Source organism: Allobosea sp. NPDC055353 (assembly GCF_053644975.1).
This window is the reverse complement of sequence record NZ_JBSHMC010000001.1, coordinates 597,984-655,654: the sequence shown is the minus strand read 5'-3', so window position 1 is coordinate 655,654 and position 57,671 is coordinate 597,984. Positions and strand designations below refer to the sequence as shown.

Genomic DNA, 57,671 nt, shown 5'->3' with positions numbered 1-57,671 from the left:
ATCATCCGCAGCCGCGCCAAACTCGCCTATGATGCGGTCAAGGCTTCGGACCTGCCTGCCGATTTCGATGAGCTGGCCCGCCGCATCGAGGCTGCCGAGAGCCGGCGCGGCGCAGCGCGCGTCGACCCGCCCGAGCAGGAGGTCGACGCTCTCGGCGACGGCCGCTACCAACTGCTGTTCCGCCCGCGCCTGCGCTCCGAGGAGCAGAACGCGACCCTGTCGCTGGCCAGCAACATGGCGATCGCAGACGCGCTCCTGGCGGCCCGGACCGGCCTGTTCCGGGTCATGCCGGAGCCGGACGAGCAGGCCGTGCAGCGCCTGCGCCAGAGCGCGCGGGCACTGGGGCTGTCCTGGCCCGAGATGGAAACGCTCGTCCAGTTCGAGAAGACGCTCGATCCTGCCGACAGCAGCCACGCAGCCTTCATGCTGGCAGTGCGCCGGGCCAGCGGCGGGGCGAGCTATGTGCCCTATCGCGACGACATCGTGCCCTGGCATGCCCCGATGGCGGCGACCTATGCGCATGCGACAGCCCCGCTGCGACGCCTCGCGGACCGCTATGTCGTGCGTGCCGCGCTCGCGGTCGCCAACGGCCAGCCGGTGCCGCCGGAGGTATCGGCCGCGTTCGAGGAGCTGCCGGCGGTGATGGCGCGGGCCGATGCGCGCGACGGCCAGATCGACCGGAACGTGATCGACCTGGCCGAGGCCCTGATGCTTCAAGGCAGCGAGGGCACCGCCTTCGATGCGGTGGTGACCGATGCGGACGAGCACGGCCTGCGCATTCAGCTCTGCGCGTTGCCCATCGTCGCGCGGGTTCGTGGGCCAGGCGAGAAGCCCGGCGACAGGATAAGGGTCAAGCTGACCTCCGCCGATCCGCTGCAGCGCAGGATCATCTTCGAACGCGCGGGCTGACCCGGCATCGTCCGGCGGTGTTCTAACGCCTGGCCCAGGCGGAAACCGCCTCCGCCATGGTCGCGAGGTGGTCGGCGGCTGAAAACCCGGAGATCCGCTTGCGGGGTTTCAGATCATGGTCGCCATCCTCCAGCCACAGGATGTCGATCCCAGGCGAAAGCCCGTAGGTCGAGACCTCCTCGCGTGTGCCAAACTCGTCCCGCGTTCCCTGCACGATCAGCGTCGGGGTCTTCAGGTCCGCGAGGTGCGCGGTTCGCAATTGCCCGGGCTTGCCGGGCGGATGGAAGGGATAGCCGAGGCACAGAAGGCCGCGGATCCGGCCCTGCGCGAACAATTCGTCGGCGACCATGCTCGCGACGCGGCCACCCATCGACTTGCCGCCGATGAGCAGCGGCCCCGTCGCGCCAAGCGCATCGACGGCGGCGATGTATTGCGGATTGAGCTTCTCGGCGCGCGGTGGCGGGGTCCGCACCGCTGCGGTCCGCCGCGCCGCCATGTAGTCGAACTCGAAGCGGGCCACGCGAAAACCGGCGCCGGCCAGCGCTTTTGCAGCCGCCGTCATCGAGGCCGAATCCATCGGCGCTCCGGCTCCATGCGCCAGCAGGATGGTGACATCGGCCTTCTCGGGACCGTCGAAAAGAAACATGGCGCTATCCTGCCTCGGCGAGCCGTGCGCCCGGTTTCGGGCCCCTCATCGGCAGCCTAGCCCGGCAGCCCCTTCACGTCGAAGGCTTCCCGGCCGCTGGTGGCAGATTTGCAAGCGCCTCGCCAAGGCGCCGGCTGCGTATCAGCCCTGCAAAGCCCGCGTTGACCTGCTCATGCCCGAATTTTATATAGATGCTTATGATCAGCATGCCTAAGACCCCGCCGCCGACCGTGGGCTTCCTGCTGCACGACGTCGCGCGCCTGCTGCGCAAGCGCTTCGAGCAGCATGCGCGCGATTCCGGGCTGACCCGTTCGCAATGGCAGGTGCTGGCCTATCTCGACCAGAATGCCGGCATCCAGCAGGGCGCCCTGGCCGAGTTGATGGATGTCGAGCCGATCACCGTCGGGCGCATCCTCGACAAGCTCGAAAGCTGCGGCCTGGCGGAACGCCGCCCGCACGCCACCGACCGCCGCATCTGGCAGCTCTACCTGACCGAGAAGGCCAGGCCGAAGCTGACGGAACTCCGCGCGCTCGGCGACGTCACCCGGTCCGAGGCCTTCGGCGCGATTTCAGCCGCCGATCGCGAGCAGCTTCTCGCGACGCTGGGGCAGATGAAAGCGAATCTCACGGCCGCCTGCCAGATGCCGGTGGCCGAAAGGCAGGCCCACCATGGATGACGCAGCCAGAAACACCGAAGCGACCGCCCGCGAGGAGGCCGAGCAAGGCGCCTCGGGCGGCGGGGCGGAAATCCGGCAATTCGAGCCGAAAACCCTGCCCCGCGCCGAAACGGTTGCGAAGGAGGTGCCGGAGACGAAGCCGGAGATGCCTGCGCAAGTCGCGCCCGGCCCGACGCCGCGGCATCGACGCAACCGCACGCGCCGGCTGCTCTTCGCGCTGCTGCCGATCGCATTCGTCGTCGGAGGCTATTACTACGTCACCGGCGGGCAGGTGATGTCGACCGACAACGCCTATGTGCAGGCGGATATCCTGGGCATCTCGACCGATGTCGCCGGCATCGTCGGCGAGATCGACGTGCGCGACAACCAGACGGTGAAGGCCGGCGACGTGCTGTTCCGCCTCGACGACAGGCAGTTCCGCTTCGCGCTGGAGCGGGCCGACGCCCAGATCGGCGTGGTCGGCAACGATCTCGCGGCGCTGAAGGCCAGCTACAAGGGCATGCAGAGCCAGATCGAGCAGGCCCATAGCGACATCGCCTTCTACGAGACCGGGTTCAAGCGCCAGCAGGACCTCGCCACCAAATCGGTCGCCTCGCAGGCGACCTTCGACCAGGCCAGGCATGATCTCGACAGCGCCCGGCTGAAGCTGGCGCAGCTCGAAAGCCAGCTCGCCGGCATCGCCGCCAATCTCAACGGCAAGCCCGATGCGCCGGCCGAGGATCACCCGCGCTACAAGGATGCGGTCGCGGCCCGCGCCGAGGCCCAGCGCCAGCTCGACCACACGACGGTGCGCGCGCCGATGGACGGCATCGTCACCAATGTGCCCTCGCTGCAGAAGGGCCAGTATCTGGAGGCGGCCACCAATGCCTTCAGCCTGGTCTCGACCGACCATGTCTGGGTCCAGGCCAATCCGAAGGAGACCGAGCTCACCTGGGTGAAGCCCGGTCAGGAGGCCGAGGTCTATGTCGACACCTATCCGGGTGCCGTCTGGAAGGGCACGATCGACAGCATCAGCCCGGCCTCGGCCGCGAGCTTCTCGCTGCTCCCGGCGCAGAACACCAGCGGCAACTGGGTGAAGGTCGTGCAGCGCATCGCCATGCGCGTGAAGATCGAGACACCGCCCGACCAGCCCCGCCTTCGTGCCGGCATGAGCGTGACGCTCGACATCGACACCGGCCATGCCCGCGGCCTGCCAGGCTTCGTCGGCGAGGCCGTCGGCAAGGTCAGCCAGTAAAAGAGGCCGCCTGCCATGGCCAGTGCTGCCACTCCGGCCGGAGCTCCCGTCGCCAATCGCGGTGCCATCACCGCCTGCGTGATCCTCGCGGTCATCATGCAGGCGCTCGACACCACCATCGCCAATGTCGCGCTGCCCTATATCCAGGGCAGCGTCTCGGCGAGCGCGGACCAGATCAACTGGGTCCTGACCTCCTATATCGTCGCCGCGGCGATCATGACGCCACCCTCCGGCTTCCTCGCGGCCCGCTTCGGCCGCAAGCGCGTGCTCTCGGTGGCGATCATCGGCTTCGTCGTGGCCTCGATCCTGTGCGGTGCCGCGCAGTCGCTCACGCAGATCGTCGGCTTCCGGCTGATGCAGGGCTTCTTCGGCGCCTCGCTGGTGCCGCTCTCGCAAAGCATCCTGCTCGACATCTACACCCCTGAAGAGCGCGGCTCGGCCATGGCGCTGTTCGGCATCTCGGTCATGGTCGGGCCGGTGCTCGGGCCTGTCCTCGGCGGCTGGCTGACAGAGAACATCTCCTGGCGCTGGGTGTTCTACATCAACCTGCCGCTCGGCATCCTGGCGCTGGCGGGCGTCTCCGCCTTCGTCACGGAGACCCGGTCGAGCGCGCTGGCCAAGCTCGACTGGACCGGCTTCGGGGCGCTCAGCATCGCGATCGGCGCACTCCAGCTCTTCCTCGACCGCGGCGCCCAGCTCGACTGGTTCGACTCGCCGGAGATCATCGTCGAGGCGGCGATCTGCGTCGGGGCGCTCTACATCCTCGTCGTGCACACCTTCACGGCGGAGAATTCCTTCATCAAGCCGCGGCTCTTCCTCGACCGGAATTTCAATGTCGGCCTGATCTTCATCTTCATCGTCGGCATCTGCTATCTCGCCTCGCTCGCGCTGCTGACACCCTTCCTGCAGACGCTGCTGGGATACCCCGTGGTGACCGCCGGCATCGTCATGGGCCCGCGCGGCCTGGGCACGATGGCCTGCATGTTCCTGGTCGGCCGGCTGATCGGCAAGGTCGACACGCGCATCCTGCTCGGCGCCGGCTTCCTGGTCAGCGCCTGGGCGATGTACGACATGGCCGGCTGGACACCGGATGTCTCGCAGCAGCGGATCATGTTCACCGGCTTCGTCCAGGGCGGCGGGCTCGGCCTGCTCTTCGTGCCGCTGACGACGATCACCTTCGCGACGCTGCCGGCGGAATATCGCGGCGACGGCACCGGCCTCTACAACCTCTCGCGCAATATCGGCTCCAGCGTCGGCATTTCGCTGGTCAGCTATCTCCTGACCCGCAACGTGCAGGTCAACCATGCCGAGATCGCCAATTACGTGACGCCCTATAACCGCATCTTCGAGATGCCAGCGATCAAGCATGCCTGGGATCCGGCGACGCTGGCCGGACGCGCCGCGCTGGACGAGGTCATCACCCGCCAGGCGACGATCATCGCCTATGTCAACGACTTCAAGCTCCTGATGATCCTCTGTCTCGCCGCCCTGCCCTTCCTCGTTTTGCTGCGCACGCCGCGCCGGGAGGCTGCGCCAGCCGACGATCACGCCATGGTCATGGAATAGCGGAGGGCCGTGACGACACGCGCCGAACGCGTGCAACAGTGCAGGCAAGGCCAGGGGCGCCGTCAAAAATAGTCAGTCCAATGAACCGGCACATGGTTGCCGTGGCCGCCTGCCGGCAGCAAAGGAAAAGCCAGCCTCGGCTGGGAGGGAAGTCCTTTGCACATGTCGAAGATTGCCGGCGCCGCGATCCGTTCGGGAATCGGACGCGAGCCCGAGGCGCCGCTCATGTCGCGCCTGCGGGCCGGCACGGGCCTGATCCTTCTGGCGGCGAGCCTTGCCGTCCCGACATCGGCCTTCGCCCAATCCGTGACCGGGACCGGCGGCATCGACCCCGGCCTGCCGGGGCCGCCGCTGAGCCATTGGAACGTCGGTTCGGACCTCGACGTCGGGCGCGAGATCGATGCCACGCTGACCATCGCGGGCGGCGGCACCGTGACCAGCCAGACCGGCCGGATCGGCTACTCCCTGAACCGAAGCGGCACGGTCGCGGTCACCGGCCCCGGCTCGACCTGGACCAATAGCGGCGACCTCCATATCGGCTATTTCGGCGCCGGCAGCCTGACCATCGCCAATGGCGGCAAGGTCGGTTCGGTCGCGACGTTCCTGACCACCGACGCCGCGTCGAGCGCCACGCTGGGGCTTCTCGGAACTGCCGCGAGCGGGCGCGGCGTGCTGGAAACCGGCCAGCTCGTCAACGGCCCGGGCAATGCCACGCTCACCTTGAATGGCGGCATCCTGCGGGCGACGCGCAATGAGGCCGCCTATCTCAGCGGCTTCCCGGCGCTGGCAATCGAAGGCAACGGCGTCTCCTTCGACAGCAACGGCCATGCTATCGGCGTCGCAACCGATCTTTCCGGCTCCGGCGGCCTCACCAAGCTCGGCACCGGCACGCTCGCCCTGTCCGGCACCAACAGCTACACCGGCGATACGGTGATTCAGGCCGGCCGCCTGGTCAGCGACAGCGCCGCGAGCCTCTCGCCGGATTCTAATGTCGCGATCGCGACCGGGGCCACGCTGGACGTCGCCGGCTCGCCCTTCCTGCTTGCCACGGTCGGCTCGCTATCGGGCACTGGCGCCGTCGCGATCGGCTCCGGCGCGACCCTGATCACCGGTTGGACCGATGCGAGCCGGACCTTCTCGGGCCGTTTCTCCGGCGACGGCGCGCTCGGATTCACCGGCGCGGGAACGCAGGTCTATACGGGCACGGGCACGCTGGGCGGCGGCTTCACCACCTGCGCCTGCACGAGCGGCCAGTTCGTCATTCGCGGGGGATCGCTGAGCTTCGGCGACGACATCCAGCTTCTGGGCGGGTCGCTTCGCGTGGACCAGGGCGGCCGCCTCGACAGTAGCGGCCGGACGCTCTTCATCGCCTCCAGCGCCACGGTCGACGGCATCGGCTCCTCCGTCGCGACCGGCATCACGCTCGTCCAGGGCTTCACTGGCACGACCTCGCTCACGGTCTCGAACGGCGCGGCCCTGACCGGCAGCGGCGGCGCCAGCCTGATCGGCTTCGGCGGCACCGTCGAAGCCCTCGTCACCGGAACCGGCTCGCTCTGGAGCATCGGTGGCGGCGGTCTCTCGATCGCTCCCGGCGCGATCACCGCGACATCGGTGACGGTCGCTGAGGGCGGCGAGCTCCGCGTCACATCCGGCGACCTCCAGATCGCAGCACCCGGCCGGCTGAACATCGGCACCGGTGGCCGCGCCGGCAGCGTCAATGTCATGGCCGGGGCGATCGTCAACGATGGCGCCATCGTCGCCAATTTCGCCGACAGCTATACCCAGCCCGGCGAGATCGCCGGCAGCGGCTCCCTGACGAAAGCCGGTACGGGCACGCTCATCCTGAGCGGAACCAGCAGCTATACCGGCGCGACGACGGTCAATGGCGGCGCCTTGCTGGTGAACGGCTCGATTGCGGCGTCGTCCGGCGTTGCCGTGGCGGCCGGCGCCCTGATCGGCGGCGCAGGCGACCTGCCCTCGACGGTCATCAATGGCGGCACGCTCTCGCCCGGCAACTCACCGGGGACGCTGACGGTGAACGGCAACCTGACGCTCAACCCCGGCTCGACCTATCTGGCCGAGATACAGGGTGCGAATGCCGACCGCGTCAACGTGACCGGCACGGCTTCGCTGGCGGGAAGCTTGCGGATCGTGCCGCTGGGCGGCGCCTATACCTTCTCCACGCCCTATACCCTGCTCTCGGCAGCAGGCGGGCGGGCGGGCGCCTTCAGCCCGGTGGATACGACCGGGACTTTCGGCGACGGCGTGACTACGACGGTGAGCTATACCGCCAATGACGTGCGGCTGACGCTGGCGCCGAAGCCGCTGACGCCGGTCGACCCGCCGGTCAGCCCCCCGCCCGCGCCTCCCGGTCCGAACCTGATCGGGGTGACGGGACCGAAGAACGCCTACGCCGTCGGCAAGGCCATCGACCGGGCCGTGGCGGGTGGAGCCGACCCGTCCATGCTGTTCGGGATCTACAACCTGCCGGCGGCCTCGATCCCGGCGGCGGTGAACAGCCTCTCGGGCGAAGTCCATACGGCGGCGCCGGCGATGGCCCATGTCGCCTCTGACCAGTTCCTGCGGGTGATGCTCGACCCGACCGCGGCCGGGCGGCTCGGCAGCGGCGGCGCCGGTCCGGGCATGGCAGGCTATTCCGGCCTGGTGCACAAGGGCGCGGATCAGCCGGCCGGCGCGTCGCGGCTCGACATGCCGTTCTATTCTGTCTGGGGGGCGGCCTACGGCTCCCATGGCCACACCGACGGCGACGCCGCCATCGGCTCGGCCAGACGCATGATCGACGACGCGCATCTGGCGACGGGCATCGATGTCCGGGTGCTGCCGGGCATGGTGGCGGGCGTCGCGGTCTCCGGCGGCAAGGCGCAGGCTTCGCTGCCGGGCCTGATCGGCAAGATCGACGCCAATGTGTTCCAGTCGGGCCTCTATGGGCTGGCTCAGTTCGGGCCGGCAAAGATCGGCGCCGCCTTGAGCTATGCCCGGCTCGAGAACGACGTCAGCCGCTGGATTCCGGCGCTGGGCTCCAGCCTCTCCTCCTCCTATGCGACCACGGCCTGGAGCGGACGCTTGCAGGCGAGCACTGCACTGTTGAGCTGGAATGGGCTGTCGGTGTCACCGCTGGCCGCGTTTCAGGGCACGCAGGCCCGCAATCCGGCGGTGGTCGAGGCGAACTGGGCCGGCGCCAATGCCGGAGCGCTGGCACTGGCCAGGCGCAACGACATCACCGCGCGCAGCGAACTCGGCCTGCAGGTCGATGCCGACACGGTGCTCGGCCACATCGCCGTGACAGGTCATGTCCGGGCGGCGTGGGCGCATTATGTCCAGCGCGATGCCGACCTCACCGCCAGCCTGGCCGGGCTGCCCGGCGCCAGCTTCACCGCGACCGGCGCCAGGCTCGACCGCAACAGCGCGCTCGTCAGCGCCGGCATCACGGCCCGCCTCAGCGAGCGCATGACGCTCGGCTTCAACCTCGACGGGGAATTCTCTGCCAACAGCAACCGCATCGGAGGAGCCGCACAGCTCAGGGTCAGCTTCTAAGGGACGGCGGCTTGCAGCGCTCAAGCCGTGGCCGGCGCCCTCTGTAGCCCCTCAAGAGGCCGCCCGGCCACGACAGCAAGACCCGCCCCTCTGGCGGCGGACATATCCGGGCCCAGGGACGGGTTGTTGCGAGACGAAGCGCGGGGCGCCGTATCAGTTCCAGCCGGATTCCTGCTCGCAGGCCTTGCGGGCATTGGGATTGGCCTTTTCCCATTGCGTGATCGAGCGGGTTTCATTGTCGCTCATCTTGTTGTTCATGCAGCCGCAGTAGGACGCCACGACGGCGGCCGCGACCTTGGCCCCCTGGTTGTCCGCCAAGCACTGATTGATCCACTTCTTGTCATCCGCAGACTGCGCGAAAACGGTCGAGGCAAAGCAAATGCCGCCGACGAGCAGCGGCGCCAACAATTTGAGTTTCATGATGAGCCCTTGAAGTTTGGCCGCCAATCATGACGGCGGCTTCGACAATTCATTCGCTGCGCTGCTTCAGTCAATACGATCCGACTTCATAAGCGGCGCGATTCAAAAATAGTCAGATGCACTTCCCTCAAGTGCAAAATCTCCCGTACCTCGCCAAACTGTCTTTCGATCAGGAGATCCTGTTCAGCCGACCGGGCAAAAACAACGACTTGGCTCGCGCTAGACATCATCATCGGCACGCGCTTGAAATCCAGGCTTGGTTCGATGCCCCTGCCTCTCCGGCACCTGGCCAGACCCCACCGGCACAAGCAGCGCAGAGAGTGATTGCGCCGCGGGGGTCTCCCGGGCCAGAACGGGGCATTGGACACCTTATTCGTTTCACGGGGCCGCCGCGCGCTGCCTGGAAGGTCAGATGGTCACACGCGCCGAATTGGCATCCGGGGTAGAACGCGCATTCCTCGACTACGGCTACCAGTACCTGACGATGACGGCCCTGGCCGATGCCATCGATGTGACGCGGCGAACCGTCTACAACTACTTCCGCTCGAAGGAAGAGGCCTTCAGGTTCCTGATCGAGGACGCCAATGCCCGCGCGGTGGAAGCCGGGCTGGCCGCAGGCCGGGCCGGCCTCGACCAGGAGCAGGATCTCGTCGAGATCCTCGCGACGGTGCTCGACGTCCGATACGGCGATAACCGCCGCCGCCTGGCGAAATCGCCACATGCGGTGGAGATCAACGACCAGGCCTTCCGCCGCTGCCGCGATCTCATGATCGCCTCGGCTGTCGCCTTCCAGGCGGAACTGGCTGCATTCATTCGGGAGCTGCAGGCTCACCGGCCGCTTCAGCTGAAATCGGAGATCGATGCCGACGTCCTGGCCCAGCTGCTCGCCGACGGGGCGCGCGGCACCAATCAAAGCCTGCCGCCGACCGATCCCGAGACGCTGAAGCTGCGCTACCGCGCGATGGTCGCCGCGATCCTGTATGGAACGACGGTCCGGCCCTGAGCCATTGCCAGACCGACGACGCGGCAACACAAGCCACCCCTTCGCCATCGCAGGATTTTCAGGAAAGCACAGCTTTCTCAGGTTTTGAGCGGCTACACCCGCGCAAGCCGATCCCCGTGCGCGCGCCGGCCATGCCGTGCTCAAAAATTCTCAAATTGCACGATAATGTGCAATCTGCTTTTAATAGCCTCAAGCGGCGGGAAAGCCGCATGGGATTGGGGGAAAGCATGAGAACGATGGAAGACCGGACCGCGAACCTGCTCGCCTTCCCCGGGTTCGATCGCGTCGCCCATGGCCTTGCAAGCGGGTTTCTTGCCGTACATGAAGCCGCACCGCGGCTGGCCTCGCTGTTCTCCACGCAACAGCGCTGGCTGATGTCGCATGTGGCGCTCGCCCGTCATTTCGCCGGGGTTCGGGCCGGCAGGCCCGGCCTGTCCCGGCGCGAATTCCTCGAAGACCTCCAGCCCTTAGGCCTGGCGAGCCGCAATACCGCAGCAGCTTTCTTCACCGAAGCCCTGCACTACCGCATCGTCCAGCCCAGCCCGGCTGGCGGGCGCACGACCGATCTCTTCGTCCCGGCGCCGGCGACGCTATCGGCCCTGACCGAGTGGTTCGCGCTGCATCTCGGGGCACTTGATCTGCTCGACGGAGGGAACCGGCTCGCGCATTTGCGCCGGAGCGAGGAATCCTTGCTGGCGAACATGCAGCCTCTGGTCGCCGGTGCGCTGCTCGGCAACCGCACGGTCCGGATGCCGCCGCCGACCTACGCGATCTTCGCCTCCATCGATGATGGCGGAAGCCTGATGGACCGCCTCATCTCCGGTCTCGATGTCGATGCCGCGCCGCGCCAGGAACGCGCGCTCACCAATGTGACCTCGGTTTCGGCGCTCGCCCGGCCGCTCAATCTTTCGCGCACCCATGCCGGGCGGACGCTTGCCGCCGCGATCGCGATCGGCGCCCTCGGCTGGAGCGGCGCGCCCGGCCATTCCCGGCTCTGGCTTTCCCGGGCGTTCCGCAGCGACTACGCCCGGATACAGGCCGAAAAGCTCGCCATCATCGACGTCGCTTTCAACGCAACCGTCCAGAGCGAGGAACCGGAGATCGGCCCGGAGGTGCTTGGCAGGCACTTCGAAGACGCCGGGATCAACCCGGCGCATTGAACGAGCGCGTTCGCCGGCCGGGCTCAGGCGACCGGACGCCGCGTTCGCCCCTGTGGCCCGATCGTGACCACGAGCAACGCGCTGAGGCCGATGGCGGCGGCGATCAGACCGAACATCGCCCACGGGCCGAATCTGTGGAGCAGGGCGAAGAAGACCAGCGGCACGAAGATCGAGACGAAGCGCCCGATGCCCCAGGCCAGGGCGGTCCGCGACGAGCGCAGCGCGGTTGGAATGATCTCAGCCGCATAGACGCCGAGGACGCTGGCATAGATCGCGCTGCAGAACGCGAAGGCGACACCGATCGTGACCAGCGGCAGGAATTCGGTGGCGGCGGCGAAGCTCAACCCCAACAGGGCCATCGCGATGGCGGTGGCGACGAGGCTGGCCTTGCGGTCGATCCGGTCGATCACGAGGGCCATGAGCAGGTTGCCGATCACCGGGCCGAACATGATCAGGCCGGCCGCGACGACGGAATCACCGACGCTGAAATGCTTCTTCAGCATCACCGCCCCGCTCATCAGCAGGAAGCCGATCGTCGCCCAGGGCGAAAGCGCATAGAGCGTGCAGAGCAGGACGAACCGGCGGCGCACGCTGATTTGATCGCTGTCGCCGGGCGCAGCGGCCGGCAGCAGCGCCGCACTCGGCGCGATGGCCGCCTCGGCACCAGACACCCCGAAGCGACGCAAGGCCGCCTCGGCCTCCGCGATGCGGCCGGCGGCAGCCAGCCAACGCGGTGATTCCGGCAGCAGCAGCAACAGCCCCGCGGCGATGATGGCGAGCAGGGAGCCGCTACTGAGGGCCCAGCGCCAGCCCTCCAGCCCGAGAAAGCTCGGCGACGTCCCCCGCATCAGGAAGATGATTCCCGGCGCCCCGAGAAAGGCGAGGCCGGCGCAGATGCAGATGAGAGCTCCACGCCAGCGCGGCGGCATGACATCGGCCAGATAGGCGGCAATCAAAGGCGGGCAGGCACCGATGCCGAGCCCCGAGAGGAAGCGGAAACCGATCAGCGCAACCGGGCCATCGCTCGCCGCAGCGCCGAACGAGCCCGCCGCGATGACGAGAAGGGCCAGCTGCAGGGCCAGGCGCCGGCCTGTCCGGTCCCCCAGCAGGCCGAAGACCGGGGCTCCGGCCGCGCCGCCTGCGAAGATCGCAGCCAGGAACACCGAAACCTCGGCCCGCGTCATGCTTTGCGGCGGCGCCTGGAATACGGCGCCGAGCGCATTGCCCAGGGCGACCTCGGCGATATCGGCAAAAAGCGCGAGGGTCATGACGCAGAGGATCGCGAGCCGCAGCCGGCAGAACGGTGCGCCATCCAGACGCGCCGCTATGGTCGCCGCCGCCGGATGGGCGGGTGAAGATGTCTCCTCCGGCTTCCTCAGCATCCCCGACGGCCCCGGCGCCAACCGGGGGGCTTTGCGAAAACCGCACCGCGAGCAGGCTTCCACGTTCGCGACCGCTCTCGCCTGGAAGCTCGTTCAGAGCCCAGGCTCGCCCCTATCCTGTCCATCAGCCTTCATCCCCACCGCCGTGAATACAGCACAGATCCGCGGCGATCGACACCTCGCATGCGCGCCGGGGAATACCGGCCGGCCATCGCCGATCGCGCCCGCTGTGGAAGCCCGTTTGCGAGGATGCGTCTCGAGCCACGATTTACCACGATCGCATATCCTGTCTTTACGTATCCATTACAATTTGAACGTATAAGTTGCATAAAACAGAAAGCCCTCTTCTTTCGATGCCTCTCCTGCTCCTCCCGGACGCGCCAGCCATGACGAGGACCATGCCGATGCCCGGTCGCCACGCTCCTGCATCGAAACCGCGCCGCAATCCGACCTCGAAGGTCACGGCCTGATGCTGCAGCTCCAACAGCAGAGATTCGCCGATGCGAGCCCTGTGCATAAGGGCGTGGTCAGGTCGATCAGGCCTTCGGACGTGCCGGCGGTCGCCCGGCTGTTCCTGAAGATCTTCAGGCATGCCGACAAGCCGGCCGGCGCCGAGCTCCAGAGCTATCTGCGCACGCTGCTGCTGGCCTCACCGTCCTATAGCGAGACCGCAGGCACGCAGGTTTATGAACAGCATGACGGGCGGATTCGGAGCGCATTGCTGGCCGTGCCGATGCGCTTCGTCGCCTGCGGGAACATTCTGCCCGGAAGGCTCCTCGGCGCCTTCATGACCGATGCCGACCGGGAGGCTGCAGGCGCGGCACAACTCATCCTCGCGCTGCGGCCAAGGCGTGCCGATTTCGCCTTCTGCGACAGCGCCTCGCCGACGAGCTGCAACCATCTCCTCGCCATCGGGGGCAAGCCGATCGCGCTGCAAAATCTCGAATGGACCCGCAGCTTCCGCCCCTTCGGCGCTCTGGCCGGGCGCTTCGACAAGCGCTTCCTGCGCGGCAAGGTTCCCGGCCTGCCGGCTCTCGCGCAGCCGCTCGACAGCCTGCTGCGCCGCCTGCTGCCGCAGCGCGATACCCGGGACCACGGCGACACGCGCATCGCCGAGATGCCCGTCGCCACCTTCCTCGTGCATGCGCCGCGCCTCATCGCCCATTACGCCGTGCGGCCCCTCTGGACCGAAGAAGAGCTCTCCTGGCTGGTGTCTCAGGCCGCGCAGAACACAGGGCTCGGCAGCTTCACGATCCGCTCGGTCATCGACCGCGGCAGCGCGATCATCGGCTGCTTCGTCTACTACGCGGCGCCAGGGCGGACGGCACATGTCCTGAATGTCCTGTCGCTTCCCGGGCGCGAGCCCGCCGTACTCGACGCGATGTTCCGCCATCTCGACGAGACCGGCCATGTCGCGGCGCGGGGCCGCGCGCAGCCCGCCCTGATGATCGGGCTGTCGCTGCAGCGCTGGCTCGTTTTCCGGCATCGCGCCTTCACCCTCGCGCTGACGCGGCTGCCCGAGGTCAACGACGCGATCGCACGCGGCGATGTCTATCTCGGCGGCCTCGCCGGCGAGGACTGGAGCCGGCTCCTCAGCGATTTCCACTGAGGCGGGCGCGATGACGGTCTCGGTCATCGTCAAGACGCTGAACGAAGAGGCACGGATCGGCGCGGCCATCGAGAGTGTTGTCTCGGCACTCGACGGCATCGGCGGCGAGATCATCGTGGCCGATGGCGGCTCGCGCGACCGCACCCTCGCCATTGCCGCGGACTATCCGGTTCGTATCGTCCAGCTCGACCCGGCGACGGCCCCGAGCTGCGGCAGCGGGCCTCAGCTCGGCTTCCAGTACAGTCGCGCGCCCTTCATCTGCCTGATGGACGGCGACATGCTGCTCGATCCCGGTTTCCTGCCAGAGGCGCTTGCCTTCCTCGCCACTCATCCCCGCGCCGCCGGCGTGACCGGCCATGTCGAGGAGATGAACGACACGAGCCTCGAATATGTCCGGCGCGGGCGCCGCGTCTCGCCGGAGAACCGGACGGGGACGATCGACCGCATGAATGGCGGCGGCCTCTACCGGCGAACGGCGATCGAGCAGGCCGGCTATCTCTCGGACCGCAATCTGCACGGTTACGAGGAATTCGACCTCGGCGTGAGATTGCGGCTGCATGGCTGGAGCCTGCACCGCCTCGACCGCCGCTTCGTCCGGCATTTCGGGCACCAGCTCAACGCCTATGCGCTGCTGCTGCGACGCTGGAAATCCGGCTATCTGCGCGGGATCGGGGAATTGCTGCGCGCGGCGCTCGGCAAGCCGCACTGGCGGCAACTGGTCCGGGACCTGCCGGAGCTGAAGCTCTGGGCCGGCGTCTATCTCTGGCTGGCGGCGATGATCGTGCTGCCTCTTGCGATGCCGAGCGCCCTCCTCGGCCTGGCAATCGATCTCGCCCTCACCGCCGGCATCGTCGGCGTGATGAGCCTGCGGCAGCGCAGCCTGTCGCTCGGGCTCTATGCCGTCGTGGCCTGGCTGTTCCACGCCGCCGCCTTGCCGCTCGGCTTCTTCCAGAGACGGAAGGCTCCAGAGGCGTGGATCGAGAGCCGGATCGTCAGCGACATCTCATAGGGCTGGTGTTGCCGCGCTCGCCTGCAGGCGGCTGCGCCGTGCCAGGCGCAACAGCACCAGCCATGCCGCCACGACGATCGCGCCGTCGATCAGATAGAGCGCCATGAAGGTACCGAGCGGGGCTGCCAACCATGTCGCGGCCGCGATGACGGCGCTGCCTAGCAGGTTCGCCCCGTTCAGGATCCAGGCCCGCGCATCCTGCCGTCCGGAGGCGCCGAGCAGATCGATCGCCGCCGCCCAGGCACCGACGAGGACGATGGTGCCCGACAGGCAGCGCACGAAGAAGGAGAGCTCCTGATATTGCCGGCCGAACAAGTTCGGAAGCCCGGGTGCGAGCAGGAACAGGGCGAGACAGGTCATCAGGCCGAGGGCCAGCGCCGCGGCGAGCGCCCGCTTCGCCAGGGGCAAGGCGAGATGCAGGCCATCGCGACTCTCCCGTGCCAGGCGCGGATAGAGCAGACGGTTGAAGGCATCGACCGCGAGATAGCTGGAATCCATGATCCGCCGGGCGACGCCATAGCTCCCGACGGTCGCAAGCGGGGCGAACAGGCCGATCATGAGCAGGTCGACATTCCCGCGAACAGCCCGCATCGCGAATTGCGAACTGAACAGGAGGCCGGGCTTCAGCTCCGCGCGCTGGATCGTGAATCGAGGCCGGCCCAGCGGCCGCAACCAGACGACGCCGACTACGGCATAGAGAAGATGCCCGGCGCATTGCCAGAGTGCCCATTCCGCCAGCGTCGAGACCCCGAACATCAGACATGCGAGCGCCGCAGTCGCCATGCGCGCCAGGGCGAAACCGACGACGGCGCGATTGGCCTGATGGAACCGGCCAAAGCCGAGGAAGATGGTCTCGACCAGCAGGATCACCCTGAGCACGACGACATTGCCGAAGAGCAGCAGCACCAGGGTGACCGCGTCGACGGTCGGACCGGCACTTATCCGGAACCAGGCCGACAAGGCGGCGACGCCGCCGGCGACAAGGACAACTCCGGTCAGCGCGATCAGGCAGAGATTGTGGCCGAGCAGGCCCGCATAATGCTCCGACTGGCGCGATACCCCGCGCAGCAGGCAGTCGGAGGCGCCAAGGCCGCAGATCTGCACTGCGACAGCGGTCGCGGCCGAAATCTGGACGAACAGGCCGAACTCCGCCGGCCCGAGCGCACGCGCCAGAATGGCGAAGGTCACCAGCTGCGACAGCGCGGCCGAGGCCAGGGAAGCGCTCGACAGCAGATAGCTGACGAAAGCCGGGCGGGCCGACCGCAATCTCCAGCGCGCAAGCAGCCTCAGCATCGTCGGCGCGATCCCCGCGTTAAGGTTAAGGTTTAATTAAAAATACTACCTATGGTTGTATTTCACTATCAGTAAAGGATTACTTCAATCTGAAGATGTGATTTCGACAACGACGCGCGACCGGAGGACCGATGCTCACGATTGCCGCCACCAGTCTTGCCGGGCCGCCCAAACCGACCCCGGTCAGCTCCCCCTCTCACTGACGCAGACCGACATGTACGTCACGACCGACACCAGCCCGATGCCGGGCGGGAACGACCTCCCTTATCGACAATCCGTCGAAGGGGCTCTCCCGCCAGCGCGTGCGATCAGCCCCACGCGGGTCCTGGGCTGGCTCATGCGCGGCTGGCCCTGGCTGGCGATCGCTGCGCTTTCGGGCGCGGTTGCGGGTCTCGGGGCAGGCCAGATCGTCACGCCGCGCTTCACCGCAACGACGGAGCTGACAATCGCGCCGTCCAACCTGCTGATCGCGCCGAACGACCTCTACGCGACCAATATCCAGAGCGACAGCCAGATCCTGGATGTCGAAAGCAAGATGCGGATGATCGCCTCGGGCAATGTCCTGCGGCGGGTCGTCGAAAAGCTCGACCTCACAAACGCCCCCGAATTCGCGCCCAGCCCGTGGCTGCCGGATTTCCTGCGTGCCTCCGACCGGCCGGCCGATGCGGCCGATCTCGCCCGCACCGTCGCAAGGCGCGTCACGGTGACCCGCCAGGAACGCTCCTATGTCGTGTCCGTGTCGGCCTGGGCCAGCGATGCGGCCCTGTCGGCCCGGCTCACCAATGCCATTGCAGAGACCTTCCGTGCGGAAATCGTGCGGGCCGATGCCGAGCGGGTCGGGCGGGCCGCACAGGGACTGACCTCCCGGCTCGGCGAGATCAGGGCCGCGGCGGCCGAGGCCGAAGACCGGGTCGAGGCCTTCCGACGTGCGCATGGCCTGCAGCAGGGTCTCTCGAAGCAGCCGCTCAGCGCGGAAGCGCTGGAGCGGATGAGCGCCAAGCTGACCGATGCAAAGGCACGGTTGGCCGAGGCGGAGGCGCGCTACGACGAGGTGTCGCGCTCGGTCTCGATGCAAGGCGTGCGGGGCGGCGCCGTCCAGTCGCAGACGCTGGCCGGATTGCTTGCCGACGAGGCAGGCCTGCGCCGGCAGCTCGCAGCGCTCTCCAAGACCATGGGGCCGCGGCACCCTTCCCTGCTGAACCTGCACGCCGAAGCCGATGCATTGGCGAAGGCGATCACATCCGAAGCCGAGCGTTTGCGCCGCGCCGCCCGCATCGATGTCGACCAGGCCAGGCGGGCGCTCGACACGCTTACCGGCGAGACACGCGCCCTGCGCGGCAGCGTGTCGGCAGACGATCAGGCCCTGGTCAAGCTGCGGGAACTCGAGCGCGAGGCCAGCGCCCGGACAGCGCTCTACCAGACCTTCCTGACCCGCGCCGGCGAGACCGCGCAGCGCCAGCAGATCGACGCGACGGATATGCGCGTGATCACGCCCGCCGTCGCGCCCTTGCGGCCGACCTGGCCGCCCCGTCCGATCGTCGCGGCGGCGGCCGGCATGGCGCTCGGCCTGCTGCTCGCGGCGGGCGCGCTGACGGGGCTCGGCTACCTCCGCACCATCCGCAGGAGCGCGACGCCATGATGGGCGATTCCCAAGCGCGCTCGACCATGGGCCTCGCGGCCCCGCTGCTCTTCACGGCGACGCTGCTGTTCTATCTGGTGACGCTGACGCCGTTCATCGACCTCTCGGCCGTCACCACGGGCGAGGCCGCGACGGCCAAGTCGAACACGCTCAACCAGATCGTCTATCTCGGGCTGACAGCGGCGCTGTGGCTCACCGTCTCCCGGTCGAGCGCACGCCACCTCGTCGCCCGCCCGCGCGGCATCCTGATCGTGATGCTGATCTGGTTCGGGATCGCCTCGGCTTTGTCGGCGCAGCCCGACCTCGCGCTGAAGCGCGTCTTCCTGGCCATGCTGACGATGGTGAACGGCAGCGCCCTGCTGCTGCTGCCGCGCTCCGAGCGCCAGTTCGCCGGCATGCTGACGCTCTGTTGCCTCGGCACGCTCGCGCTCGCCTATCTCGGCGTCGCGCTGATGCCGCATCTGGCCATCCACCAGGCCAGCGAAATCCGCGAGCCGATGAATGCCGGTCTCTGGCGCGGCCATTTCGCCCATAAGAACGTCGCCGCCGCGGCGATGGTGGTGATCAGCTTCGCCGGGCTTTACCTGTTCGGCACGGGGCGGCGCCTGGTCGGTTGCGTCATGGTCGTGCTGGCAGCCGTGTTCCTCGCCAAGACCGGCGGAAAATCCGCGATCGCGGCGCTGCCGGGCATTCTCGCCCTTGCCTGGATCTTCGAGCGCTGGCGCGCCATCCGCATTCCGATGGTCGCCCTGGGGATCGCCGCCATCAACATCCTGACGATCGGCTGCGCGATGTCGCCGACCGTGCGGGGCCTTGTCGCCCGGCTCGGCATCGACCCGACCTTCACCAACCGCATCGACATCTGGAAGATCGGCACCAGCGCCGCCCTGGACAAGCCGCTGACCGGCCATGGCTTCCAGCTCTTCTGGCAGACCGACGCGATGGTCCACAAGGGCGGCGCGGCGGCGGGCTGGGCATACGCTGCCTTCAACGGCCACAACGCCTATCTCGACATGGCGGTCACCACCGGCATTCCCGGCCTCGCGCTGACGCTCATCCTCATCGTCTGGCTGCCGCTGCGCGACATCGCCCGAGCCGAGACGACGACCAACGACCCGGCGCTTACCCGTCTGTTCGTGCGGATCTGGCTCTACGGGATCCTCGCGGCCTGCGTCGAGAGCCTGTTCTTCCAGTCGGGCAGCCTGATCTGGTTCATGCTGGTCGTCGCGATCTTCGGCCTGCATCTCCAGGCCAGCGCACACGAGATCCGCGAACCGGCGAACCATCCCCGCAGCCTAGAGCCGGCCCATGCGTGATCCCGCCCTGACGATGCCCCCCGCCCCGGAGCATGCGGCCCGCCTGCCGGCGCTGATCGACCGGCTCGCCGCCCGCCTGGAGAACCGCCTGATCCGCGCCGTCGCGCGGAAGGGGATGGAGGTTCCCACACAGGAGCCGGTCGTCTCCTTCACCTTCGACGACGTGCCGGATTCCGCGCTCGATATCGGCGCGGCGATCCTCGAAGCGAACGGCGCCCGCGGCACCTTCTACATCTCGGGCGGCATCGAGGGGCAAGTCGAGCCCGGCCGCACCCTGATCGACCGGGCCGGCTGCCGGGAGCTCGCGGCGCGCGGCCACGAGCTCGGCTGCCACAGTTTCGGGCATCGCGACCTGCGCCATCTCGATGGCGACGCCCTGGCCGAAGACCTCGCCCGCAACGCCGATTATCTCGCAGCGATCGATCCGCGGCCGTCTCGGCGGAATTTCGCCTATCCCTACAATAGCGGCTCCTTCGGCAAACGCGCGCTCCTCGCCCGCACCTTCCGCAGTTGCCGCGCCGGCGGCGAGGGGATCAATCGCGGCCCGACCGACCCGGCTTTCCTGCGCGCGGTCGAGATCCGGCAACCGCAACAGCATGTGCTGGGGCTCGCCCGCTGGATCGACGCGCTGGTCGCGGATCCCGGCTGGCTGATCTTCTTCACCCATGACGTCTCGCCCCGGCCGACTCCCTTTGGCTGCACGGCGCCGAGCTTCCATCTGCTCGTCGCCTACGCGGTCACGCGCGGCTGCCGGGTGCTGACCGTCGATGCGGCGCTCGACCGGATGGGCCTCAGGGAGCCACGGCGATGACGCAGTCCCGGCGCCTTCTGGCGATCAACAACTACTTCTACCGGCGCGGCGGCGCCGAAAGCGTCTTCCTGGACCATATCGACCTGTTCACGGCCGCCGGCTGGGACGTGGTGCCCTTCGCGATGCAGCACCCTGCCAACCTGCCGAGCCCCTGGTCCGAGCATTTCGTTTCCGAGATCGAATATGGCGGGGACGGCGGGCCGCTCACCAAGGCACGGCAAGCCGCCAGGATCGTGTTCTCGCTGGAGGCGCGCCGGAAGATCCGCACCCTGATCGAGCAGGCCCCGCCAAGCGTGGCGCATGCCCATAACGTCTATCATCACATCTCGCCCTCGATCTTCAGCGCCCTCAAGGCCGAAGGCGTGCCGCTGGTGATGACAGCGCATGACCTCAAGGTCGCCTGCCCGGCCTACAAGATGCTGAGCGGCGGCCGCGTCTGCGAGCGCTGCCGGGGCGGGCGCATCCACAACGTCCTGCTGCATCGCTGCGTCAAGGATTCGGCGGTGGTGAGTGGGCTCGTCCTGCTGGAGACGCTGGTCCATCGCAGCCTCGGGCTCTATCGCGAGACGCTCGACCGCCTGATCGCGCCGAGCCTGTTCTACCGCGACAAGCTCATCGCCTGGGGCTGGGACGCGGATCGCATCGTCCATATCCCGAACTGCATCGATACGAGCGGGTACGTGCCTGCGGCCGACGAGGGCGGATACTTCGTCTATGCCGGGCGGCTTTCGCCGGAGAAGGGGCTGGCCACGCTCCTGCGTGCCGCCGCGCTGGCGCGCCAGAAGCTGGTCCTCGCCGGCAGCGGCCCCGAGGAACCGCGCCTGCGCCGGCTCGCGGAGAATTTCGGGACCGATATCTGCTTTGCCGGGCATCTCGGCAAACCGGCCCTGCAACGCCTGATCGGGGAAGCGCTCGCGCTGGTCCTCCCCTCCGAATGGTACGAGAACGCGCCTGTCAGCCTGCTCGAAGCCTACGCGCTCGGGCGCCCGGTCATCGGCGCGCGGATCGGCGGCATCCCCGAACTGGTCGCCGAGGACGAAACCGGCCTGCTGGTCGAATCCGGGAATGCCGCCGCCCTCGCCGAAGCACTCGTCGCCATTGCCGCGCTTTCCCCAAACGCGCGGGCCGGATTGGGCGCCAGCGGCCGCGACTGGGCCGCCCGCGAGTTCTCGCCTGATCGATACCGCGAAAGCACCCTCACCCTGTACGAGGCGATCTGCTGATGTACACCCTGATCCCGCCGATCGGCACCAATCCGCCCGAACGCAAAATCGTCTTCATCGGCCTGCGCGGCGTCCCCGAAATCCAGGGCGGCGTGGAAACCCATGTCGCGGCGATCTCGACGCGCCTGGCGGAGCGCGGCTGGCAGGTCGAGGTGCTGGGCCGCGCGCCCTATCTCGCCTCGCGAAAGCCCTATCTCTGGAAGGGCGTCACCGTCACCCCGGTCTGGGCGCCGCGCTCGCGCAGCTTCGAGGCCTTGATGCACACGGCGCTGGGCCTGTTCGTCGCAGCCCGGGAAAACCCCGACCTCGTCCATATCCATGCGATCGGGCCGGCGCTGCTGACCCCGCTGGCGCGTCTGCTCGGCCTGCATGTCGTGGTAACGCATCACGGCTTCGACTACGCGCGCCAGAAATGGGGGCCCGCCGCCAGATCGATCCTGCGGACCGGCGAAGCGATGGGGATGCTGTTCTCCCATGCGAATATCGGCGTGTCGAAGGCGATCGCCGACAGCATCCGCCACAGGTTCAGCGTGAACGCGACCTTCATTCCGAACGGCGTCGAGAGCCCGCTCACGCAACTCGGCACGTCCCATCTCGATCGCATCCAGGTCCAGCCGCAGCGCTATATCCTGAGTGTCGGCAGGATCGTCGAGGAGAAGCGGCATCTCGACCTGATCGAGGCCTTCGCGCGCCTCGCCGATCCCGGCCTCAAGCTCGTCATCGCCGGCGCGGCGGACCATGCCGGAAGCTATCAGCGCGCTGTCGAGGCTGCGGCGGCTGCGACGCCCGGCGTGGTGATGGCCGGCTTCCAGCGCGGCGAGGCCCTGTTCCAGCTTTACCGGCACGCCGCCCTGTTCGTCCTCCCGTCGAGCCACGAGGGCATGCCGATGGCGCTGCTCGAGGCGCTCAGCTACGGCGTGCCCTGCCTGGCGAGTGATATCGACGCCAATCTCGCGGTCGATCTCGGGCAGGACAGCTATTTTCCGCTGGGAGCGGTGGACCGGCTCGCGGAGGCGATGCGGGCCAAGCTCGCCACGTCCTCCGCGGCCGAGAGCGCCGCGCGCGCCGCCCAGGTCCTCGAGTCCTTCGGCTGGGCCGCGATCGTCGACCGCACCCTGGATGTCTACGAGAGCGCCCTTCTCGGCTGGCGGCCCGCCAGCCTGCGCCGGCACGGCGCCGGGCTCGGACAGCGCGTCGAATTCGGAGGCTGACGATGAACCCCGCCTTGAGAACCCTCGAAATGACCGTGCTCGGCCTCGGCTTTCTCGGCCTCGCCTGGGGCAAGAACAAGCTCAACGGCTACACCACGCCGAACGGCGTGACGCGATCCGATCCGGACGGTCAGATCGCCTATCTCCTCGATATCTTCGCCTCGCTGCGCCGCTTCATGCCGCCGGATTTCGACCTGCAGGGGCGGGACGTGCTGGAGCTCAGCCCCGGCGCCTCGCGCGGCAACGGCGTGCTCTTCCTCGCGCTCGGCGCCCGGTCCTATCACGCGATCGACGTGTTCGACCTGGCGGGCGGCGAGGACCCCGGCTTCTATGAGCGGTTGCTCGCCCGGTTTCCCGAAGGCCGCGCAGAAGACCGGGCGCGCGCCCTGTCCCTCGTCGGCATGCCCGGCTCCCGTGCGTTCGGCTATGCGGTCGGCCGGGATTTCGATATCCCGCGGCTCGCGGAAGGGCGAAGCTTCGACCTGATCGTCAGTTGCGCGGCCTTCGAGCATTACGACAACCCGGCTGCCGCCATCGCGGCGATGACGCAGGTCGCACGGCCCGGTTGCGAGGCCGTTCATATCATCGACCTGCAGACGCATTCGCGCTGGATTCGCGAACGGGACCCCAACAACATCTATCGCTATCCCGAGCCGCTTTACCGGCTCTTCGCCTTTCCCGGGCAGCCGAACCGGCAACGTCCCGCCGACTACATCCGCAGCTTCGAGAACGAAGGCTGGAACGATGTCCGCTTCGTGCCGTCGCGGACGGTCGACCCCGCCTTGCGCGCGGCTTCGCTCTGCGGCTTGTCCAGACCGTTCGCAGGCCAGCCTGACATGACGATCCTCGACGGCGCCCTGACCGCGCGCTTTCCCGGACAAGCGGGCGGGGAGCCGTCGCCGTGACGAGCCGCCGCTCCGTTCTCGCTGGCCTGGCCGGCCTCGCGACGCCTGCATCTCTCCGGCCGGCGCAAGCGGCAGGCCATCCCGGCAACGACATCCCACGGTTCCATCGCGGCATCGGCGTTTCGCATGCCCTGGGCTGGGCCGAGATCGACGCTGACGGCTCTTATGGCGATGCGCCCTTCTCGGCATCGCGCTTTCGCTTCGATGCGGCCCAGCGGCAGGCGATCCGTAACGCGGGCTTCGACTTCGTGCGCCTTGCCGTCGATATCGGCCCCTTCCTCGCTTTCCGTGGCGCGGCCCGCGATCATCTCGACTCGCTTCTCCTTGGGACGGTTCGCGACCTGCTCGATGCCGATCTCGGCGTGATCGTCGACCTGCATCCGAGCGCGATGAACCCGGCCTACCGGCCGGCCGCTTTGACCGCGGGCGTGGATACGCCGAACTTCCAGGCCCTGCTCGCGCTGCAGGAGCGGCTGGCCGGCCTTCTGGGCCAACTCACCGAAGATCGGGCGGTCGCCGGAGCGCCACGGCTCGCCTTCGAGCTGATGAACGAGCCGGAGATGCCGCAACCGCTCTGGCAACCCATGCTCGAAGCCTGCTATCGGGCCGCCCGCGACGGCTCCGCCCGCCTGCCGCTCGTGCTGGGCGGCGGCTCGATGAACGCGGCTGCGGCCCTGACGACCATCGATACCCGGCCGTTCGCCGGCGATGGGCGCCTGATCTACACCTATCACGACTACGCGCCCTGGCAGTTCACGCATCAGGGCGTGCGTGGCAGCCCGGCCCATGCACTGGATGCGATCCCCTATCCGGCGCCGCCCTCGGCCGAGGCAATGATCACCGCAACGCGTCGACGCATCGCGAGCCTCGGTCTCGAGGGTCCCGCCCTGGAGCAGGCACATAAGGCCCAGCGATCGCTCGCCCGCTATGCCGGCTTCGACCAATCGAGCCTCGAACGGACCTTTCGGCAGGCCAATGCCTGGCGCATTGCGCAGCGCCTGCCCGCCCATGCCGTCCTGCTCGGCGAGTTCGGGATCCACCGCACGCCCTACATGGCAACGCCCGAAGGGAGCGGCGCCCGCGAGCGCTGGCTGCGCGACATGCGCGAGCTCGCCGAGGCTCACGGCTTCGCCTGGGCCTGCTGGACCTATGCCGGAGCCGGCGGGTTCGCGCTCGCCGATAACGAGACCGGGCCGGGTTTCGATGCGGCCACCCGCCGCGCGCTCGGGCTGCGATGAGCCCTGGCATGATCCGACAACGCTATGCCCATCTCGACGGATTGCGGGCCATCGCGGCGCTCGCCGTGATGGTCGAGCACCTCTTCGGCGACCTGCTCCGGCAGGCTCCATCCGCGACGGGGCCGATCAGCGTGATGGCGCGATCGGTCGTCGAGAACCTCAGCCTCGGCCGCTTCGGCGTGGCCCTGTTCTTCCTGATCAGCGGCTTCGTCGTGCCGTTCAGCATAGACGGCGAGCGACCGCTCCGGCATTTCGCGATCTCACGGCTGTTCCGGCTCTATCCAGCGCTGTGGCTGGCGCTTGCCGTGCTCGTGCTGACGGCCTGGCTCTCCGGCGACGCACCGCCGATCGCGACCGTGCTGGCCAATATGACGATGGCGCCGCCGCTTTTCGGCCAGCCCTGGCTCTCGCCGATCTACTGGACCCTGTTCGTCGAACTCGCTTTCTACGGCCTCGTCGCGCTGCTGTTTGCGGCCGGGCTTTTGCGAAATCTCGGTGCCCTGCTCTTCCTGAGCCTGGGCCTGATCGCCGCCACCGCCCTGCCCGTGCAACTGCGCACGCACGGGATTGTCGGGCTGCCGGTCCAGTATCTCGGCATGCACCTGTCGTTCCTGTTCCTCGGGCTGCTGCTGCGGCTCGGGATGGTCGAGCGGAGGCCGGGGGCAGGCCTCGCGGCGCTGGCCCTCGGTCTCGCGCAGCTCGCGGGAGTACTCGCGGTTTCGTCGTTCTCGCTGGCGCGTGGCGACAATTTCATCATGGAGGGTCTCGCGCCCGTCCTCAGCGCCTATCTGCTCGCTTGTGCGGTCTTCCTAGCCGCCGTCAGGCTGGAGCGGCCGCATTCCGTCCTGCTCGCCCGGATCGGGCTGATCAGCTATGCGATGTATCTGTTCCACGGGCCGGTCAACGCCGCCGTGTATCGCATCCTGCCTCTGACGGGGCAAAGCGGCGACCTCGCCACGATGCTGCTCTGCATCGGCCTGACCCTGGCGCTGTCCTGGCTCGTCTATCGCCTGGTCGAACGCCCGATGATCCGGCTCGGGCGCTCGCTATCGTCGATAGGCGATGCTCCCGCCGGCTATTCCATCGCCTTGAAGCGGTTCAGATAGGTTTCCTTGTTCGTCGCGGCCTGCGACGGCGGCAGCCTGAACTTCCAGGTCTCGGTCAGCGTGCGGTCGCCCAGCTTCAGGACCGCATCGAGATCGGACGAGGCGGCCGGGTTCTTCAGCTTGACCCGATAGGTGAGACGCCAGCCCTGTGTCGCCGGATTGGGCTGCAAGTCGGTGCCGACGATCTCGACATTGTCGCTCGCGTTGACCACAGCGGTCGGCCGAACGCCTTTCGGCAGCTTGCGCAGCGACGGCCCCTGGAAATCGACCAGGAAGGCGAGCGTGCCGTCGCCGGCACGGATCAGGTTGGATTGATAGATCTCGCCGGTCGCGCGCATCGTCTGCGCGACATGGGAGACGTCGCCCTTCATCAGCGCCGGCTCGTCCATCGTCCAGTGCATGCGATAATCGAACTGCATCGGCTCGCCGAACGGGGGCCTGCTCTCGGGCACCCAGAGCGTGACGATATTGTCGTTGGTCTCGTCGGCGGTGGGAATCTCGACGAGGCGGACATTGCCCTTGCCCCAGTCATTGGTCGGCTCGATCCAGGCGCTGGGGCGCAGATCGTAGCGATCCTTCAGGTCCTCATAGCGCGAGAATTCGCGTCCGCGCTGGAGCAGGCCGAAGCCCTTCGGATTCTCCGCCGCGATGTCGCTGATCGCCACCATCGACGGGTTGACCAGCGGGCGCCAGATCCACTCGCCATTGCCGCCGCGGACGGCAAGCCCGTTGGAATCATGGATCGCAGGGCGGAAATTCGGGGTCTGCGACGGCTGCTGCGGGCCGTAGAGGAACATGCTGGTCAAAGGCGCGATGCCGAGCGTCGTCGGCGAGGCGCCCTGCCGCAGGAAAATGCGCGCCTTGACGTTGAGCACGGCGTCCGAGCCCGGCACCAGCGTGAACTCGTAGGCGCCGGAAGCCCGCACCGAATCCATCAGGGCGTAGAAGGTCAGGTGCCGGTCCTTCGGCTTCGGGCGGCGCAGCCAGAATTCGCGGAAGGCGGGGAACTCCTCGGCGATCGGCAAGCCGGTATCGATCGCAAGGCCACGGCCCGACAGGCCGTAGATCTGCTTCTTGCCGATCACGCGGAAATAGCTTGCGCCGAGCACGCTCATGATCTCGTCGAGCTTGCCGGGCTGGTTGATCGGATAGACCACGCGGAAACCCGCCCAGCCGAGCTTGCTCGTCGCCTCGCGGTCGAAATGCAGATCGGCGAAATCGAAGCGCCCGGCATCGTAGGGGATTTCATGCGCGGCGCCGTCGACGATCTCGCTGATCTTCACAGGCGTGTTGAACTGCATGCCCTGATGGTAGAAAGCCAGCTTGAACGGCGTCTTGTATTCCATCCAGGCGAAGCGCTCGGGCTTGGGCTGCATCTTCTGGTAATCGGCGAACTGCATCTTGCTGAAGACGTCGGGCAGGTTGCTGACCGGCGCGACATAAGGCGCCTCCGCCAGCGCCTTCGCCTTGGCGACCACGTCATCGAGCCCGAATTTCGGACGCTGCTGCGCGAAAGCCGCCGGCCCGGCGAAGGCCGCCACGGCCAGCCAGCCCAGCGCCATGCCAAGCCGTGCGACGCCAAGCCGTGCCATGCCGGGCCTGCCCCGGACCGATCCACACCAGGCCAATACCGGCGTCAGCAGGCTTCGAGCCGAGGACGAAAACCGGGCCGCGATGCGGGCCCCGCCAGCGGAACGGGTCGACAAGTTCAAGCTAGCTCCTTAAAGGTGACATTGACGGGCCGGAGCGCGCCCGCCCGACTTTGGCAGTGGCGCACCCGAGCACAAATGCCCATCATCGCCACAAGGGTCAAGGAATGAGCGCCGTTCTCCCCGAACCGCTCCCGCGCTATTCTTCGCCGCCCTCCATCCAGCCGCCCTCTCTTCTCAAGTGAACGAACTCAGCATGGATCATTCGAACGGTGCGCCGGCTTCCCGTGAGCTGGAGACGGTGTCCTGCAAGGACGAGACAGGGAACGGCCTGTCCCGCCGGCAGGCGCTCGGCGCCATGGCGACGGCGGCCTTTGCGGCCGGAATGGCCGCGTTTCCCGCCGCTGCCAGGCCCGGAAAGGCCCGCGCCACCGATCCGGCCGGCGCGAAGAAGGCCTTCGTCGACAAGCTGCTCGCCCGGATGACGGTCGACGAGAAGGTCGGCCAATTGCGGCTGATCAGCATCGGCCCGGAAATGCCCCATGCCAAGCTGATGGACGAGGTCGCGGCCGGGCGGATCGCCGGCTCGTTCAACACCGTGGTCCGGCGCGACAATCGGCCGCTCCAGGAGGCCGCCGTCAACCGCAGCCGCCTGAAGATCCCGCTCTTCTTCGCCTATGACGTGGTCCACGGCCATCGCACCACCTTCCCGATCCCGCTCGGCCTCGCGGCAAGCTTCGACATGGCCGTGATCGAGCGCATGGCCCGCGTCTCGGCGGTCGAGGCCTGCAATGACGGCGTCGACATGACCTTCGCCCCGATGGTCGACATCAGCCGCGATCCGCGCTGGGGCCGCACCTCGGAGGGCTTCGGCGAAGATCCCTATCTCGTCAGCGAATGCGCCCGGGCCAGCGTGCGCGGCTTCCAGGGCACCTCGCCCGACCAGCCGGACACGATCATGGCCGCCGTGAAGCATTTCGCGCTCTACGGCGCGGTCGAGGGCGGGCGCGACTACAACACGGTCGACATGAGCCCGCTGCGCATGCACCAGGTCTATCTGCCGCCCTACAAGGCGGCGATCGATGCGGGTTCCGGCGGCGTCATGGTCGCGCTCAACTCGGTCAACGGCGTGCCGGCCACGTCCAATACCTGGCTGATGCAGGATCTGCTGCGCAAGCAGTGGGGCTTCAAGGGCGTCACCGTCAGCGATCACGGCGCGATCACGGAGCTGACGCGCCACGGCGTCGCCCGCGACAACCGCGAGGCGGCGAAGCTCGCGATCAAGGCCGGCATCGACCTCAGCATGGCCGATCAGGTCTATCTCGCCGAGGTCCCCGGCCTGATCGCCTCGGGCGAGATCAAGATGGCCGAGCTCGACGCCTGCGTGCGCGAGGTTCTCGGCGCCAAATACGACATGGGCCTGTTCGCCAATCCGTTCCTGCGCATGGGCAAGGCACAGGACGATCCCGTCGATGTGCGTTCCAACGACCGCCTGCATCGCGAGCCCGCCCGAGAAATCGCCCGCGACACCATCGTGCTGCTGGAGAACCGCAACCAGACCCTGCCGCTGAAGAAGCAGGGCACGATCGCGCTTGTCGGGCCGCTGGCCGATTCCGGGCTCGACATCCTCGGCAGCTGGTCGGCGCAGGGCGTCGCCGAGCAGGCCGTCACGGTCAAGGCCGGCATCGAGAAGGCGATCGAGGGCAAGGCGCAGCTCCTGACCGCCCGCGGCTCCAACGTGCTCGACGACCCGAAGATCGTCGAATACCTGAACTTCCTGAACTGGGACAAACCCGAGGTCATCCAGGATCCGCGCCCGATCGACGTGATGATCGAGGAGGCCGTCACTGTGGCCAACCAGGCCGATGTGGTGATCGCAGTCGTCGGCGAGGTGCGCGGCATGTCGCACGAATCCTCGAGCCGCGTGACCATCGAGATGCCGGGCTCGCAGCGCAAGCTGCTCCAGGCGCTGAAGGCGACCGGCAAGCCGCTCGTCGTCCTGCTGATGAACGGCCGGCCTCTCGCGATCGGCTGGGAAAAGGACAATGCCGACGCGCTGCTGGAAACCTGGTACACCGGCACCGAGGGCGGCAACGCCATCGCCGACATCCTGTTCGGCGACCACAACCCCTCGGCCAAGCTGCCGATCAGCTTCCCGCGCTCGGCCGGGCAGATCCCGACCTATTACAACGCGCTGCGGATCGGGCGCCCCTATACGGAGGGCAAGCCCGGCAACTACACCTCCCAGTATTTCGAGGAGGCGCAGGGCGCGCTTTATCCGTTCGGGTTCGGGTTGAGCTTCAGCACGTTCACCCTGACCGACCTCAAGCTCTCGGCCAGCCGCATCAAGCGCGGCGAAACCCTGACCGCCGAGGCGACGCTGACCAATACCGGCAGCTTCGAGGGCGCCAATGTCGTCCAGCTCTACATCGCCGACCCCTATGCCTCGATCGCGCGGCCGGTGAAGGAGCTGAAGGGCTTCCAGAAAGTCTCGCTCAAGCCCGGCGAAGCCAGAGTCGTGCGCTTCGAGATCGGTCCCGACCAGCTCAAATTCGTCAACGGGGACCTGAAGGAGGTCATCGAGAACGGGCAGTTCAACGTCCAGCTCGGCCTCGATTCCCGCAATGTGCTGGAGCAGTCATTCCTGCTGGCATGAGCGGGCCAGGCAGGAGCTCGGGTCGTGATCGCGGCACGAAGGAGGCCCGTATCGCGTAACGTCGTGGAAAGGTCACCTGCGGTATTGTGAGGCCACACTCCAGGAAATTCTCCTGACTCATGGAATGATCGTTCGATATGCTCGATCGAACGCCCGCCATAGAGAGCCGTGCAGGTCTATCGCCCATGTCTTCGAAGATTATACCTGTCGTGATGTGCGGTGGCTCCGGGACTCGGCTGTGGCCGGTTTCGCGCGACACGATGCCGAAGCAGTTCATTTCGCTTTTCGGCCAGGATTCCACCTTCCAGCGGGTCATGAGGCTGGTTTCGAACGACAAGGTCTTTGCGCCTGCGATCGTCATCACCAATGTCGCGTATCGCTTCACGGTTCAGGAGCAGATCCAGGCCTGCGGGGCGACGGGGCAGATCGTGCTCGAACCGATGCGGCGGGATTCCGCGGCAGCCGTCGCAGCCGCGACCGAGCTCGCGCTTGCACGCGACCCTGATGCCATCGTCGGCGTTTTCGCGGCCGATCATGTCGTCCAGGATGGCGATCTTTTCGTTGAAACCTGCCGCGTCGCGGGGCTCGTCGCCGCAGGGGGACAGATCGTCACGATCGGCATCCCTCCGACCTCCCCGGCCACCGGCTACGGCTATATCCAGCCCGGCGACGAGCTTCAGGACGGAGCCCGCCGCATCGCCGCCTTCGTCGAGAAGCCCGATGCGAAGCGCGCAGCACAATATCTGCTCGACGGATATCTCTGGAATTCCGGCAATTTCATTTTCGACGCGGCCACCATGCGGGCCGAACTCGAGACCTTCGAGCCGGATGTCATGACCCCGGTTTCCGAGGCCATTGCCCGGGCCGAGCCCGATCTCGATTTCCTGCTGCTCGATTCCGCGGCCTTCGGCCAGGCCAAGACCATCTCGATCGACTATGCGGTGATGGAACGCACCCGGAAGGCGGCCGTCGTCGCCGGCCATTTCGGCTGGTCGGATGTCGGCGGCTGGTCGGCGGTCTGGGAGCTTTCCGAGAAGGATCCGGATGGCAACGTCATCGACGGGCGCGGCTATGTGCTGAACGGCGCGAACAACCTCATCCGCTCCGAAGATGCGGTGGTCGCGGTGATCGGCCTCGACGACATCGCGGTGATTTCGACACGCGACGCCGTTCTCGTCGCGCCCAAGGCGAGAGCCGACCAGGTCAAGGAGATGGTGGCGCTGATCACCGCCCATGGCGAGTCGGAAGCCGGCGCCCATCGCGAAATCCAGCGCCCCTGGGGGAAATATCTCTCGGTCGACACCGGCGCGCGCTATCAGGTCAAACGCATCACCGTGAAGCCGGGCGGCGTTCTTTCACTGCAGAAGCACTATCATCGCGCCGAGCATTGGGTGGTGGTGCGCGGCACCGCCGAAGTCACGCGCAACGACGAGACCATCGTCGTGCATGAGACGGAATCGATCTATCTGCCGATCGGCTGCCTGCATCGCATGGCCAATCCCGGCAAGATACCGCTCGAACTGATCGAGGTTCAGGTCGGCTCCTATCTCGGCGAAGACGACATCGTTCGTATCGAGGACATCTACAGGCGCGTCTGAGAGGCGCTGCGAAGCACCTCCCAGGATCGCCTCGGATTTCTGAGCTGCGGCTCAGCCCTGCGCCGGCTTCCAGTCGGCGGTGGGGATGGTGTTGATCATCCAGGGAATGCCGAATTTATCGACGAGCGAGCCGAAGCCCGGCGACCAGAAGGTTTCGCTAAACGGCATGACGGCCCGCCCGCCGGCACCGAGCTGGTCGAACCAGCGCTGCCCCTCTGCCTTGTCGCCGGTATGCAGGGTGACGTCGAAGCCGTTCTTGGGCTTGTCGACATTGGGGGCCCAGGCGGTATCCATATCGGCGCCCATCAGGGCTTGGTCACCGACCTCGAGCCAGCAATGCATCAGCCAGGTCTTGTACTTTTCGTCGGTGATCGGCATGCCCGGCGGCGCATCGCCATAGGGTATGGCGGCGGTGATCTTTCCGCCGAGGACCTGGGCGTAGAACTCGAACGCCGCCCGGCAGTCTCCTCGGAAGCTCAGGCTGGTCACGATCTTCATGGGTCGTCTCCCTTCTGTTGGGGCCTCGGCGCTCCTCCGGCGGAGCCGAGGAGCGCGACAGCTCCCCGATTGGATTGATATCAAGATATCCACCCCATGTGTGTCAGCATACGAATTCCGGCCACGGCCGAACGTTCCCTGAAAGCCGAGCGCACATCCCATCACCCATCGGGATGGCAGCACGATCGTTTCCTCTTGCTCAACTGCCTACCGGCAGGTAGGTAAATGATCGTACCCAGCTGGCGACTTGGCCGGCAGGAGCGTCCGTGGAGGCTCAGACACATGCCGGTCATCGAAACCAGGGTCGGCACCGGAGCCGGGCAGCAGGAGAAGCGAGCCGCCTATGGGGCGCTGATCCAGACCTTGCGCGAGCGCCACGCGCGTGTCCTCGGGGGTGGCGGCGAGAAGCTGCAGGCGCGCCATCGCGAGCGCGGCAAGATCCCGGTGCGCGAGCGCATCGACCTGCTCGTCGACCCGCTCTCGCCCTTCCTCGAACTCTCCCCGCTCGCCGCCTGGGAGCTCTATGGCAACGAAGTGCCGGGCGCCGGCATCGTCACCGGCATCGGCGTTGTCGCCGGCACGCCCTGCATGATCATCGCCAACGATGCGACGGTGAAGGGCGGCTCCTTCTTCCACGAGACGGTCAAGAAGCATCTGCGCGCGCAGGAGATCGCCTTCGAGAACCGGCTCCCTTGCCTCTATCTCGTCGATTGCGGCGGCGCCTTCCTGCCGGAGCAGGATCGCGTCTTCCCCGATCGCGATCATTTCGGCGGGGCCTTCCTGCAGCAATGCCGGATGTCGGCGGCCGGCCTGCCGCAGATCTCGGCGGTGTTCGGCGGCTGCACGGCGGGCGGGGCCTATATCCCTGCGCTGTCCGACGAGGTCGTGATGGTGCGCGGCACCGGCCGCATCCATCTCGGCGGGCCGCCGATCGTGAAGGCCGCGATCAACGAGATCGTCGATGGCGAGACGCTGGGCGGGGCCGAGATGCATACGCAGGTGTCGGGCGTCAGCGATTATCTCGCCGAGGACGAGTTCGAGGCGATCGCCAAGCTCCGCGACATCGTCGGCGCGCTCAACTGGCCGGCGCCGCCGCGCATCCCGGCACGTCCTGTGACGGCGCCGCTCTACGATCCCGCGGAGATCGAGGCGATCGTCGGCACCGACCTGAAGCAGCCCTGCGACGTGCGCGAAATCATCGCCCGCATGGTCGATGGCAGCGTCTTCGATGCCTTCAAGCCGGATTTCGGCGCGACGCTGGTCACCGGCTTCGCCCATATCCATGGCCAACCGGTCGGCATCATCGCCAATAACGGCGTGCTGTTCTCCGACAGCGCGCTCAAGGGCGCGCATTTCATCGAGCTTTGCGACCAGCGCCGCATCCCGCTGCTGTTCCTGCAGAACATCACCGGCTTCATGGTCGGCACCGAGGCCGAGCGCGGCGGCATCGCCAAGCATTCGGCCAAGCTGGTCTATGCCGTCTCCAATGCGCGGGTGCCGCGCTACACGGTGATCATCGGCGGCTCCTACGGCGCCGGCAATTACGGCATGTGCGGCCGGGGCTTCCAGCCGCGCTTCCTGTTCGCCTGGCCGAATGCACGGATCGCGACGATGTCGCCCGATGTCGCGGCGACGGTGGTGACCGAGCTCCGACGCTCCAGCCTGACGCGCGGCAACGCCAACGAGGCCGATATCGAAAAACTCGACCGCGAGACGCGCCGCCAGTTCGAGGAGCAGAGCACGCCCTATTACGCGACGGCCCGGCTCTGGGACGACGGCATCATCGAGCCGGCGCAGACCCGTGACGTGCTGGGCCTGTGCCTCTCGCTCGCCGCGCGCGAGATCGACCTGCCCGGGCATCGCCCGGTCTACCGGATGTGACCCCGATGATTGGTTCCCTTCTCATCGCCAATCGCGGCGAAATCGCCGTGCGGATCATGCGGACCTGCCGTCGGCTCGGCATCCGCACCGTCGCGGTCTTCTCCGATGCCGACCGCGACGCCCTGCACGTCGCCTTCGCCGACGAGGCTGTCCGCATCGGCCCTGCCGCCGCGCGCGACAGCTATCTGCGGGCGGAAGCCATCATGGAGGCCGCCGCGCGCAGCAGCGCCGAAGCCATCCATCCGGGCTACGGCTTCCTCTCCGAGAAGCCGGACTTGCCGCTGCTCTGCCGGCAGGCGGGGCGCATCTTCGTCGGCCCCTCCGCCGAATGCATCACCGCGATGGGGCCGAAGATCGGCTCGAAGCTGATCGCCGAGAAGGCGGGCGTACCGAGCGTGCCGGGCTATGCCGGCGACGACCAGTCGAATGCGGCGCTGACGGATGCTGCTGCGCGGATCGGCTATCCCGTGATGATCAAGGCCTCGGCCGGCGGCGGCGGCAAGGGCATGCGCCGCGTCTTCTCCGCCCAGGAACTGGTGCCGGCGATCGAGATGGCGCGTGCCGAGGCGCAGGCCGCCTTCGGCGACCCCGCCCTGCTGATCGAGAAGCTGGTGATGCGGCCGCGCCATCTCGAGGTACAGGTGGCCGGCGACCAGCATGGCAATGTCGTGCACCTGTTCGAGCGCGACTGCTCGGTTCAGCGCAACAACCAGAAGGTTCTGGAAGAGGCGCCCGCCCCCAATCTCGATCCGGCGATCCGGGGCAAGCTGCTGGAGCGCGGCGTCGCACTCGCGCAGGCCATCGGCTACGACAATCTCGGCACGGTCGAGTTCATCCTGGAGGACGGCTTCGACGAGCCCTGGTTCCTGGAGATGAACACGCGCCTGCAGGTCGAGCATCCCGTGACCGAGGCGATCACCGGCTACGACCTCGTCGAATGGCAGATCCGGATCGCCGCCGGCGAGCGGCTGCCGGCCTTGCAGCATGAAATCCGGGAGAGCGGGCACGCAATCGAGGCCCGCATCACCGCTGAGCGCGCCGATCAGGGTTTTCGGCCCGATACCGGGCGGATCGAGGGCTATGCCGAGCCGGCCTCGATCCGCATCGACAGTGGTGTGAAGGCAGGTTCCGAGGTGACGCTGTTCTACGATTCGCTGCTGGCCAAGGCGATCGCCGCCGCGCCGGACCGCGCCACGGCCTGCGCAAGGCTGGCAGCGGGCCTGCGCGATTTCGCCCTACTCGGCCCCGCGACCACCCTGCCCTTCCTGATCGATGCGGTCGAGCACCCGATTTTCGCTGAGGGCCGAGCGACGACGCGCTTCATCGAGGAGGCCTTTCCCGATGGCTGGACGGCGAAGCGACCGCGTCAACGGCTGGCACGAGCCGTCGCCGCCCTGCTCTGGCTGGAAAAACAGAAGGCAGCCCTTCCGAACGTCGATGCCTGGAATGCGCTGGCGGGCTTCCGCCTGCTGGCGCCTGCCGGCGGCGTGGCGACGAGCCGGCTGATTGCCGAGGAGGAAGACGAAGCACTGAAGCTGGAGGTTCGATTGCTGCCGGATGGTCGGCGCCGCGTCAGCGACGCCGGTGGCGAGATCGAGCTGGCCTTGCGCGCAAGTTCCGAAAGCTTCGAGCTCGCCTTCGAGGATCGCATCCTGCGCGGCAGCCATGCGACGGCCGGCGGGCGCATCCGATTGACGCTCGACGGCGAGACCTTCGATATCGGGATCGGCAGCGAGGCGCGGCCCGCAGCAGCGGCTGGCGGCGGCGGAGCCGGTTCTGGAGCGGTGCTCGCCCCGATGCCGGGCGTGGTCGCCGAGATCCGCGTCGCGCCGGGCCATAAGGTCGAGGCCGGGCAGGTCGTCGCCGTGCTCGAATCGATGAAGCTCTTCACGTCGCTCTCGGCCGGTGTCGACGGCGTGGTCGCCGATATCGCCTGCCAGCCGGGGGACACAGTCCAGGCCGGCAAGAGGCTCGTACTGATCGAGCCGTCCTCGCCCTGAAGCGCCAGCGCAATTGCTCTCTGCTTGCGGGATGGCAAGAAAAATGTCTTTTTCTTGCGATTAGAACCATAGCAGCAAAGAAGCGATGGCCGACATGAGCGACGCGTCCCGCCCCGGAAAGGCTGCGGCCAAGCCGAGCGGGCTGCACCTCTCGCTGGCAAGGCGCATCGCCGCGCTGGCCGCGGAGCGGCGCTGGCCCGCCGGCTTCCATCTGCGCGAGATGGAGATCGCCCGCGCCTTCGAGGTGTCGCGAACGCCGGTTCGGGCAGCGCTTGGCGTGCTGGCCGCCCGGGGCATGGTCGAGAACCGCACCAATCTCGGGTTTTTCCTGTCGCGCGATGGCGCCGAGCTCGAAACAGCGGAGCGATCGCTGCCGGCGGCGCAGGAAGACGATGTGCTGCAGGCAATCCTGCGCGACCGCGAGGCCGGGCGGCTCCCGGAACAATTGATCGAGACCGACCTGCAGGAAAGCTATGGCATCGGTCGCAGCGGCCTGCGCAAGGTCCTGCTGCAACTCGCGGAAGACGGGCTGATCAAGCGGCGCAGAGGCCATGGCTGGAGCTTCGTGCCGTCGCTCGCTTCGACCGAGGCCCGCGAGGAGAGTTATCGCTTCCGCCTGATCATCGAGTGCATGGGGCTTCAGGAGCCCGGCTTCCATGTCGACAAGCACCAGTTTGCGCGCAGCAGGGCTGCGCATGAAGCCTTCATCGCCGACCTGCATCGCTCGCCCTCCGTCGAGCGCTTCTTCGAGATCAATGCCGGCTTCCACGCCATGCTGGCGGCCTGCTCCGGCAACCGCTTCCTGCTGCAGGCCATGGAGGCGCAGAATGCGCTGCGGCGCCTGACGGAATATGCCGATTACGGCGAACTGGACGCCGCGGCACTGCTCAAGTCCTGCCGCGAGCATCTCGCCATCCTCGACGCACTCGAGCAGGGCGACCTCAACTGGGCGGTGATCCTGATGCGCCAGCACCTGACCCGACCGGCAAACGGCGGGCCGGCCCCCACAGGCTGATCACAGCGGCGACGGCACTTTTCTCATCGGCTCTCACGCTCGCTTGACATTGTATTTTTTCTGCAAATAATTCATTTCATCGTCATCCAGCCGCGAGACTTAACGTGCCCGCCATCGCCGCCCGCCCCAATGATCTCGATGCGCATTGGATGCCCTTCACGGCGAACCGCCGCTTCAAAAGCGCGCCACGGCTCTTCGTCGGGGCGGAAGGCAACTATTATCTCTCGTCGGACGGGCGCCGGATCCTCGACGGCATGGCCGGCCTCTGGTGCGTCAATGCCGGCCATGGCCACCCGCGCATCCGCGAGGCGATCAAGGCACAAGCCGACGGGCTCGACTACGTCTCCTGCTTCCAGATGGGTCATCCGGAGGCCTTCACGCTGGCGAACCGCATGGTCGGCATGCTGCCTGACGGGCTCGACCATGTCCTGTTCTCCAATTCCGGCTCGGAAGCCGTCGATACCGCGTTGAAGGTCGCGCTCGCCTATCATCGCCAGCGCGGCGAAGGCGGCCGTTACCGCCTGATCGGGCGAGCGCGCGGCTATCACGGCATGGGCTTCGGCGGGCTCTCGGTCGCCGGCATCAGCCGCCACCGCCGCGATTTCGGGCCGCTGCTGCCTGGCGCCGCCCATCTGCCGCATACGCTCGACCTCGCGCGCAACGCCTTTTCGCGCGGCGAGCCGGAGCATGGCGTCGAACTCGCCGACGATCTGGAGCGGCTCGTCCAGATCCATGACGCCTCGACCATCGCCGCCGTGATCGTCGAGCCCGTCGCCGGCTCGACCGGCGTGCTGCCGCCGCCGAAGGGCTATCTCAAGCGCCTGCGCGAGATCTGCGACAAGCACGGCATCCTGCTGATCTTCGACGAGGTGATCTCGGGCTTCGGGCGGCTCGGTGCCTCCTGCGCGTCGGAAGCCTTCGGCGTCACGCCCGACATGATCACCTGCGCCAAGGGACTGACCAACGGGGCCGTGCCGATGGGCGCGACCGTTGTCGGCAAGCATATCTACGACGCCTTCATGACCGGGCCGGAAGCCGCGATCGAGCTGTTCCACGGCTTCACCTATTCCGGCCATCCGCTGGCCTGCGCCGCCGGCCTCGCCACCTTGCAGGTCTATGAGGAGGAAGGGCTCTTCGAGCGCACCCGCAAGATCGCGGATCATTGGGAACAGGCGGCGCACGCGCTGAAGGGCGCACCGCATGTCATTGACATCCGCAATATCGGGCTCGTTGCCGCGATCGAGTTCGCGCCGCGGCCCGGCGGCCCCGGCCAGCGCAGCGCCGAATGCGCCGAGGCCTGCTACCAGGACGGCGTGCTCGTCCGGGCTGGCGCCGATCTGATCGTGTTGTCGCCGCCGCTCACCATCGAGCCCGACGAGATCGACCGGATTTTCGCCAGCATCCGCAAGGCGCTCGACACGATCGCCTGAGCCATCAGGCCAGCCAGAGGCTCATTGAAGAGAGGGCGGAATGCGCAAGGGGCACGGCGAGACCATCTCCTACTACCTGATGGGCCGCACGGCGTTGTCCGCCTGCCGGGCCGACCAGCGCTTCTCCTATTGCTGCTACCTGCCCGAAAGCTATGAGGAGGCCGGCACGCGGCGCTATCCGCTTGCCGTCCTCGTCCATGGCAGCCTGCGCGATGCGACCAATCTGCGCGACCAGTTCATCGATTTCGCCGAGGCGAACCAGTGCGTGCTGCTGGCGCCCTTGTTTCCCTGCGGAATCGAGGAACCGGGCGATACCCATAACTACAAGCGCATCCTCTATCGCGGCATCCGTTACGACGAGATCCTGCTCTCGATGATCGACGAGATCGCAGGTCTCTACCGGCTGGAGACCGACAAGCTGCTGATGCACGGCTTCTCGGGCGGCGGCCAGTTCGTGCACCGCTTCTTCTATCTTTATCCCGAGCGGCTTGCCGCCGTGTCGATCGGTGCGCCGGGCGTGGTGACATTGCCGGATCCGGACAAGCCGTGGTGGCGCGGCACCGGCGACATGAAGGCGATCTTCGGGCGCGAGCCCGACCTTGCGGCAATGCGCGAGGTCGCCGTGCAGATGGTCGTCGGCGGTGACGATATCGAGACCTGGGACGTGACGGTCTCGCCGCAATCATCGAACTGGATGGAGGGGATCAACGACACCGGGGCGACGCGGGTCGAGCGCCTGCGCTCGCTCGAAGCCGCCTTCCAGAAGCGCGACATTCCCGTGCGCTTCGACGTCGTGCCCGGCGTCGAGCATATCGGATACCTCGTTCATCCGCCGGTGAAGGACTTCTTCGCCGATGTCCTGCGCCGCCGGCGGGAATAGCGGCGAAGCCGGCCACGATTTCTGCGGTGACACCGGAAAGCCGGGCCCGCCTCTTGGGAGAAGCAGACCATGAAGCTTGGATGGCTCGCGGCCGTCGCCGCATTCGCCTGCCTCACGCCGGCCGCCGCACAGGAACCGAAACCCGGCGGCGAATTGCGGATCGCGATTTCCGGCGACATCACCAGTAGCGAACCCGGCGTGCGCCGCAGCGGCGATGCCGACACGGTGCTGCACCATGTCGTCGAGGCGCTGGTCGCCTATCGCGAGGATCTCAGCATCGCGCCGATGCTGGCGGAGACCTACGCGATGTCGCCGGACGGGCGCAGCTACACCTTCAAGCTGCGCGACGGCATCACCTTCCATAACGGCGCGCCGATGACCTCGGCCGACGTCAAGTGGAGCTGGGATCGGATGCTCGACCCGGCGACGCGCTGGCAATGCCGCGGCTGGTATGACGGCACGCAGGACATGAAGGTCGAGGCGATCGAGACGCCCGATCCGAAGACGGTGGTGTTCCGGCTCGCCGCGCCCTCGGCGCTGTTCCTGCACTACGTCGCCAACATCCAGTGCATGACGGCGATCCTGCATCGCGACTCCGTCAATGCAGCGGGTGAATGGGTGAAGCCGATCGGCACAGGCCCCTTCGCCTTCACGGAATGGCGCAAGAACAGCTTCATCCTGCTCAATAAATTTGCCGGCTATAAACCCAGAACAGAGCCGACGAGCGGCTATGCGGGAGCGCGCAAGGTCTATGTCGATCAGGTGCGCTGGATGGTGGTGCCCGACGATGCGACGCGGCGTGCCGGATTGCAGGCACGGCAGATCGACTGGATCATCACCGACGTCGCAGATATCGCCGAGTTGCGCGCGGCCAAGGGCATCAAGGTCGCGACGGCGCAGGGGCTGAGCTGGAACGTCCTGCTGATCCAGACCCGCGACCCGCTCCTCGCCGATCCCCGCATCCGCAAGGCGCTCGCCCATGCGATCGACCTGAAGACACTGGTCGAGAACCGCACGGACGGGCTGGGCAAGCCCAACCCCTCGGCGATCCCGACCACCAGCGGCAGCCATACGGCGGTGCATGACAAGGGATACGCATACGATCCGGAGCTTGCCCGCAAGCTATTGAAGGAGGCCGGCTATGACGGGCGCCCGATCAAGCTGCAGACCTCGCAGAAGCTGGTCCATCTCTACGACACCGCCATCATTCTGCAGGCGATGCTCAAGCAGGTCGGCTTCAACGTCGAGCTCGACATGCTGGAATGGGCAACGCAGCTCGACCGCTACAGCAAGGGCAATTTCCAGCTCCAGTCCTTCCGTTTCACCGCACGGTTCGACCCGTCGTTCAACTACAAGACCTTCGTCGGCTCGAAAGACGAGGATGCCGATGTCCAATGGGAGGACAAGCGCGCGGTCGAACTGCTGCTGGCCTCGGCGATCGAACTCGACCCGGCGAAGCGCCAGGCCATGTTCGACGAGATGCACAAGCGCATGATCGAGCAGGTGCCGATCATCAGCCTCTACAACACCCCACTCGTCGAGGCCTCGACCGACCGCGTCGCCGGCGTCGAACTCACCAATTCCGGCAAGACCCGCGCCTGGGGCGTCTGGGTGACGAAGTAGGACAGCCCACGGGGCTGCGCCGGAGCCCGCATGCTCCTGACGCAGCCCCGTCAGCCCATCAATCCATCTCGACCGCTCGCAGCCCTTGCCGGAAGAACGATCCGACGCCCCGCTTCACCCGCTCGACCCCAGAAGCGGGACGAGCGCGCGGCGACGGGATCGGGGGAACCGCCTTGAAGCTGCCTTTGTGGGGAAGCGCGCTCAGCGCCACTCTGCTCGTCCAGGTCGTGAGCTCGTTCGCCGGGGCCGCCATCCCGCTTCTCGGTCCGCTCCTCACCCTGCGCTGGGGCCTTGCACCCGAAAGCATCGGCTATGTTTCGGCGGTGGTCTCGACGGGCATCTGCTGGTTCCTCGCCTGCGGCAATCCGATGCTCGACCATCACGGCCCGGTTCGGGCACTGCAGATCGGGCTGGCCTTCGTCGCGGCCGGCCTTCTGCTGCTGTCGCAGCCCTTCGGGCTGATCGGCCTTGCCGGCGCGCTGCTGGTCGGGCTCGGCCTCGCGCCCAACACTCCCGCCGGCAGCCAGATCCTGATGCGCACGGCGCCTGCCGACCACCGGACCCTCGTCTTCTCGATCAAGCAGGCCGGCGTCCCGCTCGGCGGCGCCATCGCCGGCTTCGCCGTCGCGCCGATGGTGCTGGGTTTCGGCTTCAGCGGGGCAATCTGGGCCATGGTCGCCATCGTCCTGGTCAGCGCGCTGGCGGTCCAGCCCTTCCGAGGAAGTCTCGACGCGGAGAAGGGCACGCAGAACGGGGCCTGGGCGCGGATGTTCCTGTCGCCGTCGTCGCTGGCGCGATCGGCTCGGGTGTTGAGCTCCCATTCCTCGCTGCCGATGCTTACCGCACTGGGCGTCTCCTTCTCGATCACGCAGGCCTGCATCACCGCCTTCACGGCGACCTATATGGTCACCCAGCACGGCAAGACGCTGGCCCAGGCCGGGCACCTCGTCGCGGCCCTGCTGGTGGCGAGCACGATCGCGCGCATCTTCTTCGGCTGGCTAGCGGACCGGATGGGCGGCGGCCTGCGGCTGCTCTGCCTGCTGGCGCTCGCCGCCGGCTCGACCATCGCCCTGCTGATCGGCACGGCAAGCACGAGCCCCTGGCTGATCTATCCCTGCATGGCCCTGGTCGGCGCGACCTCGATGGGCTGGAACGGCGTCCACATGGCCGAGCTGGCGCGGGTCTCGCCGCCCGCGCTGATCGGCGACGTCACCTCCGCCGCGAGTCTGTTCGGCTTCGTCGGCTCGATTTGCGGGCCGCTGGTCTTTGCCGTGGTCGCACACCGGACCGGCAGCTTCGACTGGCCCTTCCTGCTGGTCGCCGGCCAGCTTGCCGTGTTCGGCACCTTCGCGCTCTGGCACCTGCGCCGCTCGGCGCAGGTCTGATCGCTCCGCAAATCCAGATAACATCAGGTTATACCTGATCCCGAATAAAGCATGAGAACAATGGAGGCAGGGCCTCTAGACCTTATCCTGGGTCCGGCCCGTCGCGTCCGGTCCCGAGGTCATACGCCAATCCAGGAATCCGTCGATGCCCCGCCTCATCACCGTTGCCGCCGCACAACTGGGTCCGATCCAGCGGGCCGACAGCCGCAAGCAGGTCGTCGACCGGATGATCGCGCTGCTGGAGAAGGCGAAAGCGCAAGGCGCGACCTTCGTGGTCTTCCCCGAGCTCGCGCTGACCACCTTCTTCCCGCGCTGGTACCATGAGGATCGCGCCGAGGCGGATCAATGGTTCGAGCGCAGCATGCCCGGCCCGGATACGCAGGCCCTGTTCGACAAGGCAAAGGAGCTCGGCCTCGCCATGAGCTTCGGCTATGGCGAGATCACGCCCGAGGGCCGGCATTTCAACAGCTCGATCCTGGTCGACCGCGGCGGCCGTATCGTCGCCAAATACCGCAAGATCCATCTGCCCGGCCATGTCGAGTTCGATCCCGAGCGGACGCATCAGCATCTCGAGAAGCGCTATTTCGAGCCGGGCGATCTCGGCTTCCCGGTCTGGGAATTCGAGGGCGGGCTCTTCGGCATGGCGATCTGCAACGATCGGCGCTGGCCCGAGACCTATCGCGTCATGGGGCTGCAAGGCGTCGAGATGGTCGTGCTCGGCTACAACACCCCCTCCGCCAATTCGCAATCGCCCAACGAGACGGCGGCTGATCGCCTGTTCCACCATCGCCTGTCGGTGCAGGCCGGCGCCTACCAGAACTCGACCTGGGTCGTGGCCGTCGGCAAGGCCGGAACCGAAGACGGGCACCATCTTTTCGGGGGAACGCTGATCGCGGCGCCGGACGGCAAGATCGTCGGGGAGATCGACCATGAGGAAGACGGCGTGCTCGTCCATCCCTGTGATCTCGACGATACCCGCTTCGGCAAGGCGACGATCTTCGATTTCATCCGCCATCGCCGTGTCGAGCATTACGGCCTGATCACCGAGCGCACCGGCGTCGGCGCCCCGCTCGGAAAGCCTGAGGGCGCCTGAGCGCCCTCGTTGCCCGCTTCAGCCGAACGGGTCGAACGGGGTCGGGAAGCGGCCGGTCGGCGCGATCTCGGCGTAAGGCGCGCGCGCCAGCAATTGCCCCTGCCCCGGCTGCGCCAGCACGCGCTCGCCATCGAAGACGAGGCGGCCGCGCTGGTAGGTCGCGGTCGGATAACCCTGCACCACCATGCCCTCATAAGGCGTGTAGTCGCTTCCGTGATGCTGCATGGCATTGGTCAGGGTGACGCGCCGGCTGGAATCGAACAGCACGATATCGGCATCGGCCCCGACCGCGAGCGCGCCCTTGCGCGGGGCGAGCCCGAAGCGGCGGGCCGGGTTGGTGGCGGCGAGATCGACGAAACGGCGCAGGTCGATGCGCCCCTTGGCGACGCCTTCCGAGTAGAGGATGGGCAACCGCGCCGCGAGACCGGGCACGCCGTTCGGGATCTTGTTGAAGGGCGCGTTCTCGCCGTGCTGCTTCTTGCCGCGCGGATCGTCGTAACGCAGCGGCGAATGATCGGACGAGACGATATCGATGACGCCGTCGCGCAGAAGCTGCCAGAGCGCCTCGCGGTCGGAGGAGCTGCGCAGCGCCGGCGAGATCATGAACTTGGCGCCCTCAAAACCCGGCCGATCCATATCGTCCGCGTCGAGCACCAGATATTGCGTGCAGGTCTCGGCCCAGGCCTTCTGGCCGCGCTTCTGCGCACGCTCGACCTCCTCGCCGGATTGCCGGCCCGAGACGTGGAAGACCTGGATCGGCGTATCCAGCGCCTCGGCCAGGGCGAGAATGCGATGCGTCGCCTCGCGTTCGACCACCATGGGCTTCGCCCAGGCGAGATGGCGCGGCGCCGTCTGGCCCGCCGCCAGCAGCGCCTGCGTCAGCCTGGTGATCAGTTCGTGATGCTCGGCATGGACGCAGACCAGCGCGCCGGCGCGCCGCGCTGCGGCCAGCGTCTGCAGGATCTGCGCATCGCCGAGGCGGTTGCTGTCATAGGTCATGAAGATCTTGACCGAGCGATGCCCGGCCGCGACCAGCGCCGGAAGCTCCTCCCCCAGAACTTCGGGCGTCGGATCGTTGACCAGCAAGTGGAAGGCGTGGTCGATCCGGGCCTGCTTCGCCTTCTCGGCATAGGCAGCAACCGCACCGGCGAGCGAGCCGCCACGGACCTGCGGGGCATGGCAGACGACCGTGGTCGTGCCGCCCGCCGCGGCAGAGGCCGTGCCGCTATCGAAGCCGTCGGCGATATCGGCGCCCGAGGAAAAGGGCTGGTCGAGATGGACATGACTGTCGACGCCACCGGGCAGGACGAGCAGGCCCTTTGCATCGACCTCCTCCTTGCCGCGCGGCAGCCCCGCGCCGATCGCGGCGATGGCATCGCCGACAATGCCGATATCGAAGGGTCCGATATCGGTGGCGGTGACAGCCGTGCCGCCGCGGATGACGAGATCGAATTCGCTCATGGTCTTTCTCTCCATGCGGCCGGGGCCGTGAAACGGCAGCCCGCAGCGCGCGCAACAGCGACGAGGACAGGATGAAAACGGAACTGCGCGTCGCGCTCGGCGACAGGCTCTATGGCATCGAACGTCCATGGGGCGCGCTGCCCGCGACGCCGGGGCGGATCACCGATCTCGCAGTCGGCCAGGACGGGCTGGTGCATGTCCTGCTGCGGCGCGACAGCGCCGTCGATCCCGAAGGGCCCTGCGTCGTCACGCTCGCGAACGATGGCAGCTTCGTCAGGAGTTGGGGCGAGGAACTCTGTGTCGATGCCCACAAGATCGCGACGATGCCCGATGGCGGCCTCGCCATCGTCGATCGCGACGCGCATCGCATCTTCTTCTGTGACGTCGAAGGCCACGTCCGGCAGCAGATCGGCGAAAGCCATCGGCCCGGCCAACCCTTCAACCATCCCAGCGATATCGCCTTCGCGCCCGATGGCGGCTTCTATGTCGCCGATGGCTATGGCAATGGCCGCATCCATCGCTTCGACGCCGAGAGCAACCTGATCACAAGCTGGGGCTCCGTCGGGACCGCGCCCGGCGCCTTCCTGACGCCGCACGGCATCTGCGTGCTCAGCGATGGACGCGTCATCGTCGCGGACCGCGAGAACAGCCGCGTGCAGAGTTTCACGGCCGAGGGCGAGCTTCTGGCGGTCTGGGATGCGTTCCTGCGCCCGCAGGATGTCGTCGCCGATGCGGATGACCGAATCTATGTCTGCGATTCCATCCCGACGCTGAGCCTGCTTTCGGCGGAGGGTGCCCTGCTCGGCCGCTGCCGGCCGGTGCTCAACGGCGCCCATGGCCTGTGGCTCGGACCTGACGGCGACATCTTCCTGGCCGAGACCAATCCGAACCGCATCACGCGGCTCTTTCCCGTCGCAGCGTAGAAAGCGTCTGTTATCCCGGACGCAGCGAAACGGAGATCCGGGATCCATGCCTGAACCTTCACCATAGGCGCTCCGGAATGGATCCCGGGTCAAGCCCGGGATGACCGCGTGGTTCCGGGCACGACCGGCAAGCATCGCGCCCGCCGCGCCCTCATGCGGCGGAGACGGCCGTGCGGTTCTGCAGGCGCGAGACCAGCCGCACGAAGGGCCAGAACATCAGGAAATAGACGATCGCCACCGCGATCAATGGCGTCGGGTTATAGAGCAGGCCCTGGGCGAGCTGGGCCGAGCGCAGCAATTCCTGCAGCGCGACGGCGGATGCGATCGAGGTCTGCTTCACCAGCTCGACCGTATTGCTGATCAGGTCCGGCAGCACGTTGCGCGTGCCCTGCGGCACCACGACATGGATCATGCTCTTGTACCAGCTCAGGCCCGTGGAGCGGGCGGCCTCGCGCTGGCCCTTCGGCACGGATTCGATGCCGGCGCGGAAGATCTCGGCGAAATAGCTCGACCCGTTCAGGGTCAGCGCCAGCACGGCGGCGGTGAACTCGTTCAGCTTCAGGCCGAGGAAGGGCAGGCCGAAGAAGATGAAGATCAGCAGCACCAGCGGCGGGATCGCCCGCATCACGTCGACATAGGCGATCAGCAGGAAGCGCAGCAGCCGGTTCGGCACGTCCTGCGCCATGGCGATCGCGATGCCTGCGAGCACCGAGAGCGGCACGGCGACGGCAGCCAGCGCCAGCGTCATCCAGAAGCCTTGCAGCAACAGCGGCCAGACCTGCTTGAGGACGTCGATATTGAGGAAGGTCGTGACGAGATCGTCCATCATGACCTCGGATGCGCATAGGCGCGTTCGAGCCAGCGCGTGAAGCGCACGAAGGGCAGGAACAGCACGAGGAAGAGCAAGGCGCCGACGGTCAAAGCGGTCGGGTTGGCGACATTGGACTGGATGCTGGAGGTCACGTTGAGCAGTTCGGGCACGGCAACGACCGAGCCCAAGGTCGTGCCCTTGCTGATGCCGATGGCCCGGTTGGTCAGGGGTGGGATCGAGATGCGCACCACCTGCGGCAGGATGATGTAGGTCAGCGTCTTGCTGAAGCTGAGACCGGTCGAACGCCCCGCCTCCCATTGTCCCTTATGCACGGCGTTGATGCCGGCCCAGAAGATCTCCTCGGCAAAGGCCGAGAGCACGATCGCCAGCGCCAGCACCGTCGCGGTGATGGGCTCCAGCACGAGCCCGAAATAGGGCAGCGCGAAATAGGCCAGCACGATCAGCACGAGCTGCGGGATCGAGCGGAAGAAATCGATATAGAAGATGATCAGCCAGTTCAGCGGCCGGATGCCGTAGAGCCTGAGGATCGCCAATGCGAGGCCGAGCGGGATGCCGATCAGGATCGTCAGGATCGACATCTGGACGGTGATCAGGAAGCCGCGCAGGATGTCCGGCCAATAGGCCGACATCAGCGAGAAATCGAAGAAATAGCGGACGATCTGGTCCATGCGCCGTCAGCCGTGCGAGCGCATCACGAAGTCGCGGATGCGCTGGTGCTGCGGGTTGATCAGGATCTCCTGCGGCGTGCCCTCGGCCAGGATCGCGCCATGGTCCATGAAGACGACGCGGTCGGCGACGTCGCGGGCGAACTTCATCTCATGGGTCACGACGATCATGGTCATGCCCATTTCCTTGGTCCGGACCATGACGTTCAGCACTTCGCCGACGAGCTCGGGATCGAGCGCCGAGGTCGGCTCGTCGAAGAGCATGACCTGCGGCTCCAGCGCCATGGCGCGGGCGATGCCGACGCGCTGCTGCTGGCCGCCGGACAATTCGGCCGGATAGGCATCGGCCTTGTGGGCGAGGCCGACGACTTCGAGATGGTGGCGGGCCTTCGCCTCGGCCTCCTGCTTGCTCAAGCCGACGACCTTGCGCAGCGCAAGCGACACATTCCCCAGCGCCGTCTTGTGCGGGTAGAGATGGATGCCCTGGAAGACCATGCCGATGCCGCGGCGCAGGCGGTCGAGATCGACCTTGGGGCCGGTAACCTCCTGCCCGCCGAGGCGGATCGTGCCCGCCGTCGGCTCCTCAAGCCGATTGATGCAGCGCAGGCAGGTGCTCTTGCCCGAACCGGAGGAGCCGACGATCACGACGGCCTCGCCCTTGCCGACCTTGAGGTCGACACCGCGCAGAACCTCGACATTGCCGAAGCTCTTGCGCAGGCCCTCGATCGAAACGATCGTTTCGGAAGGCTTAGCCGTCATGGCGGGCGCTGAGGTCACTTGCAGGCGGCCTTGTGCGGGGTCGCGTCGTAACCCTCGAAATCCGGCGCGCCGACGCCCGGATAGGTCTTGGCGCTGGAGGAATCGGCGGCCGGCTTCACGCCGAACCACTTCTCATGGATCGCGGCCAGCGTGCCGTCGCTCTTGATGCATTCCAGCGCAGCCTCGACCTTGGCGCGGAACGCCGCGTCCTCCTTGCGGAAAGCGATGCCGAAATTGTTGCCGCTGTTGAGCACGAAGGCGACCTCGGCCATCGGCGTCTGCGTCGAGACATAGCGCGAGACCGGGACGTCGGCGACATTGGCGAAGGCGCGCCCGATCATCACCGCCTGCACGGCGTCGGCGTTCTTGTTGTAGCGCTGGATGGTGTAGCCGTACTTGGCTTCGTTGTCGGTCAGCCACTTGTCGGAGATCGAGCCGTTATTGACGGTCAACGCCTTGCCCTTCAGCTCCTCCAGATTGGCGATCTTGGCGCCCTTCTTGACGAGGAAGCCGAGGCCCGTCGGCATATAGGGCTCGCTGAACAGCATCTGCGCGGCGCGGTCTTTCGTGATGTTGGTCGGCGCCGGGATCATCTCGTAGCGCTTGGAGAACAGGCCCGCGAAAATCGCCGAGAAATTGGAATCCGTCACCTCGACGCCGGGGCGCCCGAGCTGCTTGGCCAGCGCCGCCGACATGTCATAGGTGAAGCCCGTCGCCTCGCCGGCCGGCGTCTTGAAGCAGAACGGCGCGAAGCCGAGATCGCAGGCCACCTTCAGCTTCTCGCCCTGCGGATGATCGGCATCCTGTGCCATGGCCGGCATGGCGAGCATGGCGCCGAGCACGGCGCCCGCTGCGAAGGCACGCGTCAGCTTGATCGAATTCAGCTTCATCTTTCCCGCTCCCGTTATGCGTTGTGGCTACGCCGCGATTGCTGCCCCCTGTCCCTGCAACAATCCGGCCATGTCCAAGGGGGAGCCTAACAGGGTGAAATCATGCCCAGCCAATCATTTATTGTCGGGTGGCCATAACCTGATGTTAAGTTCCGGCCTCACCGTCCTCGCCGGATGTGGCGGGAGGCGACGGTACCAGACCTCGCAGGATATCGACGAAAGCGTTCGCCGTGCGCGACAGCGGCTCGAAGCGCGGCGTCAGCAGATGGGCGCGGACGCGCGTCTTCGGTGCGAGCGGGCGCGACACCAGTTCCGGCCAGGTTCGCCCGCGCAATACGAACTCGTCGACGACTGCGACGCCGGCGCCGGCCCGCACCATGGCGCAGGCGACCGGCGTGAAACGGACGACGGTGCTGATCCTGAGTGGTGCGGATTTCAATGTGAGAGCCCGGCCGACGACATCGCCATAGGGCGTCTGCGGCCCGAAGCCGATCAGCGGATAAGGCGCGAGGTCGGCCGGGCGGACCACGCGCAAGCGCGCGAGCGCATGATCGCGCGGCATAATCACCATCAGCCGCCCTTCCGTCAGGATCTCCGTATTGAGCGTCGGCTCATCGACCGGAATGATCGAGACGCCGAGATCGGCACGGCCGGCCACGACCTTGGCGACAACCTCCAGCAGGGTCAGCACCTCGAACTCGACGCGCAGGTCCGGGAAGCGCTCGCGCAGCCGCGCGATGGCATCCGGCACCAGCGCCTGGCCGACGCTCGGGCTCGCGACGATCCGCACCGAGCCGGTACCGCGCTCGCGCAATTCCTCGGCGAGCTCGTTGACCCTGACCACGCCCTGATGGACCTGATCGACCTCCTGGAACAGGCGGCGCGCCTCCGGCGTCGGCTGGACGCGGCCGCGCACGCGCTCGAACAGGCGCAACGCCAGTCGGTCCTCGGTATAGGCCAGCAGGCGGCTGATCGCCGGCTGCGAGACCGAGAGCAGGCGGGCGGCGCCGCTGATCGAGCCGGTGATCATGATGGCCCGGAAGACTTCGATCTGCCGGAGATTGAGACGCATGGCGATAACATCCGATTATGGTCGGCCGCATAATAAGCATGATTCATTTCGCGCCTAGCGCTCTAAGCTCGGCTTCGCCGGCAACGACCGGGGCATGAGGGACGAGGCCGGCCGATGAGACGCTTTCTGACGGGCAGGGATGTCGAGGCCGCGGTTGCCGGCGGGTCCGTCTTCGCAGCGGGCGGCGGTGGCTGGGCCGATCACGGCCGCATGCTCGGCACAGCCGCGGTCAATACCGGCAGGCCCGAGCTCGTCACCATGGACGAGATTCCCGACGACGCGATCATCGCCACCGCCGCCGCCATCGGCGCGCCCGGCGGCACGACCGAGTGGGAGATGTGGGGCATCGACTACGTCAAGGCCGTGCAACTCCTGCAGGAGGCGCTGGGCAAGCCGATCTACGGCCTGATCATCGGCCAGAACGGCATGTCGAGCACGCTGAACGCCTGGCTCCCGAGCGCGATCCTCGGCGTCAAGGTGGTCGATGCGGTCGGCGACATCCGTGCCCATCCCACCGGCGACATGGGCTCGATCGGCCTCGCCAACAGCCCGGAGGCGACGATCCAGGTCGCGGTCGGCGGCAACCGCTCCAAGAACCAGTACATCGAACTCGTGACACGCGGCGCGACCGCCAAGATCTCGCCGATCCTGCGCACCGCGTCGGACATGTCGGGCGGCTTCATCGCCTCCTGCCGCAACCCGGTTCCGGCGGCCTATGTCCGCAAGAACGCCGCACTCGGCGGCATCTCGATGGCGCTGGCGCTGGGCGAGCGCATCCTCGCCGCCAAGCCGAAGGGCGGCAGTGCGGTCATCGACGCGATCTGCGACGAGACCGGCGGCTCGATCATCGCGCGCGGCACGGTCGCGAAGAAGGACGTGCGCTACACCAACGAGGCCTTCGACATCGGCACGATCCAGGTCGGGACCGGGGCAGCCGCCCGCACCATCCATGTCATGAACGAATACATGGCCGTGACCGATCCCGACGGCGCCCGCCATGCCTGCTTCCCGGACGTGATCACCACACTCGATACGGACGGCCAGCCGGTCAGCTCCGGCCATGTCCGCGAGGGCATGGAGCTCTCGGTGCTGCGCGTGCCCAAGGACAAGATCCCGCTGAGCTCCAGCGTCACCGACCCCAGCGTCTATCCGATCGTCGAGAAGGCGCTCGGCATGAACTTCACCGACTACGCGCTCGGCCGCGCGGACTAGTCCGCACGGCTCTCCGCCCACCCCTCAGGATCAACCGGATACCCTGACATGAGCGATTTCGATCTCGTCCTCCGCGGCAACATCGTGCTGTCCGACCGGATCATCGAGGACGGCTATGTCGCCGTCAGCGGCGGCAAGGTCGGCAAGGTCGGCCAGGGCACGCCGCCGGCAGCCCGCGAGACGCAGGACTTCCGCGGCCAGTGGATCATCCCCGGCGTCATCGACGGGCAGGTCCATTCCGGCAGCCAGGCCAATCACGAGGGCATCGGCATGTGCTCGCGGGCGGCGGCGGCCGGCGGCGTCACCGTGATGGTCGACATGCCCTATGACGAGCCGGAGCCCGTCACCAGCGCAAAACTCTTCAACGAGAAGGTCGCAGTGGTCGAGCGCGATGCTCATGTCGATGTCGCGCTCTATGCCACGATCACCATCGAGAACGGGTTACATGCCATTCCGGGCCTCGTCGAGGCCGGCGCCTGCGCCTTCAAGTTCTCGACCTTCGAGGCCAACCCCACGCGCTTTCCCCGCATCGGCGACGACACGCTCTACGAGGCCTTCAAGCTGATCGAGCCGACCGGGCTGCTCTGCGGCGTCCATAACCAGGATCAGGAGATGACCCGGCGCAATATCGCGAAGCTGATCGAGGCCGGCGATACCGGCCCGGACGCCTTCCTGCGCGCCCATCCTCCTCTCGTCGAGAACCTCGCCACCGCCCGGATCTACGAGATCGGCGCCGAGACCGGGGCGCGTGCGCATGCCGTCCACGTCTCGACCTCGCGCGGCTTCGAGATCTGCAACATGTACAAGCAGGCCGGATACAAGGCGACGGTCGAGAGCTGCGTGCAGTATTTCATGCTCAATGCCGAGGAGCATGGCCCGCGCTTCGGCGCCAAGATCAAGCATTACCCGCCGATCCGCCCGAAGGCCGAGAGCGACCTGCTCTGGAGCCATCTCGCCGCCGGCCATTGCGACTTCATCTCGTCGGACCACGTCTCCTGGGGGCTGGAGAAGAAGGGCGACCCGATGATCTTCAAGAACACCTCGGGCGGGCCGGGCATCGAGACCCTGCTGCCGGCGCTCTGGACCGGCTGCGAGGAGCACGGGCTGTCGCCGACCATCGTGGTGAAGCAGCTCTGCGAGGGACCGGCCAAGGCCTTCCTGCTCGCCGACAAGGGCCGGCTCGAAGCCGGAGCCGACGCCGACATCACCGTGCTGGAGCCCGGCCGCTTCATCCACGACCCCAGCAAGAGCCTCGCGGCGGTGAAGTGGAGCTCGATGGAAGGCCGCGAATTCCGCGTCCGCGTCGCTGCGACCTATGTCCGGGGCCAACTCGCCTGGGACGGCAAGGAGATCCGCAACAAGGCCGGCGACGGCCGCTTCCTGCGCCCGGCGGCGTAAGCGCCATGTCGATCGATCAGGACCGGCTCTGGCGTCGCATCGAGGCGCTCTCGGGGATCACCGACCCGGAGCGGCCGTGGACGCGCCGCTCCTTCACGCCGCGCTTCCTCGAAGGCCGCGAATGGCTGGCGGCGGAATTCCGCGAGGCCGGACTGGAGACGGAGCTCGATGCGGCCGGCAACCTGATCGGCCGGCTCGCGGGCGCCGATCCGAGCCTGAAGCCGATCCTGATCGGCTCGCATTCCGACACGGTGCCCTCGGGCGGGCGCTATGACGGCATTCTCGGCGTTCTCGCGGCATTGGAAGTCGCGCAGAGCTTCAGCGAGCGCGGCGATCGCCTGCGCCATACGCTGGAGGTCGTCGACTTCCTGGCGGAGGAGCCGAGCGAGTTCGGCCTCTCCTGCATCGGCAGCCGCGCGCTCGCGGGAACGCTGAGCGAGGAGCATCTGGCAATGACCCGGCCCGACGGCATGACACTGCGCGAAGGCATCGCCTTCGTCGGCGGGCGGCCGGCGGAGCTGGCCTCGGTCAAACGGCCGGCGGACGGCATCGCGGCTTATGTCGAGGTCCATATCGAGCAGGGCCGCGTGCTGGAGAACGAGTGTATCCCGATCGGCATCGTCACCGATATCGTCGGCATCCGCCGCGAGCGCATTATCGTCACCGGCCGGGCCGACCATGCCGGCGCGACGCCGATGCCGCTCAGGGCCGATGCGCTGGTCGGCGCCGCCAAGCTGATCGAGGCCGCCTATAAGCGCGCGCTCGCGACTTCGCGGGACAACCAGCCGCTGGTTGCCACCTTCGGGCGCATCGAGGTCAGCCCCAACGCCTCGAACGCCGTGCCGGGCGAGGCCGTGATGACGCTCGAAGTCCGCTCCGGCAACGAGGCCGCGGTCAAGGCCTTCGGCGAGGCTCTGGTTCGCGACCTCCGCCCTGCCCTGGAGGAGCTTCGCCTCACCATCGCCGTCGAGCCGATCAGCCATGTCGCGCCGACGGCCTGCGCGCCGGAGGTTCGCTCGGCGATTGCCAATGCGTCCGCCTCGCTTGGCCTCGCGACGCGCGACCTGCCGAGTGGGGCCGGCCATGACGGCGTCCACATCGCCCATATCGGCCCGGTCGGCATGCTCTTCGTGCCCTGCCTCGAAGGGCGCAGCCATGCGCCGGAGGAATCGATCACGCCGGACCAGGCCGGCGACGGTGCCCGCGTGCTGGCCGAGACGGTCCGCCTGCTTGATACAAGTCTGAGCTGAGCCGATGGACTGGGCCGCGAGCGATCTCAAGGAGCGCGATCTCTACAAGCTCCTCGTCAACACGGTGCTGCCGCGCCCGATCGCATTGGTCACCACGGTCGACGAGAAGGGCCGCGCCAATGCCGCCCCCTTCAGCTTCTTCAATGTCTTCAGCCATGCACCGCCATTGGTCGTGCTCGGGATCGAGGGCCGCAGCGGCACCGCGCCCCTGAAGGACACGATGCGCAACATCCGCGAGACCGGCAGCTTCGTCGTCAATCTGGTCGACCGGGCGATGGTCGCGGCGATGCAGGTCTGCGCCATCGATTTCCCCTCGGATGTCGACGAGATCGAAGCGGCTGGCCTGACAACCACGGCGAGTTCCAAGATTGCGGCGCCGCGGCTCGCCGCCTCCCCTGTCCAGCTCGAATGCCGCGAGACGGTGTCGCTCTCGCTCGGCACGCGGCATCGCAATCTCGTCGTCGGCGAGATCGTGCATCTCCATATCCGCGACGGCATCGTCGACGAGCGCCTGCATGTCGATATCGACAAGCTCGATCTCGTCGGCCGCCTGCATGGCGCCGACTGGTATCTCGGCCTGGGCGATCGTTTCCAGGAACCGCGCCAGACACTGGACGGCTGGCGCGAGCGGGGTCGCCCCACCATTCCCGAAGGAGAGGCCTCGTGAGCGGCACGATCTACGTCATCAACCCGAACTCGACCGAGCGCGTCACACGGGGCATCGATGAAGCCGTCACGCCGCTGCGCATGGCCGGCGGGCCGGCGATCGAGTGCCTGACGCTGGCCGACGGGCCGCCCGGCATCCAGTCGCAGCGCGATGTCGACGGGCTGATCCCGGCCCTGCTCAAGCGCGCCGCAGGGCTCGAGAACGAGGCCGCCGCCTTCGTCGTCGCGTGCTTCTCCGATCCCGGCATGCATTCCCTGCGCGAGCAGAGCTCGAAGCCGGTGCTCGGCATCGCCGAATGCGGCGTGCTGACCGCGCTGACGCTCGGCCAGCGCTTCGGCATCGTCGCCATGCTGCAGAATTCGATCCCGCGGCATCTGCGCTATCTCGGCGCGATGGGCATGATGAGCCGCTTCGCCGGCGACCTACCGGTGAACCTCACCATCCAGGAGATGGCCGACGAACGGATCACGCTGGAGCGGATGATCGGCGTCGGCCGGGCCTTGCGCGACACGCACCATGCCGATGTGGTGGTGATGGGCTGCGCCGGCATGGCGCGCTTCCGCGAGCCGCTGGAGCGGGAACTCGGCGTGCCCGTCGTCGAGCCGACGCAGGCCGCGGTGACGATGGCGATCGGGCGCGTCCAATTGGGTTGGGGCGGGCGTCCCCTCGCCAGAGGCTGAAGCATGGACAGCCTTCCCGGCCAGCCCTCCAGCGCGATCGCGTGCATCATTCGGTGTCGGCTTATCGCTTATAAGACTGAAGAGCATTTGCAATAAAAGCCTCCCGCGAACTCCGTGAGGCATGACATCGCGCGAACAGGCACGGACGCACCCGCGCCGATCACGCTCACGGGACGTTTCAAACCAGGCAGGCTCCTGCCCCTTTTCCACCAGCAACTGAGGACCACCATGGCTCTGCTCGATGAAACCGCTGATGGCGTCTACGTCATCGCGGTCACGCCCTTCACCGAAACCGGCGCGCTCGATCTCGACAGCACCGACCGCATGGTCGATTTCTATCTGGAGAAGGGCGCGACCGGCCTGACCGTGCTCGGCATGATGGGCGAAGCGCCGAAGCTGACGGCGGAAGAATCCCGCATCTTCGTGCGTCGCGTGCTGAAGCGGGTCGACGGCCGCGTGCCGGTCGTCGCCGGCGTCTCGGCAGCGGGCTTCGCCGCGATGGCCGAGCTCAGCGAGAGCGTGATGGGCGATGGCGCCGCCGGCGTCATGGTCGCACCGCCCTCCAATCTGCGGACCGACGACCAGATCCTCTCCTATTACGCGATGGTCGCGGAGACGCTGGGGCCGAAGGCGCCCTTCGTGCTGCAGGATTTCCCGCTGGTGACGCAGGTGCAGATCACGGCTGCCGTCATCCTGAAGATCGTGGCCGCCCATCCGTCCTGCGTCATGCTCAAGCATGAGGACTGGCCGGGGCTCGCCAAGATCTCGGCGCTGCGCGCGGCCAGTGACAAGGGCGGTCGGCGCATCTCGATCCTCGTCGGCAATGGCGGGATGTTCCTGCCGGAAGAGCTCTCGCGCGGCGCCGACGGCGCCATGACCGGCTTCGCCTATCCCGAGATGATGGTCGATGTCTGGAAGGCGCATGCCGCCGGAAAGGTCGAGCGGGCGCATGACCTGTTCGACGCCTATCTGCCGCTGGCGCGCTACGAGCAGCAGCCCGGCCTCGGCCTCGCCATCCGCAAGTATACGCTGGCAAAGCGCGGCGCGATCGCGTCCGCCACCCTGCGCAAGCCCGGCGGGGCATTGTCGAAGGTGGATATCGCCGATATCGAACGGCTCGTCGCGCGGCAGGAGCGCCGCCTCAAGGAGATCGGCTGATGGATCTGGGACTTCTCGGAAAGCGCGCCCTCGTGCTGGGCGCCAGCCGCGGGCTCGGCGCAGTGATCGCGCAGACGCTCGCCGCGGAGGGCGCAACGGTGATCGCGGCGGCGCGCAGCACCGATGCGACGGAGAGCTGGATTGCCGGCCTGCCGGCCGAGCAGCGCGGCCGCGCCAGCGCCGCCAAGCTCGACCTCACCGACCTCGCTTCGGTCGATGCCCTCGCTGAAAAGCTGATCGCAGAAGGCGGCGTCGACATCCTGATCGGCAATTCCGGCGGCCCGCCGCCCGGCGAGGCGCGCGACGCCAAGCGCGAGGACTGGCTGAAGCATTTCGAGGGCATGGCCGCCAACCTGTTCCATCTGGCGCAGCGCCTGCTGCCCGGCATGACGGAGCGCGGCTTCGGCCGCATCGTCACCATCGCCTCCTCCGGCGTCGAGCAGCCGATTCCGCGGCTCGCCCTCTCCAACGGCATCCGCGCCGCCGTGATCGGCTGGTCGAAGACGCTGGCCTCGGAGGTCGCGGGCAGTGGCGTCACGGTCAATGTGGTGTTGCCCGGCCGCATCCACACCGAGCGCGTCGACCAGCTCGACGATGCTGCCGCAGCCCGCAGCGGCGGCACCCGCGAGGCGGTCGCCAAAGCCTCGATGGCGGCGATCCCGGCCGGGCGCTATGGCAAGCCGCAGGAATTCGCCGATGTCGTCACCTTCCTCGCCAGCGAACGCGCGAGCTATGTGACGGGCGCGAAGATCCGCATCGACGGCGGCTTGATCCGCGGAATCTGACGCATTGGCGAAGGTGCGGGTCGGTTCGCCGGTTCCCGCACCATCGCCCGCACGCGATGGCCGAAGGGCCCGACGCCTTGACTGGCCCTTCCGGCGGCTGTCCCTCTATGCGAGATCGACAGCGCTTCTTCGTGAAGCGAGCGGGAGATCGCGTCGGGAACCTCTGTGCGCTACCTCGATGAATAGCTCGCGATGGCGGGCAAGGCTGTGGCGGGCGGCCTTCTGCCGGCTCCACCTCGCTGCAGAGGTGAATTGGCGGCAGTCTCATTGCAGGAGCTGATCGCGCCGGGAACACGCGC

General features: G+C 67.3%; 47 protein-coding genes (1 of these 47 only partly in view). 35 read left to right on the top strand and 12 right to left on the bottom strand.

The genetic code is table 11. The annotated features are described in order from the left end of the window. Positions 1-909, top strand: partial view of an RNB domain-containing ribonuclease gene (locus tag ACWIEX_RS02910; RefSeq protein ID WP_454031641.1) — the 3' portion only. 477 nt of this gene lie to the left of the window's left edge; only the last 909 of its 1,386 coding nucleotides appear in the window; its start codon lies off the left edge, out of view; the stop codon is at positions 907-909. A 22-nt stretch (positions 910-931) separates the two neighbouring features. Here ACWIEX_RS02910 and ACWIEX_RS02905 read toward each other — a convergent pair whose 3' ends face one another. Further along, the gene (locus tag ACWIEX_RS02905; RefSeq protein WP_454031640.1) at positions 932-1,555 is read right to left on the bottom strand and encodes an alpha/beta hydrolase family protein; all 624 of its coding nucleotides are present in this window, start codon (positions 1,553-1,555) and stop codon (positions 932-934) included. Positions 1,556-1,761: 206 nt separating this feature from the next. Between ACWIEX_RS02905 and ACWIEX_RS02900 the strand changes: the two genes are divergently transcribed. From ACWIEX_RS02900 to ACWIEX_RS02885, 4 genes are all read left to right on the top strand, one after another. Then, positions 1,762-2,232 carry a MarR family winged helix-turn-helix transcriptional regulator gene (locus ACWIEX_RS02900; protein WP_061969111.1) on the top strand — a complete coding sequence of 157 codons (471 nt, stop codon included), beginning with the start codon at positions 1,762-1,764 and terminating at the stop codon, positions 2,230-2,232. After that, positions 2,225-3,466 carry an HlyD family secretion protein gene (locus tag ACWIEX_RS02895; RefSeq protein WP_454031639.1) on the top strand — a complete coding sequence of 414 codons (1,242 nt, stop codon included), beginning with the start codon at positions 2,225-2,227 and terminating at the stop codon, positions 3,464-3,466. The genes ACWIEX_RS02900 and ACWIEX_RS02895 overlap by 8 nt, the downstream gene beginning before the upstream one ends. 15 nt (positions 3,467-3,481) lie before the next feature. Next, positions 3,482-5,032, top strand: coding sequence for a DHA2 family efflux MFS transporter permease subunit (locus ACWIEX_RS02890; protein WP_454031638.1), 1,551 nt, complete (start codon positions 3,482-3,484; stop codon positions 5,030-5,032). A gap of 162 nt (positions 5,033-5,194) precedes the next feature. Further along, positions 5,195-8,587, top strand: a complete 3,393-nt coding sequence (locus ACWIEX_RS02885) for an autotransporter domain-containing protein (protein WP_454031637.1) — start codon at positions 5,195-5,197, stop codon at positions 8,585-8,587. A 153-nt stretch (positions 8,588-8,740) separates the two neighbouring features. Here the strand turns inward: ACWIEX_RS02885 and ACWIEX_RS02880 are convergent, their stop codons facing one another. Further along, entirely contained in the window at positions 8,741-9,034 is a 294-nt protein-coding gene (locus ACWIEX_RS02880; protein ID WP_454031636.1) for a hypothetical protein, read from the bottom strand. Between the two features lie 385 nt (positions 9,035-9,419). Between ACWIEX_RS02880 and ACWIEX_RS02875 the strand changes: the two genes are divergently transcribed. Further along, positions 9,420-10,010, top strand: coding sequence for a TetR/AcrR family transcriptional regulator (locus ACWIEX_RS02875; RefSeq protein ID WP_454031635.1), 591 nt, complete (start codon positions 9,420-9,422; stop codon positions 10,008-10,010). Positions 10,011-10,126: 116 nt separating this feature from the next. Continuing rightward, positions 10,127-11,170, top strand: coding sequence for a hypothetical protein (locus ACWIEX_RS02870; RefSeq protein ID WP_454031634.1), 1,044 nt, complete (start codon positions 10,127-10,129; stop codon positions 11,168-11,170). Between the two features lie 23 nt (positions 11,171-11,193). Here ACWIEX_RS02870 and ACWIEX_RS02865 read toward each other — a convergent pair whose 3' ends face one another. Beyond that, entirely contained in the window at positions 11,194-12,552 is a 1,359-nt protein-coding gene (locus ACWIEX_RS02865) for an MFS transporter (protein ID WP_454031633.1), read from the bottom strand. Between the two features lie 469 nt (positions 12,553-13,021). Here ACWIEX_RS02865 and ACWIEX_RS02860 point away from each other — a divergent pair, with 469 nt between their 5' ends. Together ACWIEX_RS02860 and ACWIEX_RS02855 are read left to right on the top strand one after the other, a co-directional pair. Beyond that, the gene (locus tag ACWIEX_RS02860) at positions 13,022-14,161 is read left to right on the top strand and encodes a GNAT family N-acetyltransferase (protein WP_454031632.1); all 1,140 of its coding nucleotides are present in this window, start codon (positions 13,022-13,024) and stop codon (positions 14,159-14,161) included. Between the two features lie 10 nt (positions 14,162-14,171). Next, positions 14,172-15,170 (top strand): glycosyltransferase family 2 protein, encoded by a 999-nt coding sequence (locus ACWIEX_RS02855; protein WP_454031631.1) that lies wholly within the window; start codon positions 14,172-14,174, stop codon positions 15,168-15,170. Here ACWIEX_RS02855 and ACWIEX_RS02850 read toward each other — a convergent pair. Further along, positions 15,165-16,463, bottom strand: a complete 1,299-nt coding sequence (locus ACWIEX_RS02850) for a lipopolysaccharide biosynthesis protein (RefSeq protein WP_454031630.1) — start codon at positions 16,461-16,463, stop codon at positions 15,165-15,167. The two genes, ACWIEX_RS02855 and ACWIEX_RS02850, sit on opposite strands and share 6 nt — an antisense overlap. 214 nt (positions 16,464-16,677) lie before the next feature. Here ACWIEX_RS02850 and ACWIEX_RS02845 point away from each other — a divergent pair, with 214 nt between their 5' ends. From ACWIEX_RS02845 to ACWIEX_RS02810, 8 genes are read left to right on the top strand one after another with little or no spacing between them, the layout of a single operon-like run. Beyond that, positions 16,678-18,102 (top strand): GumC family protein, encoded by a 1,425-nt coding sequence (locus tag ACWIEX_RS02845; RefSeq protein ID WP_454031629.1) that lies wholly within the window; start codon positions 16,678-16,680, stop codon positions 18,100-18,102. Then, complete coding sequence (locus ACWIEX_RS02840; protein WP_454031628.1) at positions 18,099-19,418, top strand: O-antigen ligase family protein; 1,320 nt, start codon at positions 18,099-18,101, stop codon at positions 19,416-19,418. The genes ACWIEX_RS02845 and ACWIEX_RS02840 overlap by 4 nt, the downstream gene beginning before the upstream one ends. Then, positions 19,411-20,229, top strand: coding sequence for a polysaccharide deacetylase family protein (locus tag ACWIEX_RS02835; protein WP_454031627.1), 819 nt, complete (start codon positions 19,411-19,413; stop codon positions 20,227-20,229). Before ACWIEX_RS02840 ends, ACWIEX_RS02835 begins: the two co-directional genes overlap by 8 nt. Beyond that, on the top strand, positions 20,226-21,452 hold the full coding sequence (locus ACWIEX_RS02830; protein WP_454031626.1) for a glycosyltransferase family 4 protein: 1,227 nt from the start codon (positions 20,226-20,228) through the stop codon (positions 21,450-21,452). The genes ACWIEX_RS02835 and ACWIEX_RS02830 overlap by 4 nt, the downstream gene beginning before the upstream one ends. Next, the gene (locus ACWIEX_RS02825; RefSeq protein WP_454031625.1) at positions 21,452-22,663 is read left to right on the top strand and encodes a glycosyltransferase family 4 protein; all 1,212 of its coding nucleotides are present in this window, start codon (positions 21,452-21,454) and stop codon (positions 22,661-22,663) included. The genes ACWIEX_RS02830 and ACWIEX_RS02825 overlap by 1 nt, the downstream gene beginning before the upstream one ends. 2 nt (positions 22,664-22,665) lie before the next feature. After that, a complete protein-coding gene (locus ACWIEX_RS02820; protein WP_454031624.1) occupies positions 22,666-23,568 on the top strand; it encodes a methyltransferase domain-containing protein in 903 nt (300 codons plus the stop codon). Beyond that, positions 23,565-24,806, top strand: coding sequence for a glycoside hydrolase family 5 protein (locus tag ACWIEX_RS02815; RefSeq protein ID WP_454031623.1), 1,242 nt, complete (start codon positions 23,565-23,567; stop codon positions 24,804-24,806). The genes ACWIEX_RS02820 and ACWIEX_RS02815 overlap by 4 nt, the downstream gene beginning before the upstream one ends. A gap of 8 nt (positions 24,807-24,814) precedes the next feature. After that, on the top strand, positions 24,815-25,912 hold the full coding sequence (locus ACWIEX_RS02810) for an acyltransferase family protein (protein ID WP_454031622.1): 1,098 nt from the start codon (positions 24,815-24,817) through the stop codon (positions 25,910-25,912). Here ACWIEX_RS02810 and ACWIEX_RS02805 read toward each other — a convergent pair. Next, the gene (locus tag ACWIEX_RS02805) at positions 25,882-27,618 is read right to left on the bottom strand and encodes a glucan biosynthesis protein G (RefSeq protein ID WP_454031621.1); all 1,737 of its coding nucleotides are present in this window, start codon (positions 27,616-27,618) and stop codon (positions 25,882-25,884) included. The genes ACWIEX_RS02810 and ACWIEX_RS02805 overlap by 31 nt on opposite strands. Positions 27,619-27,817: 199 nt before the next feature. Here ACWIEX_RS02805 and bglX point away from each other — a divergent pair, with 199 nt between their 5' ends. Continuing rightward, the gene (gene bglX, locus ACWIEX_RS02800; RefSeq protein ID WP_454031620.1) at positions 27,818-30,217 is read left to right on the top strand and encodes a beta-glucosidase BglX; all 2,400 of its coding nucleotides are present in this window, start codon (positions 27,818-27,820) and stop codon (positions 30,215-30,217) included. A 185-nt stretch (positions 30,218-30,402) separates the two neighbouring features. Next, positions 30,403-31,815 (top strand): mannose-1-phosphate guanylyltransferase/mannose-6-phosphate isomerase, encoded by a 1,413-nt coding sequence (locus tag ACWIEX_RS02795; RefSeq protein WP_454031619.1) that lies wholly within the window; start codon positions 30,403-30,405, stop codon positions 31,813-31,815. 51 nt (positions 31,816-31,866) lie between these two features. On the opposite strand, the gene ACWIEX_RS02790 is transcribed toward ACWIEX_RS02795, so the two are convergent. Next, positions 31,867-32,313, bottom strand: coding sequence for a VOC family protein (locus ACWIEX_RS02790; protein ID WP_454031618.1), 447 nt, complete (start codon positions 32,311-32,313; stop codon positions 31,867-31,869). 282 nt (positions 32,314-32,595) lie between these two features. Between ACWIEX_RS02790 and ACWIEX_RS02785 the strand changes: the two genes are divergently transcribed. The 8 genes from ACWIEX_RS02785 to ACWIEX_RS02750 all read left to right on the top strand — a co-directional run bounded on the left by ACWIEX_RS02785 (position 32,596) and on the right by ACWIEX_RS02750 (position 43,620). Next, positions 32,596-34,194 (top strand): acyl-CoA carboxylase subunit beta, encoded by a 1,599-nt coding sequence (locus ACWIEX_RS02785; protein ID WP_454031617.1) that lies wholly within the window; start codon positions 32,596-32,598, stop codon positions 34,192-34,194. A 5-nt stretch (positions 34,195-34,199) separates the two neighbouring features. Next, positions 34,200-36,194: an acetyl/propionyl/methylcrotonyl-CoA carboxylase subunit alpha gene (locus ACWIEX_RS02780; protein WP_454031616.1), complete on the top strand. Its 1,995-nt coding sequence runs from the start codon at positions 34,200-34,202 to the stop codon at positions 36,192-36,194. A 94-nt stretch (positions 36,195-36,288) separates the two neighbouring features. Beyond that, on the top strand, positions 36,289-37,209 hold the full coding sequence (locus ACWIEX_RS02775; RefSeq protein ID WP_454031615.1) for a GntR family transcriptional regulator: 921 nt from the start codon (positions 36,289-36,291) through the stop codon (positions 37,207-37,209). Between the two features lie 104 nt (positions 37,210-37,313). After that, positions 37,314-38,639, top strand: coding sequence for an omega-aminotransferase AptA (gene aptA / locus ACWIEX_RS02770; protein ID WP_472841066.1), 1,326 nt, complete (start codon positions 37,314-37,316; stop codon positions 38,637-38,639). Positions 38,640-38,679: 40 nt separating this feature from the next. Next, entirely contained in the window at positions 38,680-39,519 is an 840-nt protein-coding gene (locus tag ACWIEX_RS02765) for an alpha/beta hydrolase (protein ID WP_454031614.1), read from the top strand. A 69-nt stretch (positions 39,520-39,588) separates the two neighbouring features. Next, complete coding sequence (locus ACWIEX_RS02760) at positions 39,589-41,142, top strand: ABC transporter substrate-binding protein (RefSeq protein WP_454031613.1); 1,554 nt, start codon at positions 39,589-39,591, stop codon at positions 41,140-41,142. A gap of 173 nt (positions 41,143-41,315) precedes the next feature. Further along, the gene (locus ACWIEX_RS02755) at positions 41,316-42,527 is read left to right on the top strand and encodes an MFS transporter (RefSeq protein ID WP_454031612.1); all 1,212 of its coding nucleotides are present in this window, start codon (positions 41,316-41,318) and stop codon (positions 42,525-42,527) included. Positions 42,528-42,672: 145 nt separating this feature from the next. After that, the gene (locus tag ACWIEX_RS02750) at positions 42,673-43,620 is read left to right on the top strand and encodes an N-carbamoyl-D-amino-acid hydrolase (protein WP_454031611.1); all 948 of its coding nucleotides are present in this window, start codon (positions 42,673-42,675) and stop codon (positions 43,618-43,620) included. Positions 43,621-43,638: 18 nt separating this feature from the next. Here ACWIEX_RS02750 and hydA read toward each other — a convergent pair whose 3' ends face one another. After that, complete coding sequence (gene hydA / locus ACWIEX_RS02745; protein ID WP_454031610.1) at positions 43,639-45,081, bottom strand: dihydropyrimidinase; 1,443 nt, start codon at positions 45,079-45,081, stop codon at positions 43,639-43,641. 71 nt (positions 45,082-45,152) lie between these two features. Here hydA and ACWIEX_RS02740 point away from each other — a divergent pair, with 71 nt between their 5' ends. Beyond that, positions 45,153-46,004, top strand: coding sequence for an NHL repeat-containing protein (locus ACWIEX_RS02740; RefSeq protein ID WP_454031609.1), 852 nt, complete (start codon positions 45,153-45,155; stop codon positions 46,002-46,004). Between the two features lie 151 nt (positions 46,005-46,155). On the opposite strand, the gene ACWIEX_RS02735 is transcribed toward ACWIEX_RS02740, so the two are convergent. The 5 genes from ACWIEX_RS02735 to ACWIEX_RS02715 form a co-directional block, all read right to left on the bottom strand. Further along, on the bottom strand, positions 46,156-46,830 hold the full coding sequence (locus tag ACWIEX_RS02735) for an amino acid ABC transporter permease (RefSeq protein ID WP_454031608.1): 675 nt from the start codon (positions 46,828-46,830) through the stop codon (positions 46,156-46,158). Beyond that, positions 46,830-47,504, bottom strand: coding sequence for an amino acid ABC transporter permease (locus ACWIEX_RS02730; RefSeq protein WP_454031607.1), 675 nt, complete (start codon positions 47,502-47,504; stop codon positions 46,830-46,832). Before ACWIEX_RS02730 ends, ACWIEX_RS02735 begins: the two co-directional genes overlap by 1 nt. Positions 47,505-47,510: 6 nt before the next feature. Beyond that, positions 47,511-48,260 carry an amino acid ABC transporter ATP-binding protein gene (locus ACWIEX_RS02725; protein ID WP_454031606.1) on the bottom strand — a complete coding sequence of 250 codons (750 nt, stop codon included), beginning with the start codon at positions 48,258-48,260 and terminating at the stop codon, positions 47,511-47,513. 14 nt (positions 48,261-48,274) lie between these two features. Beyond that, positions 48,275-49,150: a substrate-binding periplasmic protein gene (locus tag ACWIEX_RS02720; RefSeq protein ID WP_454031605.1), complete on the bottom strand. Its 876-nt coding sequence runs from the start codon at positions 49,148-49,150 to the stop codon at positions 48,275-48,277. A 145-nt stretch (positions 49,151-49,295) separates the two neighbouring features. Next, entirely contained in the window at positions 49,296-50,222 is a 927-nt protein-coding gene (locus tag ACWIEX_RS02715) for a LysR family transcriptional regulator (RefSeq protein WP_454031604.1), read from the bottom strand. Positions 50,223-50,336: 114 nt separating this feature from the next. On the opposite strand from ACWIEX_RS02715, the gene ACWIEX_RS02710 reads away from it, so the two are divergent. From ACWIEX_RS02710 to ACWIEX_RS02680, 7 genes are all read left to right on the top strand, one after another. Then, a complete protein-coding gene (locus ACWIEX_RS02710; protein ID WP_454031603.1) occupies positions 50,337-51,434 on the top strand; it encodes a DUF917 domain-containing protein in 1,098 nt (365 codons plus the stop codon). Positions 51,435-51,482: 48 nt separating this feature from the next. Next, positions 51,483-52,832 carry a dihydroorotase gene (locus ACWIEX_RS02705; protein ID WP_061968497.1) on the top strand — a complete coding sequence of 450 codons (1,350 nt, stop codon included), beginning with the start codon at positions 51,483-51,485 and terminating at the stop codon, positions 52,830-52,832. Positions 52,833-52,837: 5 nt separating this feature from the next. Further along, positions 52,838-54,082 (top strand): Zn-dependent hydrolase, encoded by a 1,245-nt coding sequence (locus ACWIEX_RS02700; protein ID WP_454031602.1) that lies wholly within the window; start codon positions 52,838-52,840, stop codon positions 54,080-54,082. A gap of 4 nt (positions 54,083-54,086) precedes the next feature. Then, entirely contained in the window at positions 54,087-54,749 is a 663-nt protein-coding gene (locus ACWIEX_RS02695) for a flavin reductase family protein (protein ID WP_454031601.1), read from the top strand. After that, positions 54,746-55,429 carry an aspartate/glutamate racemase family protein gene (locus tag ACWIEX_RS02690; RefSeq protein WP_454031600.1) on the top strand — a complete coding sequence of 228 codons (684 nt, stop codon included), beginning with the start codon at positions 54,746-54,748 and terminating at the stop codon, positions 55,427-55,429. Before ACWIEX_RS02695 ends, ACWIEX_RS02690 begins: the two co-directional genes overlap by 4 nt. Before the next feature lie 228 nt (positions 55,430-55,657). Next, positions 55,658-56,587: a dihydrodipicolinate synthase family protein gene (locus ACWIEX_RS02685; RefSeq protein ID WP_454031599.1), complete on the top strand. Its 930-nt coding sequence runs from the start codon at positions 55,658-55,660 to the stop codon at positions 56,585-56,587. Then, positions 56,587-57,372, top strand: a complete 786-nt coding sequence (locus ACWIEX_RS02680; protein ID WP_454031598.1) for an SDR family oxidoreductase — start codon at positions 56,587-56,589, stop codon at positions 57,370-57,372. Before ACWIEX_RS02685 ends, ACWIEX_RS02680 begins: the two co-directional genes overlap by 1 nt. Positions 57,373-57,671 lie beyond the last annotated feature (299 nt).

Excerpts from the sequence above, each read along its gene's own strand:
- ACWIEX_RS02905 (WP_454031640.1), bottom strand. The coding sequence starts at position 1,555 with ATGTTTCTTTTCGACGGTCCCGAGAAGGCCGATGTCACCATCCTGCTG.
- ACWIEX_RS02900 (WP_061969111.1), top strand. The coding sequence starts at position 1,762 with ATGCCTAAGACCCCGCCGCCGACCGTGGGCTTCCTGCTGCACGACGTC.
- ACWIEX_RS02895 (WP_454031639.1), top strand. The coding sequence starts at position 2,225 with ATGGATGACGCAGCCAGAAACACCGAAGCGACCGCCCGCGAGGAGGCC.
- ACWIEX_RS02890 (WP_454031638.1), top strand. The coding sequence starts at position 3,482 with ATGGCCAGTGCTGCCACTCCGGCCGGAGCTCCCGTCGCCAATCGCGGT.
- ACWIEX_RS02885 (WP_454031637.1), top strand. The coding sequence starts at position 5,195 with ATGTCGAAGATTGCCGGCGCCGCGATCCGTTCGGGAATCGGACGCGAG.
- ACWIEX_RS02875 (WP_454031635.1), top strand. The coding sequence starts at position 9,420 with ATGGTCACACGCGCCGAATTGGCATCCGGGGTAGAACGCGCATTCCTC.
- ACWIEX_RS02865 (WP_454031633.1), bottom strand. The coding sequence starts at position 12,552 with ATGCTGAGGAAGCCGGAGGAGACATCTTCACCCGCCCATCCGGCGGCG.
- ACWIEX_RS02860 (WP_454031632.1), top strand. The coding sequence starts at position 13,022 with ATGCTGCAGCTCCAACAGCAGAGATTCGCCGATGCGAGCCCTGTGCAT.
- ACWIEX_RS02855 (WP_454031631.1), top strand. The coding sequence starts at position 14,172 with ATGACGGTCTCGGTCATCGTCAAGACGCTGAACGAAGAGGCACGGATC.
- ACWIEX_RS02850 (WP_454031630.1), bottom strand. The coding sequence starts at position 16,463 with ATGCTGAGGCTGCTTGCGCGCTGGAGATTGCGGTCGGCCCGCCCGGCT.
- ACWIEX_RS02845 (WP_454031629.1), top strand. The coding sequence starts at position 16,678 with ATGTACGTCACGACCGACACCAGCCCGATGCCGGGCGGGAACGACCTC.
- ACWIEX_RS02840 (WP_454031628.1), top strand. The coding sequence starts at position 18,099 with ATGATGGGCGATTCCCAAGCGCGCTCGACCATGGGCCTCGCGGCCCCG.
- ACWIEX_RS02835 (WP_454031627.1), top strand. The coding sequence starts at position 19,411 with ATGCGTGATCCCGCCCTGACGATGCCCCCCGCCCCGGAGCATGCGGCC.
- ACWIEX_RS02830 (WP_454031626.1), top strand. The coding sequence starts at position 20,226 with ATGACGCAGTCCCGGCGCCTTCTGGCGATCAACAACTACTTCTACCGG.
- ACWIEX_RS02825 (WP_454031625.1), top strand. The coding sequence starts at position 21,452 with ATGTACACCCTGATCCCGCCGATCGGCACCAATCCGCCCGAACGCAAA.
- ACWIEX_RS02820 (WP_454031624.1), top strand. The coding sequence starts at position 22,666 with ATGAACCCCGCCTTGAGAACCCTCGAAATGACCGTGCTCGGCCTCGGC.
- ACWIEX_RS02810 (WP_454031622.1), top strand. The coding sequence starts at position 24,815 with ATGATCCGACAACGCTATGCCCATCTCGACGGATTGCGGGCCATCGCG.
- bglX (WP_454031620.1), top strand. The coding sequence starts at position 27,818 with ATGGATCATTCGAACGGTGCGCCGGCTTCCCGTGAGCTGGAGACGGTG.
- ACWIEX_RS02795 (WP_454031619.1), top strand. The coding sequence starts at position 30,403 with ATGTCTTCGAAGATTATACCTGTCGTGATGTGCGGTGGCTCCGGGACT.
- ACWIEX_RS02790 (WP_454031618.1), bottom strand. The coding sequence starts at position 32,313 with ATGAAGATCGTGACCAGCCTGAGCTTCCGAGGAGACTGCCGGGCGGCG.
- ACWIEX_RS02785 (WP_454031617.1), top strand. The coding sequence starts at position 32,596 with ATGCCGGTCATCGAAACCAGGGTCGGCACCGGAGCCGGGCAGCAGGAG.
- ACWIEX_RS02780 (WP_454031616.1), top strand. The coding sequence starts at position 34,200 with ATGATTGGTTCCCTTCTCATCGCCAATCGCGGCGAAATCGCCGTGCGG.
- ACWIEX_RS02775 (WP_454031615.1), top strand. The coding sequence starts at position 36,289 with ATGAGCGACGCGTCCCGCCCCGGAAAGGCTGCGGCCAAGCCGAGCGGG.
- ACWIEX_RS02765 (WP_454031614.1), top strand. The coding sequence starts at position 38,680 with ATGCGCAAGGGGCACGGCGAGACCATCTCCTACTACCTGATGGGCCGC.
- ACWIEX_RS02760 (WP_454031613.1), top strand. The coding sequence starts at position 39,589 with ATGAAGCTTGGATGGCTCGCGGCCGTCGCCGCATTCGCCTGCCTCACG.
- ACWIEX_RS02750 (WP_454031611.1), top strand. The coding sequence starts at position 42,673 with ATGCCCCGCCTCATCACCGTTGCCGCCGCACAACTGGGTCCGATCCAG.
- hydA (WP_454031610.1), bottom strand. The coding sequence starts at position 45,081 with ATGAGCGAATTCGATCTCGTCATCCGCGGCGGCACGGCTGTCACCGCC.
- ACWIEX_RS02740 (WP_454031609.1), top strand. The coding sequence starts at position 45,153 with ATGAAAACGGAACTGCGCGTCGCGCTCGGCGACAGGCTCTATGGCATC.
- ACWIEX_RS02735 (WP_454031608.1), bottom strand. The coding sequence starts at position 46,830 with ATGGACGATCTCGTCACGACCTTCCTCAATATCGACGTCCTCAAGCAG.
- ACWIEX_RS02730 (WP_454031607.1), bottom strand. The coding sequence starts at position 47,504 with ATGGACCAGATCGTCCGCTATTTCTTCGATTTCTCGCTGATGTCGGCC.
- ACWIEX_RS02725 (WP_454031606.1), bottom strand. The coding sequence starts at position 48,260 with ATGACGGCTAAGCCTTCCGAAACGATCGTTTCGATCGAGGGCCTGCGC.
- ACWIEX_RS02720 (WP_454031605.1), bottom strand. The coding sequence starts at position 49,150 with ATGAAGCTGAATTCGATCAAGCTGACGCGTGCCTTCGCAGCGGGCGCC.
- ACWIEX_RS02715 (WP_454031604.1), bottom strand. The coding sequence starts at position 50,222 with ATGCGTCTCAATCTCCGGCAGATCGAAGTCTTCCGGGCCATCATGATC.
- ACWIEX_RS02710 (WP_454031603.1), top strand. The coding sequence starts at position 50,337 with ATGAGACGCTTTCTGACGGGCAGGGATGTCGAGGCCGCGGTTGCCGGC.
- ACWIEX_RS02705 (WP_061968497.1), top strand. The coding sequence starts at position 51,483 with ATGAGCGATTTCGATCTCGTCCTCCGCGGCAACATCGTGCTGTCCGAC.
- ACWIEX_RS02700 (WP_454031602.1), top strand. The coding sequence starts at position 52,838 with ATGTCGATCGATCAGGACCGGCTCTGGCGTCGCATCGAGGCGCTCTCG.
- ACWIEX_RS02695 (WP_454031601.1), top strand. The coding sequence starts at position 54,087 with ATGGACTGGGCCGCGAGCGATCTCAAGGAGCGCGATCTCTACAAGCTC.
- ACWIEX_RS02685 (WP_454031599.1), top strand. The coding sequence starts at position 55,658 with ATGGCTCTGCTCGATGAAACCGCTGATGGCGTCTACGTCATCGCGGTC.
- ACWIEX_RS02680 (WP_454031598.1), top strand. The coding sequence starts at position 56,587 with ATGGATCTGGGACTTCTCGGAAAGCGCGCCCTCGTGCTGGGCGCCAGC.